Here is a 46,907-nt window from a genome sequence, read left to right as displayed (position 1 = left end):
GTTTTTTTCATGCAAGCGTATCAGCGCGATTTTATTCGTTTTGCCATCGATCGCGGCGTTTTGCGCTTCGGTGAGTTCACCCTGAAGTCCGGGCGCACCAGTCCTTACTTCTTCAATGCCGGCCTGTTCAACTCGGGTTCGGCCCTGGCGCAGCTGGGGCGTTTCTACGCGGCAGCCATCGCCGAAAGCGGCATTCCCTTCGACGTTCTGTTTGGCCCGGCCTACAAAGGCATTCCATTGGCGGCGACCACAGCCGTGGCGCTGGCCGAGCATCACGACCGTGACCTGCCATGGTGCTTTAACCGCAAGGAAGCCAAGGCCCACGGCGAAGGCGGTAGCCTGGTAGGCGCGCCGCTGACTGGCGATGTGCTGATCATTGATGACGTGATCACGGCCGGTACGGCAATCCGCGAAGTGATGCAGATCATCGCTTCCCAGGACGGTGCCAAGGCTGCGGGCGTGCTGATTGCGTTGAACCGTCAGGAGCGTGGCAACGGCGAGTTGTCGGCCATTCAGGAAGTCGAGCGCGATTTCGGTATCCCGGTGATCAGCATTGTTTCGCTGAACCAGGTGCTGGAATTCCTCGCTGACGATCCACAGCTCAAGCAACACTTGCCAGCCGTGGAAGCCTATCGCGCGCAGTTCGGCGTCTGACACAACTTCTCTGTAGGAGCTGCCGAAGGCTGCGATCTTTTGATTTTGGCATTTGCGAGCAAGATCAAAAGATCGCAGCCTTCGGCAGCTCCTACACAGGAGAGGTTCAGAACTCTGAGGTTGCAGGCAAAAAAAGACCCCGCTCAGTCAGGCTGAGCGGGGTCTTTTTATTTGCGCTACGGCTTAAGGACGCTTGCGGTTGCTGATCAGCGTGCCCACACCGGTGTCGGTGAAGATTTCCAGCAGGATCGCATTCGGTACACGGCCGTCGATGATCAACGAGCTGCCAACGCCGCCCTGAACTGCTTCCAGCGCGCAACGGATCTTTGGCAGCATGCCGCCGTAGATGGTGCCATCGGCAATCAGATCGTCGACCTGTTGGGTGCTCAGGCCGGTCAATACGGTGCCCGACTTGTCCATCAAACCGGCGATGTTGGTCAGCAGCATCAGCTTCTCGGCTTTCAGCGCTTCGGCGACTTTACCGGCGACCAGGTCAGCGTTGATGTTGTACGACTCGCCATTTTCACCGACGCCGATCGGCGCAATTACCGGGATGAAGTTGCCTTTGACCAGCAGGTTCAGCAGTTCGGTATTGATCCCGACCACTTCGCCGACCTGACCGATGTCGATGATTTCCGGTTGAGTCATCTCCGGCGTCTGGCGGGTCACGGTGAGCTTCTTCGCACGGATCAGCCCGGCGTCTTTACCGGTCAGGCCAATGGCGCTGCCGCCGTGACGGTTGATCAGGTTGACGATGCTTTTGTTGACCTGACCGCCCAAGACCATTTCGACCACGTCCATGGTCGCCGCGTCGGTGACGCGCATGCCGTCGACGAAGTGGCTCTCGATCGACAGGCGCTTGAGCAGATCACCGATCTGCGGGCCGCCACCGTGCACGACTACCGGGTTGATGCCCACGGCTTTCATCAAGACGATGTCGCGGGCAAAGCCGGTTTTCAGCTCCTCGCTTTCCATCGCGTTGCCGCCGTATTTGATCACCAGAGTCTTGCCGACATAGCGTCGGATGTAAGGCAACGCTTCGGACAGGACCTGGGCGGTATGGGCGGCGGCTTCGCGTTCGAGGGTCATTCAGGGCTCCGGGTGGATCAGAACGGTAGTTGGAGATCAGGTGCAACGCGTTTCAATTGGGCGTGGAACACGTCCTTGATGCGCTGTAATTCAGCCTCGTCATCGGCCTCGAAACGCAGCACCAGCACCGGTGTGGTGTTGGATGCGCGCACCAGGCCCCAGCCTTTGGCGTAATCAACTCGCACGCCGTCGATGGTGGTCAGGTCAGCGCCTGCGCCCCACTGTGCGTCGTGCAGAGCATCAATGATGCTGAATTTGCTCTCTTCGGTCACATGGATATTGATTTCCGGCGTAGAAATATCGTTCGGGAAGGTCGCAAACAGCTCTTCCGCAGTGGATTTTTCCTTGCTGAGGATCTCCAGCAGCCGTGCGGCGCTGTAGATGCCGTCGTCGAAACCGAACCAGCGCTCCTTGAAGAAAATGTGCCCGCTCATTTCACCGGCCAATAGCGCACCGGATTGTTTCATTTTCTTTTTGATCAACGAATGGCCGGTCTTCCACATTAGCGGGCGACCGCCGTATTCCTTGATCAACGGCACCAGACGACGGGTGCATTTGACGTCGAAGATGATTTCCGCGTCCGGGTTGCGCGCGACCACGTCACGGGCGAACAGCATCAGCAGGCGATCCGGGTAGACGATGCCGCCGGTGTTGGTCACCACGCCGACGCGGTCGCCGTCGCCGTCGAAGGCCAGGCCGATATCGGCGTTGGTTTCCTTGACCTTGGCGATCAGGTCGACAAGGTTCTCAGGCTTGCCCGGATCCGGGTGATGGTTGGGGAAGTTGCCATCGACCTCGCAGAACAGCGGGATCACTTCGCAGTTCAGCGCTTCGATCAGTTGCGGGGCGATCACGCCGGCCGCGCCATTGCCGCAGTCGACCACGACCTTCATGCGCCGGGCCAGTTTGATGTCCTGGACAATTTCGGTGTTGTAGCGGTCGAGGATTTCGACCTGAGTGACGCTGCCCGTGCCGCTGCTCAAATTGTTGGTCTTGAGGCGTTCATGCAGGGCCTGGATCTGTTCGTTGGCGAGGGTGTCGCCGGCGATGACGATCTTGAAACCGTTGTAGTTCGACGGGTTGTGGCTACCGGTGAGCATCACCCCGGATTTACCGGCCAGCACGTTGGCGGCGTAGTACAGCGCCGGCGTCGGCACCAGGCCAACGTCGCTGACGTGGCAGCCGCTTTCGGCGATACCGCGGATCAGCTCGGCAACCAGCTCCGGGCCGGACAAGCGGCCGTCGCGACCGACGGACACATTCGGCTCGCCTTGCGCCAGGCTCTGCGAACCGATGGCGCGGCCAATCCAGTAAGCGGTTTCGGCATTGAGGAATTCCGGCACGGTGCCGCGAATGTCATAGGCGCGGAAAATGCTGTCGGGCAGCTTCGGGGCGATCTTGGCTGGGGTGCTCATCTACGGAAATGCTCCATCTCGAAAGTGGCGGGACAGACCGACGAATCGTTCGACGGCAGGCTCAAACTGAAGGGTATGACGGCGATTTCCACAGAGAGTTCGTGGTGTGAAAGGGCCATGACGCCTCGGCTGGCGTGGCTTTCGGCCGGCAAAACCTTGATTTACGGTGTTAAACCTATCAGCTGATCTGCCTGAAATTTTCCCCTGTAGGAGCTGCAGAAGGCTGCGATCTTTTGATTTTGTTTTTGAAGAATCAAGATCAAAAGATCGCAGCCTGCGGCAGCTCCTGCATGGGTTATTTGGTGCCGGTATGGCCAAACCCGCCGGTGCCGCGTTCGGTTTCGACGAACTCTTCGACCATTTCGAAATGCGCCTGCACCACCGGTACCAGCACCAGTTGCGCCAGACGTTCGCCGACGGTCATGGTGAAATCGCTCTGGCCGCGGTTCCAGCACGACACCATCAGCGGGCCCTGGTAGTCGGAGTCGATCAGGCCGACGAGGTTGCCCAGCACGATGCCGTGCTTATGGCCCATGCCCGAGCGCGGCAGGATCAGCGCGGCGAGGTTCGGGTCGCCGATGTAAACCGACAGACCGGTCGGAATCAGTACGGTTTCACCCGGTTTGATCACGATGTCCTGTTCCAGCATGGCGCGCAGGTCGAGGCCGGCGGAGCCTGGCGTGGCGTATTGCGGCAGCGGGAATTCGGTGCCGATGCGTGGGTCGAGGATCTTGGCTTGCAAAGCGTGCATGTAAATTAAACCTGGTTCAGACGTTCGGCGATAAAAGTGACCAGTTGGCGAGCGATCTTGCTCTTGCTGGTCTGGGCGAAAACCGTGGCGTGCAGCGCACGGTCAATCACGCTGCAGGCGTTTTCTTCGCTGTTGAAACCGATGCTCGGGTTGGCAACGTCGTTGGCGACGATCAAATCGAGATTCTTGTCCTTCAGCTTGCGTGCAGCGTAGTCGAGCAGGTGTTCGGTCTCGGCGGCAAAGCCGACACTGAACGGACGGTCGGGACGGGTCGCGATGGTGGCCAGAATGTCTGGATTGCGCACCATTTGCAGGACGAAGCCGTCGCCGCTCGTAGGATCCTTCTTCAATTTCTGCGGGGCAACGACTTCCGGGCGGTAATCCGCGACCGCCGCCGAAGCGATGAACACGTCGCACGGGATCGCTGATTCGCAAGCCGCGAGCATGTCGCGGGCGCTGACCACGTCGATACGCGTGACACGATCCGGGGTCGGCAGGTGTACCGGCCCGCTGATCAGCGTCACACGGGCGCCGGCTTCCACGGCCGCTTCAGCGAGGGCAAAGCCCATTTTTCCGGAGCTGTGGTTGGTGATGTAGCGCACCGGGTCAATATTTTCCTGGGTCGGGCCGGCGGTAATGACCACGTGCTTGCCGGTCAGTGCCTGACGCTGGAAGCAGTCCGCTGCGCATTGCGCCAGATCGGTGGCTTCCATCATGCGGCCCATGCCGACATCGCCGCAGGCCTGACTGCCCGAGGCCGGGCCGAAGGTTTTCAGGCCACGGCTTTCCAGAAGTTGCAGGTTGGCCTGGGTCGCCGGGTCGCGCCACATCGCCTGATTCATTGCCGGAGCGACAGCCACGACGGCGTCGGTGGCCAGCACCAGGGTGGTCAGCAAATCATTGGCAATGCCTTGCGCCAGACGTGCGAGCAGGTCGGCGGTGGCGGGGGCAATCAGCACCAGATCGGCCCACTTGGCCAGCTCGATGTGGCCCATCGCGGCTTCGGCGGCCGGGTCGAGCAAATCGAGGTGCACCGGGTGGCCGGACAAGGCCTGCATGGTCAGCGGGGTGATGAATTCGGCGCCGCCATGGGTCATGACCACGCGCACTTCAGCGCCCTGATCGATCAGGCGACGAACCAGATCGGCGCTCTTGTAGGCCGCGATGCCCCCGCCGACGCCCAGAACGATGCGTTTCCGATACAGCCGCTGCATAGGTCTGCCTTTCATTTCGTGGGTGACATACGTGGCGACCCCCCCTCCCCAGAGTGAGTTCGCCCGCAAAAAAGATGGGCTAAGATATCACAGCGACCGCTACGGAACAGCGGCGCCCACAGACAGGGAAGTGCTATGAGTATTCGTGATTGGCCTGCGGCGGAACGCCCGCGGGAGAAGCTACTGGAACAGGGCTCGGGAAGCCTTTCCGATGCCGAATTGCTGGCGATTTTTCTACGCACCGGGGTCTCCGGAAAAAGCGCGGTGGATCTGGCGCGACATCTGTTGAACCAGTTCGGCAGCCTGCGGGTTTTGCTCGAAGCTGATCTGACGGCGTTCAGCGAACAATTGGGCCTCGGTCCGGCAAAATATGCCCAACTGCAGGCGGTGCTGGAAATGGCGCGGCGGCATCTGGCCGAACGCATGCGCAAGAAGCCGGCGCTGGAGAATCCGCAGGTCGTGCGCGATTACCTCAAGGCGATGCTTCGACATGAGCCCCATGAGGTGTTCGGCTGTCTGTTCCTCGATTCAAAGCATCAGGTACTGAATTTCGAGGCGCTGTTTCGCGGTTCGATCGACAACACCAGTGTGCATCCCCGTGAGGTGGTGAAGCGATCGTTGGCCAACAACGCAGCGGCGGTGATCCTGTGCCACAACCACCCGTCGGGTAGCACCGATCCCAGCCAGGCAGATCGGCTGCTGACCAAACGCTTGCAAAAGGCGCTGGAGCTGATTGATGTTCGGGTGCTCGATCACTTCATCATCGGCGATGGTGAGCCGTTGTCGATGGCGGAGTGTGGCTGGATGTAATTTTCTCCGACCTAATCCCTGTAGGAGCTGCCGCAGGCTGCGATCTTTTGATCTTAAAAAACAAAATCAAAAGATCGCAGCCTGCGGCAGCTCCTACAGGGGCAGGTTATTTGAGGTTGACCTTGGAGTAGTCCTGGCGGCCGAACGGGCTTACCGAATAACCCTGCACGTCTTTACGCGTCAGTGCATAGGCAGTCGGGTGCGCCAGCGGCAGCCACAACGCTTGCTGCTGAATCTGTGTCTGCGCCTGTTCGTACAGCTTGGTGCGCACGCCTTGTTCGCTGGTGGTCTTGCCGGCGCTGATCAGCTTGTCCAGATCGGCATTGCAGTACCGCGCGAAGTTGGTGCCGGACTTGACCGCGGCGCAGGAAAACTGCGGCGTAAGGAAATTGTCCGGGTCGCCATTGTCACCGGCCCAGCCCATGAACAGCAGGTCATGCTCGCCAGCTTTGGCGCGACGAATCAATTCGCCCCATTCGATCACGCGGATTTCTGCCTGAATGCCGATTTCCGCCAGATCCGATTGCAGCATTTGCGCACCGAGGCTTGGATTCGGGTTCAGCAGGCTGCCTGACGGGCGCGTCCAGATCGTGGTCTGGAAGCCGTCCTTTAAACCGGCCTTGGCCATCAGCGCCCTGGCTTTGGCGACATCGTGCGGGTAACCCGGCAGACTCTTCGCGTAACTCCAGGTGTTCGGCGGATAAGGGCCATTGGCCGCCTCTGCGGTGTCTTCAAACACAGCCTTGATGTAGTTGGCCTTGTCGAAGGCGAGGTTGATTGCCTGACGCACTTCCGGCTTGTCCAGTGGCGGATGCTGACTGTTGATGCCGACGAATGCGGTCATGAACGCGTCAGTCTTTTCGACTTTCAGTGTCGGCTCTTTCAGCGCGGCCTGTACGTCGAGTGGTTTCGGCGACAGGGCGATCTGGCATTCGTTGCGCCGCAGTTTCTGCAGGCGCACGTTGGCGTCCGGGGTGATGGCGAAGATCAACGGATCGACCGCAGGTTTGCCACCAAAGTAGTCCGGGTTGGCCTTATAGCGGATCGCCGCGTCTTTCTGGAAACGGTTGAAGACAAACGGGCCGGTACCAATCGGCTGGCTGTTGAGCTTGTCGGTCGCGCCGGCCTTCATCAGCTTGTCGGCGTATTCGGCGGAGTAGATCGAAGCGAAGCCCATGCTCAGAGTCGCCAGGAACGTCGAATCCGGATGATCAAGAGTGAAGCGCACGGTGAGCGGATCAAGTGCGTCGATCTTCTTGATCAGTGCCGGCAACTGCATCGACTGCGCATGCGGGAAGCCACTTTGGGCGACTTTGTGCCACGAGTTGGCCGGGTCGAGCATGCGGTCGAAGCTGAACTTGACGTCTTCGGCGGTCAGCTCACGGCTCGGCTTGAAGTAGTCGGTCGTGTGAAACTTCACCTGCGGATGCAGCTTGAACACGTAAGTCAGACCGTCGGTGCTGACTTCCCAGCTGTCGGCCAGGCTCGGCACGACTTTGCCGCTGGCGGTATCAAAATCCACCAGGCGGTTCATCAGCACGTCGGCCGAAGCGTTGGTGGTGGTCAGCGAGTTGTATTGCACCACATCGAACCCTTCAGGGCTGGCCTCGGTGCAGACGCTCAGCGCGGCGGCCTGGGCCAGGGGGCTCAGCAAGAGCGGGGCGAGCAACAGGGATAGGGCAGCGAGGCGCATGGTCGGTTTCCTTTTACAGATCGAAGGCCCATCTGCGAGTGCAGTCTGGAAAAGGCCTACCCTAGAGGTCTGGATTACAAATGACTATCCCCTTTTTGCATTTTCGGGGCACAGTAATGGCGGTTTTTCAGACGGTGTGACGCAGCCAAAAGTCTTAATCGCCCGCAAAGGTGGTTTTCTGCGACGAGTGGTAAAAATCGATGCCAGCCTTTATCCAAGGCGTTCGCAGGCTGAAAAAGCGCCTTTTTGTGGATTGATTGCACACCGAATGTTGTTGCACCCCGGTCTTTCTGGTATAAAGCAGCGCTCTTTTCTAGGGGCCCGGTTCCTTCACTGTAGGTGTAGCCGGTAAGACCTCTAAAGAAACGCGGCGCCTGGCGCCAAATGACTGAGAGATTAAGCGGCCAACCCATGCCGGGTTGGGCATGTGGTTTTAGAGGGCTGAGGCATGTCGAGAGTATGTCAAGTTACCGGTAAGGGTCCGGTGACAGTGACTGGGAATAACATTTCCCACGCAAACAACAAAACCCGTCGTCGTTTCCTGCCGAACCTGCAGCATCACCGCTTCTGGGTTGAAGAAGAGAAACGTTTTGTGCGTCTGCGCGTATCTGCCAAAGGCATGCGTATCATCGACAAGCGTGGCATCACTGTCGTGCTCGCCGAACTTCGCCGCGATGGCAAGATTTAAGGGAGCTAATCATGCGTGAATTGATTCGTTTGATCTCGAGCGCCGGTACTGGTCACTTCTACACTACCGACAAGAACAAGCGTACTACCCCGGACAAAATCGAGATCAAGAAATATGATCCGGTTGTTCGCAAGCACGTGATCTACAAGGAAGGCAAAATCAAGTAATTGATTTTTCCCGACTTACAAAAAAGGCCCGTATCTCACGATACGGGCCTTTTTTGTTGCCTCGGGCTTCTGCGTTGTCTGCGAAAATCCTCAAGCCTTCTGTTCGAAAATCACATAGATCTTGCGGCAAGCCTCAAGCACTTCCCAGGTGCCACGAAACCCTGCCGGAATCACAAAGCGGTCGCCCACACGCAACGTCTTGGCATTGCCATCGCCATCTCGCAGCACCGAAACCCCCTGCAAAATCTCGCAGTACTCATGCTCGGTGTAGTTCACTGTCCATTGGCCCACCGCACCTTCCCACACGCCGACGCCCATTTGCCCACAAGGACTGTCGTATTGATGAAACACCGCTTGTTCAGGATCACCCTTCAGCACTTTGGCCGGGTCCGGGCGATAGCGTTCGGCTTCGCTGCTGGTCAGGCTGATGTCGACGACGTTCTGGATGTTCATTGTTGTTTTCTCCCGTAATGACGGCGCGATGGTTGGAATGGGCGAAAGTCTATGTTTATTAAAATGAACACCGCAAGGCCGTATAGCGCGCTTATGTCAAATATATTGAAACAACCCCGGCCGCTGGTTTAGGGTGGCGGATGCCATGGGCCGAAATGCAGGCTGGCCGGGCAGAATTTTTGAGGACGCTGGCGAAGATCGTACGGCGCTCGTATTCAACAAGAGGAGGACACTTAAATGACCACCCTGACTCGTGCCGACTGGGAACAACGCGCCCGCGATCTGAAGATCGAAGGCCGCGCCTACCTCAATGGCGAATACACCGACGCCGTCTCCGGCGAGACCTTCGAGTGCATCAGCCCGGTCGATGGCCGTCTGCTCGGCAAGATTGCCAGCTGTGATGCCGCCGACGCTCAGCGCGCCGTGGAAAATGCCCGCGCTACCTTCAATTCCGGCGTCTGGTCGCGCCTGGCGCCGACCAAACGCAAAGCCACCATGATCCGTTTTGCCGGCCTGCTGAAGCAGCACGCCGAAGAACTGGCCCTGCTCGAAACTCTCGACATGGGCAAGCCGATCAGCGATTCGCTGTACATCGACGTTCCGGGCGCGGCGCAAGCGCTGAGCTGGAGCGGTGAAGCGATCGACAAGATTTACGACGAAGTCGCCGCGACGCCGCACGATCAACTGGGTCTGGTGACCCGCGAGCCAGTGGGCGTGGTCGGCGCCATCGTGCCGTGGAACTTCCCATTAATGATGGCCTGCTGGAAACTCGGGCCGGCATTGTCGACCGGTAACTCGGTGATCCTCAAGCCGTCGGAAAAATCCCCGTTGACCGCCATCCGCATCGCTGCGCTGGCTGTTGAAGCCGGTATTCCGAAAGGCGTGCTCAACGTGCTGCCGGGCTACGGTCACACCGTCGGCAAGGCGCTGGCCCTGCACAACGACGTCGATACGCTGGTGTTTACCGGTTCGACCAAGATCGCCAAGCAACTGATGATCTACTCCGGCGAATCGAACATGAAACGCGTCTGGCTGGAAGCCGGTGGCAAGAGTCCGAACATCGTCTTTGCCGATGCGCCGGATCTGCAAGCCGCCGCCGAATCCGCCGCCAGCGCCATCGCCTTCAACCAGGGCGAAGTCTGCACCGCCGGCTCACGTCTGCTGGTCGAGCGTTCGATCAAGGACACCTTCCTGCCGATGGTGATTGAGGCGCTGAAAGCCTGGAAACCGGGCAATCCGCTGGACCCGGCGACCAATGTCGGTGCACTGGTGGATACGCAGCAGATGAATACCGTGCTGTCGTACATCGAATCCGGTCACACCGATGGCGCCAAATTGGTCGCCGGCGGCAAGCGCATCCTGCAGGAAACCGGTGGCACCTACGTCGAGCCAACGATTTTCGACGGCGTGAGCAACGCGATGAAGATCGCTCAGGAAGAGATCTTCGGGCCGGTACTGTCGGTTATCGCCTTCGATACTGCCGAGGAAGCTATCCAGATCGCCAACGACACGCCTTACGGTTTGGCCGCTGCGGTCTGGACCCAGGACATCTCCAAGGCACACCTGACCGCCAAGGCTCTGCGTGCCGGCAGCGTGTGGGTCAACCAGTACGATGGCGGCGACATGACCGCGCCGTTTGGCGGCTTCAAGCAGTCGGGCAACGGTCGCGACAAGTCGCTGCACGCGTTCGACAAGTACACCGAGCTGAAGGCGACGTGGATCAAACTGTAAGCCGCTGAAGGGAGCCTGATTCAACCAGGCTCCCGAACCAGACAGAGATTCCCTGTGGGAGCGAGCCTGCTCGCGAAAGCGGAGTATCAGTCAGCAGACCTGCTGAATGTGAAACCGTATTCGCGAGCAAGCTCGCTCCCACATTGGTTTTGTGGTGCACATAAAAATAATCCACAGGAGCGTGGAACATGCGGTGGGCGACGTATTTCGCCGTGTTGGCGTCTGTCTTGAGTGTCGGCCTGGCCCTGGGGGTCAGCATGCCGTTGGTGTCGTTGCGCCTGGAGGGTTGGGGTTACGGCTCTTTCGCCATCGGTGTGATGGCGGCGATGCCGGCGATTGGCGTGTTGTTGGGCGCGAAAATTTCCAGTCATCTGGCGGCACGCTTCGGCACGGCCAACCTGATGCGCCTGTGCCTGTGGGCTGGAGCGCTGTCCATCGGCCTGCTGGCGCTGTTGCCGAGCTACCCGATCTGGCTGGTATTGCGCCTGATGATCGGCGTGATCCTGACCATCGTGTTCATCCTCGGCGAGAGCTGGATCAATCAACTGGTGGTCGAAAACTGGCGTGGCCGATTGGTGGCGCTGTATGGCAGCAGTTATGCGTTGAGCCAGCTCTGCGGCCCGTTACTCTTGGGCGCGCTGGGCACCGAGCATGATTACGGTTTCTGGGTCGGCGTCGGCCTGCTGCTGGTTTCGCCATTGTTGCTGTTGGGCCGCAGCGGTGCACCAAGCAGCCAAGCGAGCAGCGTAACGTTTCGCGACTTGTGGGGATTCGCTCGTGAGCTGCCGGCGATTGCCTGGGCGGTTTCATTGTTCGCCGCGTTCGAGGCGATGATCCTGACGCTGCTGCCGGTGTATTGCCTGCAGCAGGGTTTTACTGCCGAGATTGCACTGGCGATGGTCAGCACGGTGGTGGTGGGCGATGCGCTGCTGCAATTGCCGATTGGCGCGTTGGCCGATTACCTGTCGCGGCGCACGTTATTCGCCGGTTGCGCCGTGGTGTTGATGCTGTCGAGTCTGGCGATTCCAATGTTGCTCGACACGCTGCTGATCTGGCCGCTTTGGGTGTTGTTCGGGGCGAGTGCCGGCGGACTGTTTACGCTGTCACTGATCCTGATTGGCGAGCGTTATCGAGACGATGCGCTGGTGCGGGCGAACGCTCACATTGCGCAGTTGTGGGGTGTAGGTTGTCTGATCGGGCCGCTTGCGGCGGGGGCAGGCAGTCAGTGGATCAACGGGCATGCGTTGCCGTTGTTGATGGCGATCGGCGCGTTTGGGTTGGTTGTGCTTCTTTTGCGTCAGGGTGCGTTTGGCCCAGTGACCGAGCCTGCGTAGGTCAAAAGATCGCAGCCTTCGGCAGCTCCTACAGTTGAAATGCATTCCTCCAGTAGGAGCTGCCGAAGGCTGCGATCTTTTGCTGTTTACAGCATCCGCTCAAGGCCAACGGTGGTGCTGAACCACGCATTGAAGCGTCGCCACCAACTCCCTGGTTCTTTGCTCAGCGTATGCATCTGGCCGTTATCCTCGGTCACCCAGACAATCTGTCCGTTCTCCAGTTTCGCCTGGTAACTCAACGCGGGCGCCATACCTTGCAAGGCCAATTCACGCACATGCTCGGCCAACTCCGGGCTGTCAACCAACACCCCGACTTCGGTGTTCCACAGTACCGAGCGCGGGTCGAAGTTGAACGAGCCGATAAACGATTTCTGCCGGTCGAAAATCATCGCCTTGCTGTGCAGGCTTGAATCCGAGCCACGAAACGACTTGCTGTAAAACACATGCGGGCCACTGCCGTAGTTATCCCCAGGCTGGCGCCGTAGCTCATACAACTTCACGCCGTGCTCCAGCAGTGCTTTGCGATACGGCGCATAACCGCCGTGCACCGCCGGCACGTCGGTGGCTTCCAGCGCGTTGGTCAGCAGGCTCACTGCAACCCCTGCATCGGCGCGACCCGTCAAGTACACCAGCCCTGGTTGGCCGGGCACGAAGTACGCCGAAATCATGATCAGCTCTTTGCTCACGCCTCTGAGCTCGGGTGCCAGTTGCGTGGTCAGCAGCAATTGCGGATCCGGCTCACCCTTGGCCAAGACCTTGCTCGGCGCATCCCACAACGCCTGATTCCATGCCCAGATCAGTTCTTTGCGCCAGATGTCCATGCGCGGCGCGGTCTTGAACGTCATGAGCTGCTGATAGAGCGCGTGATTCTGTTTACGGGTGTCTTCCAGCGATTCTTCCAGGCGGGTGCGGGTGTTCTGCAGATCCTTGGCGGTCGGTTGGCTGGAGAGGAATTCATCGATCGGCTTGCTCAGCGCGCTGTTCCAGTACTGGTCGAAACTGTGCCCGAGTTGCTCGGCGACCGGCCCGACACTGAGCATGTCGATGTCGGTGAAATTCAGGTTCGGCTCGGCGTCGAAATACTCGTCACCGAGATTGCGCCCGCCAACGATGGCCACGCTGTTATCCGCCAGCCACAGCTTGTTGTGCATGCGCCGATGCTGCAGCGACAGATTGAACAAGCGCCCCGCCGCGCGGGTGACGCCGGTGCTACGGCCCAGATGCAGCGGGTTGAACAGGCGAATCTGGATCTGCGGATGCGCCGCGAGTGTCGCGATGATCTGGTCGAGGCCATCGCTGGTGGTGTCGTCGAGCAGGATGCGCACGCGCACGCCGCGATCAGCGGCCTTGAGCAGTTCCTCCACAAGCATCCGCGTACTGATGCCGTCGTGGACGATGTAGTACTGCAGATCGAGGCTGGTCTGGGCGTTGCGGATCAGTTCGGCGCGCGCGGTGAACGCCTCACTGCTGTTGGACAGCAGGCGAAAACCCGAGCGGCCTTGATAGGGCGCCGCTTGTGCCTGAATCGAACGACCGAAGCTGGAATCGGAAGCCGGCAACGCCTGACTGGGTTCACGCGGAACATCGAGACTGGCGCAGCCGCTCAGGAACGAGGCGAGTAACAGCAAAGCGAGTAGGGGCTGTTTGAAGCTCACGTAGGATCATTCCAGTTGGCGGCAAGGGTCGGCATATGGACGCGGTTCTCTGGAAAAAAGTCAGTCGGCTTCTGCCAGCAATCTGACAGCCGTCTCGCCGACTTTGCGCACCGCCTCTTCGATCTGCGCTGTCGGTTTGGCAGCGTAGTTCATCCGCAGGCAATTGCGGTATTTGCCCGAGGCGGAAAAGATGCTGCCGACGGCAATCTGTACGCCTTGGTCGTGCAACTCACGATTGAGTTTCAAGGTGTCGAAACCTTCCGGCAATTCGACCCACAACATGAAGCTGCCTTGCGGCCGACTGGCGCGCGTACCTGCCGGGAAATAGCGGGTCACCCAGTCGATCATCAGGTCGCGACTGCGCTGGTATTGCGTGCGCATCCGCCGCAAATGCGGTTCGAAATGCCCGGCCTTGAGAAATTCGGCGATGGCGATCTGCGGCTGTGGCGCGGTCGAACCGGTGCTGATGTATTTCATGTGCAGCACGCGCTCCAAGTAGCGGCCCGGGGCGACCCAGCCAATCCGCAGCCCCGGCGCCAGGGTTTTGGAAAACGAGCTGCACAGCAATACGCGGCCGTCTTCGTCAAAAGATTTGATCGTGCGTGGTCGCGGGTAGGTGTAGGCCAGTTCGCCATACACATCGTCCTCGATGATCGCCACGTCGAAGCGCTGCGCGAGGTTGAGCAGGGCGCGTTTGCGCGACTCCGGCATGATGTAGCCGAGCGGGTTGTTACAGTTCGGGGTGAGCTGGATGACCTTGATCGGCCATTGTTCCAGCGCCAGCTCCAGGGCTTCGAGGCTGATGCCGGTGAGGGGATCGGTGGGGATTTCCAGGGCTTTCATGCCCAGGCCTTTGAGGGTCTGCATGGCGCCGTGAAAGCTTGGCGAGTCCACCGCGACAATGTCGCCCGGCTCGCAGATCGCGTGGATGCTGGTGGACAGCGCTTCATGGCAACCGGTGGTGACGACCAGGTCGCTGGCGCTCAACTGGCAGCCGGAGTCGAGCATCAGTCGGGCGATCTGCTCACGCAGTTCGAGGGTGCCGTGGATGTTGTCGTAATACAGACCGGGCATGTCCTGACGGCGGCTGATCCGCGCCAGCCCACGCAGCAGTGGCTTCATCGTTGGCGAGCTGATGTCGGGCATGCCGCGACCCAGTTGCACGACATCCTTGCGCGGCACGGCGCGAATCAACTCCAGCACCTGATCCCATTGCGAAATCTCCACTGGCCGTTGCGCCGGACGGCCGATGGCGGGCAGCTCCGGCAGTTCACGGCCGACCGGCACAAAGTAGCCGGATTTGGGTTTCGGCGTGGCCAGACCGCTGTCTTCCAGCATGCGATAAGCCTGTTGCACCGTGCTCAGGCTGACCCCGTGTTCGACGCTCAAGGCACGTACAGACGGCAACCGATCGCCGGGTCGATAGAAGCCGTTTTCGATGCGCGTGCCGAGCAATTCGGCGAGGTTTACATAAAGGGTCATGGCACTGCCTCGGTGCGGGTGATTCGATAAACCAGTACAGATGTGGCAAAAATCGACAATTCAGTCTTCAAAGCGGCAAATCTGTATGGAGTTAATACAGTCGCTTTGAATCTGTAATGGTTTAGCTCGCCCGCGCATCATGGAATCTCTGGCTACCCAAGTAAACAGGAGCATTGAAAATGAACGGCTTGAGCGATGTGCGGCTGACGTTACACAGTCAGGAACTGGCGGCAGGGCAAAAGGACAGTGCGCGCAATGAGATTCTGCGTAATCCGCCGTCCGGCCTGAGTCGCTGGAGCTTGCTGTGGCATCGTCTGCACACGCGCAGGGCGTTGCTGGCGCTGACGGCGGATCAGCTCAAGGATATCGGGCTGACGCGTGAACAGGCGCTGGAGGAGGGATTGAAGCCGTTCTGGCGGATCTGACAACCGATCGTTCCCACGCTCTGCGTGGGAACGATCAATCAAACCAACTCTTTAAGGCGATGCCACAACATTCCCAACGCCAACAGCGGCGAACGCAAATGCTTGCCGCCCGGGAAAGTGATGTGCGGCACCTTGGCAAACAGATCAAAGCCACCGCTGTGCTGCCCGCTGATCGCCTCGGCCAGCAACTTGCCTGCCAGGTGCGTGGCGTTTACCCCGTGTCCGGAATACGCCTGGGCGTAATACACATTCGGCTGATCCGCGAGCCGGCCGATCTGCGGCAAGCGGTTGGCGCCGATGCCGATCATGCCGCCCCACTGAAAGTCGATTTTCGCCCCGGCCAACTGCGGGAAAACCTCGAGCATCTTCGGCTGCATGTACGCGGCGATGTCTTTGGGATCACGCCCCGAGTAATGGCAGGCGCCACCAAAAAGCAAACGACGATCCGCCGAGAGCCGGTAGTAATCCAGGGCGACACGCTGGTCACAGACCGCCATGTTCTGCGGCAACAGGTTGTGCGCCTGCTCTTCGCTCAACGGCTCGGTGGCGATGATGTAGCTGCCGGCGGGCAGGACTTTGCCGCTGAGTTGTGGATTCAGGCCATTGAGATAGGCATTGCAGCCGAGGACCAGCGTCTTCGCCCGCACTGAGCCTTGGGCCGTGTGGACTTTGACTTCGGGGCCGTAATCGATATGCGTCACCACCGAGTGTTCAAACAGTTTGACGCCCAATTGCTGCGCCGCGGTGGCTTCGCCGAGGGCCAGATTGAGCGGATGCAGATGCCCGGATCCCATGTCGATCAAACCACCGACATAGCGCTTGGAACCGACCACCGTGTGCATTTCGTGGGCTTGCAGCAAACGGGTTTCGTAACGATAACCGAGGCCACGCAATTCTTCGGCGTCCTCGGCAAAGCCCTCAAGGTCGGCGGGTTTGTTGGCGAGGTCGCAGTAGCCCCAGGTGAGGTCGCAGGCAATCTGAAAACGCTCGACGCGCTGGCGGACGATTTCCACTGCTTCCAGGCCCATCAGTTTCATCTCGCGCACACCGTCGGCGCCGATGACGTTGGTGAACTGATCGAGGCCATGCCCGACCCCGCGAATAAGCTGTCCACCATTGCGACCGCTGGCGCCCCAGCCGATCTTGTGTGCTTCCAGCAACACCACGCTGAGGCCACGTTCGGCCAGTTCCAGCGCCGTGTTCAACCCGGAAAAGCCGCCGCCAACCACGCAGACGTCGGCAATCACTTCACCGTGCAGCAGCGGATGATCCGGCTGCGGCAAGCTGCTGGCGGCGTAATAAGAGGCAACGTGGGGTTGGCTCGCGGGGGTGTGGGCGCGGGCAGTCATGGGCGTCATCCAACGGCTAAGGTGTCGAGAAAATTTGACGGAGCATAAGCCGCGCGCCCGAACGTGGGCAACACTGGTCGGCCTGCAGTGTCTGGATCAAGGCTTTTGCGGCACAATTGCCGCCTATTTCACCTTGGTTACCGTTTCGATGAGCTGCAACAGCCAGACAGTCCGCAACTTGCGCCAGCAGATCCCCTCGTTCGAGTGCGTGCCCGGCTGCCACGATTGCTGCGGGCCGGTGACCACCTCGCCGGAAGAAATGTCCCGCCTGCCGCGCAAGACCCGCGCCGAGCAGGATGCGGCGATGGAGGAGCTGAACTGTGTGCATCTGGGGCCCAATGGCTGCACGGTGTATGAGGAGCGGCCGTTGATTTGCCGGTTGTTTGGTACGACCAAGACTTTGCCTTGCCCGAATGAGCGGCGGCCGGTGGAGCTGATTCATCCGCGGGTCGAGAAGCAAATCTTCGAGTACATGGCGGCGAATCGGCAGGTGTTGGTGTGAAGCGTTCACTTGGAACCGAGTCGACGCCATCGCTGGCAAGCCAGCTCCCACAGGTTCGGCGTCGAGCGGAAATTTTGTGAACACCCGCAATCACTGTGGGAGTTGGCTTGCCAGCGATGGGGCTTTCAGGCACCACACATCTCAGTCTGGAATGGGAAGGCTCAGGCTCTCCTTCACCTCTTCCATCACGATATAACTCTTCGACTCCCGCACATGCGGCAGCTTCAGCAGAATGTCGCCCAGCAGCTTGCGGTACGAGGCCATCTCGGAAATCCGCGCCTTCACCAGATAGTCGAAATCCCCTGACACCAAATGGCATTCCAGCACGTGCGGCAATTTCAGTACCGCGCGGCGGAACTCTTCGAAAGTGTCGCCGGATTTGTAGTCGAGGCTGATCTCGACGAACACCAGCAAGCTACCCTTCAAGTGCTGCGGATTCAGCCGGGCGTTGTAGCCCATGATGATCCCTTCGCGCTCCAGACGCCGAACCCGCTCGGTGCACGGCGTGGTGGAGAGGCCGACCTTTTCGCCGAGTTCGGTAAAGGAAATCCGTCCGTCCGCCTGCAGGATCCGCAAAATGTTGCGGTCGATCTTGTCCAGCTCACGTTTGGTCTGAGTGTTGGTACGCATAGGGGATGCGCCTCCGTGAAAAGGGTTTTTGCCGAGAATTGTCGCCAAATATAGGCGCTTATATAGTGAAAAGCACTGGCATTTCTTTTTTACACTGCGCGCATCATTGCTCTAACAACAGACGTGCGCGGCCCTGCCGCGATGAGGGATACAAAATGCGTGTAATGGTCTTGGGTAGCGGCGTCATCGGTACCGCCAGTGCTTACTATCTGGCCCGTGCCGGGTTTGAAGTGGTGGTGGTCGACCGGCAGCCTGCTGCGGCCATGGAGACCAGTTTCGCCAACGCCGGCCAGGTGTCGCCGGGCTACGCCTCGCCGTGGGCTGCGCCGGGCGTGCCGCTCAAGGCGATCAAGTGGCTGCTGCAGCGCCACGCCCCTCTCGCGATCAAGGCCACCGCCGACATCGATCAGTACCTGTGGATGGCGCAGATGCTGCGCAACTGCACCGCCAACCGTTACGCGGTGAACAAGGAGCGCATGGTCCGCCTGTCCGAGTACAGCCGCGACTGCCTCGACGAATTGCGCGCCGAAACCGGCATTACCTATGAAGGCCGCAGCCTCGGTACGACTCAGTTGTTCCGCACTCAGGCGCAGCTTGATGGCGCCGCCAAAGACATCGCCGTGCTGAAAGAATCCGGCGTGCCGTTTGAAGTCCTCGACCGTGCCGGTATTGCCCGCGTCGAACCGGCACTGGCCAACGTCACCGACATACTCGCCGGTGCCCTGCGCCTGCCGAACGACCAGACTGGCGACTGCCAGATGTTCACCACGCGTCTCGCTGAAATGGCGGTGAAACTCGGTGTCGAATTCCGCTTCGGCCAAGACATTCAGAAACTCGACTACGCCGGTGATCGCATCAACGGCGTGTGGATCGACGGCAAGCTGGAAACCGCCGACCGCTACGTGCTGGCGCTCGGCAGCTACTCGCCGCAACTGCTCAAGCCGCTCGGCATCAAGGCCCCGGTGTATCCGCTCAAGGGTTACTCGTTGACCGTGCCGATCACCAATCCGGCAATGGCCCCGACGTCGACCATTCTCGACGAGACCTACAAGGTCGCAATCACCCGTTTCGACAACCGCATCCGCGTTGGCGGCATGGCCGAGATCGCCGGTTTTGACCTGTCGCTGAACCCGCGTCGCCGCGAAACCCTGGAGATGATCGTCAACGACCTTTATCCTCAGGGCGGCAATCTGGCCGAGGCGAGTTTCTGGACCGGCCTGCGTCCGACCACCCCGGACGGCACGCCGATCGTTGGCGCCACGCCGTTCAAGAACCTGTTCCTCAACACCGGCCACGGCACGCTCGGTTGGACCATGGCATGCGGTTCCGGTCGTTTGCTGGCCGACCTGATGGCGAAGAAAAAGCCACAGATCAGCGCCGAAGGCCTCGATATTTCCCGTTATGGCAACAAAATTCAGGAGTCCGCAAAACATGTCAATCCAGCGCCAGCTCACCAATGAGCGCATGAGTCAGATCGTCAGCCACAACGGCACCGTGTATCTGGCGGGGCAGGTCGGCGACGACTTCGACGCCGGGATTGAACAGCAGACTCGCGACGTACTGGCCAATATCGAGCGCTTGCTTGATCTGGCCGGCACCGACAAACAGCACCTGTTGTCGGCGACGATTTACCTGAACGACATCGAAGCGCACTTTGCCGGGATGAACTCGGTGTGGGACCAGTGGCTGCCAAAAGGCGCTGCCCCGGCCCGTGCCACCGTCGAAGCGAAAATGGCCAAGCCGAGCATTCTGGTAGAAATCTCTATCGTCGCCGCGCTGCCGTAACCGCTGTAAAGATCCCTCTCCCGGCGCTGTTGGCGGTTCACGTCGTCAGTCGGCGCCGGTTTTTCTTCCCATGACCGCCTAGAAGTCTGCCGCCATGCGTCCTGCCCGTGCCCTGATCGACCTAGAAGCCCTGCGCCACAACTACCGAATTGCCCGCGAAGTCACCGGCGCCAAGGCGCTAGCGGTGATCAAGGCGGATGCCTACGGCCATGGCGCAGTGCGTTGCGCCCAAGCGCTGGAAGCCGAGGCCGACGGTTTTGCCGTCGCCTGCATCGAGGAGGCGCTGGAGCTGCGCGCTACTGGCGTTCGTGCGCCGGTGTTGTTGCTGGAAGGGATTTTCGAGGCCGATGAGCTTGCGTTGATCGTCGAACATGATTTCTGGACCGTGGTGCACTCGCTGTGGCAGCTCGAAGCGATCGAACAAGCAGCCCTGAGCAAGCCGATCACCGTGTGGCTGAAGCTCGATTCGGGCATGCACCGCGTTGGCCTGCATCCTAAGGATTATCTGGCGGCTTATCAGCGTCTGCTGGCCAGCGGCAAAGTGGCGAAAATCGTCTTGATGAGTCACTTCGCCCGCGCCGATGAGTTGCACGAGCAGAGCAGCGCCGATCAGGTAGCGGTGTTCGAAGCGGCGCGTCAGGGCCTGGCCGCTGAAATCAGCCTGCGCAACTCGCCGGCCGTGCTCGGTTGGCCACAGATTCACAGCGACTGGGTGCGCCCGGGCATCATGCTCTACGGCGCAACCCCGTTCGAAGAAGCCAACGCCGTGGCTGATCGTCTGCAACCGGTGATGACCCTGGAGTCGAAAGTCATCTGCGTCCGTGAACTGCCCGCTGGCGAGCCGATCGGCTACGGTGCCAAATTCATCACTGACAAACCGATGCGCATCGGCGTGGTCGCCATGGGTTACGCCGACGGCTACCCGCGTCAGGCGCCGACGGGCACGCCAGTGTTGGTGGCTGGCAAGCGCAGTCGCATTCTCGGTCGCGTGTCGATGGACATGCTCTGCATCGATCTCACCGACGTGCCGGAAGCCGACCTCGGTTCGACCGTCGAACTGTGGGGCAAAAACATCCTCGCCAGCGAAGTGGCGCAGTGGGCTGACACCATTCCGTACCAGATTTTCTGCAACCTTCGTCGAGTGCCAAGGCTCTATTCCGAGGGTTAAGGCCGCCGCGGGGGCCAAGTGTTGTAAATACTGAACGCTGTCGCCATGATAACGCTCAATATTCTTACAACATCAGGAGGCTCCCGCCTTGGACGTCGGTGAACGACTGCAATCGATCCGCAAGCTCAAAGGGCTTTCCCAGCGTGAACTCGCCAAACGCGCGGGCGTCACCAACAGCACCATTTCGATGATCGAAAAGAACAGCGTCAGCCCTTCGATCAGTTCGCTGAGGAAGGTACTGGGCGGCATCCCCATGTCCATGGTCGAGTTCTTTTCCGAAGAAATCCTGCAGGAAATCCCGACCCAGATCGTCTACAAGGCCAACGAGCTGATCGACATTTCCGACGGCGCCGTGACCATGAAACTGGTCGGCCGCGCGCACCCCAGCCGCGCCATCGCGTTCCTCAATGAAATCTATCCGCCGGGCGCCGATACCGGCGAAGAAATGCTCACCCATGAAGGCGAGGAAACCGGGATTCTGGTGGAAGGTCGTCTGGAACTGGTGGTGGGCCTGGAAACTTTTATTCTCGAAGCCGGCGACAGCTACTACTTTGAAAGTACCAAGCCGCACCGTTTTCGTAATCCGTTCGACTTGCCTGCGCGACTAATCAGCGCAGCCACGCCCGCGAATTTTTAACAAAGAGGTGCCAAGCCATGATGGCAAAGGCATCCGGAGAGTTTTTCTACCGTGCGGTATAACCCCTTCGACTATGGGGTTGTTTCAGTGTGGCGGGCTACCCGCTATACTTCCGCCCGCCTGCGAACCGTGGCCGCAGGCGTGAATAGCCACCATTGAGGGTGAACGCGTGAACCTAATTATGAAAATGCTGGCCGCACCAGCAACCGTACTGGCCCTCTGGGCTGTCAGCGCTCAAGCTGCGACGAATGACGACATTGCCAAGCGCCTCGAGCCTGTCGGCCAGGTGTGTGTGCAAGGGCAGGAATGCAAGGGGATGGAAGTGGCCGCTTCCGCAGGCGGCGGTGGCGGGGCGAAAACCCCGGATGAGGTGATTGCCAAGCATTGCAATGCTTGCCACGGTACGGGCCTGTTGGGCGCGCCGAAAATCGGTGACACCGCAGCCTGGAAAGAACGCGCCGATCACCAGGGCGGCCTCGACGGGATCCTCGCCAAAGCCATCACCGGCATCAACTCCATGCCGCCAAAAGGCACCTGCGCCGATTGCTCGGATGCCGAGCTCAAAGGCGCGATCGAGAAGATGTCCGGCCTGAAATAAGGCGTGCATCTGATGAAAAAAACCGTCTTCGGACGGTTTTTTTGTGGGCGCGATTCAAGAACCCCTCACCCCAGCCCTCTCCCGGAGGGAGAGGGGGCCGACCGAGGTGTCTGGCGCTCTACATCGACCTGAAAGACGTTAGCGATTATGGATTCAGCACATCATTTTCACGTCGGCATACCTCCCCAATATCCCCCAATCAGTCCCCTCTACCTCTGGGAGAGGGCTAGGGTGAGGGCAACAATTTCGAGTAGGAGAAGGATTTCACGAACAGCGCACGTTCACTCTGAAGCTGTTCATTGCAGCAAACTCAAGGCAAGCTCGGTCTACCCCTATTCACGGAACGGGCAGGAGGCTTCAGATGGTGCAGTTGTGTTCGATCGAACAGGCGGTGGACGATGTGCTGGCACGCTTGCCGGCGCATATCCACATGGGCATGCCGCTGGGCCTGGGCAAACCCAATCATTTCGTCAACGCGCTGTACCGGCGGATCAAAGGCTTGCCCGAGCGACAACTGACGATCTACACCGCGCTGTGCCTCGGCCGCCCGGCGCTGGGCGACGGTTTGCAAAAGCGCTTCATCGAACCCTTCGTCGAGCGCGTCTTCGGTGATTACCCGGAATTCGATTTCCTCGCCGATCTGCACCGCGACAGCCTGCCCGCCAACATCCGTATCGAACAGTTTTTCATGCAGCCCGGCAGTCTGCTCAACAGCGCGCCGGCTCAACAGGATTACGTCAGCAGCAACTACAGCCACGCCGCGCGCGACATCAACGCCGCCGGGCTGAATCTGGTAGCGCAATTGCTCGCCAGTAGCAGCGAACACCCGGATCGTCTGAGCCTGAGCTGCAACCCGGACATCACCCTCGACCTGTTGCCGATGATCGCCAAGCGCCGCGACGCCGGCGAGACCATTTTGCTGGTCGGCCAAGTGCACACCGATCTGCCATACATGCCCGGCGATGCCGAAGTCGATATCGACACCTTCGACCTGCTGATCGACGAGAAAGACAGCAGCACACTGTTTTCCACACCGAACATGCCGGTGGGGTTTCAGGATCATTTCATTGGTTTGCACGCCAGCACCCTGGTGCGCGACGGCGGTACGTTGCAGATCGGCATCGGCTCGATGGGCGATGCGCTGACCGCCGCACTGCTCGCACGTCAGGCGGATAACGCCGGTTACAAGGCGTTGCTCGATGACATCAACCTCAGCCAATGGGCGCAACTGATCGAACGCGAAGGCGGCACCGGCCCGTTCGCCAAAGGCCTGTACGGTTGCAGCGAAATGTTCGTCAACGGCCTGCTGGTGCTGGCGGATGCCGGGATCATCCGGCGCAAGGTCTACCCGGATGTGCTGACGCAGGAACAGGCCAATGCCGGCACCCTCGATGAGGCCGCGCAGACTGACGGCATCTCGGTGCATGGCGGTTTCTTCCTTGGCCCGCGCAGTTTTTACGAGCGTTTGCGCGACTTACCGCAGAGCAAACGCCTCGAATTCAACATGACCCGCATCAGCTACATCAACGAGTTGTACGGGCAGGAAGAGCTCAAGCGTTTGCAGCGCCTTGATGCGCGGTTCATCAACACCGTGTTCACCATGACCTTGCTCGGTGCCGGCGTGGCGGATCAGCTGGAAGACGGACGAGTGCTCAGCGGTGTCGGCGGGCAGTACAACTTCGTCGCGCAGGGGCATGCGCTGCACGATGCCCGATCGATTCTGATCCTGCGTAGCTGGCGTGAATCCGGTGGCGACGTCAGTTCCAACATCGTCTGGGAATACGGCCATTGCACGATCCCACGGCACCTGCGCGACATTGTCGTGACCGAGTACGGCATTGCCGATCTGCGCGGCAAATCCGACGCGGTCGTCGTTGAATCGTTGCTGAATATCAGCGACTCGCGCTTCCAGCAGGGGTTGATCGAGCAAGCGCAAAAAGTCGGCAAGCTGCCAAAGGATTTCCGTCTCGATCCACGCTTCGCCGACAACACACCACAGCGTTTGCAGGGCATCGCAGCACGCCATCCGAATCTGTTTCCGGAGTATCCGCTAGGCTGTGATTTCACCGCGATTGAAAGGGATCTATTGCGTGCGCTGAACTGGCTAAAAAGCAAATTCAAACTCACCGAAATCCTCGAACTGGGCAAGGCTGCGCTCGATGCGCCGGAGGCTTCGCTGTATCCCGAGCATCTTGAACGCATGCATCTCACAAATCCGGAAGGCCTGAAAGAAGACCTCTTCCAACGCCTGCTCCTCACCGGCCTCAAAGCCACCGCGCAATAACTGCGCACCGCAAAACCCACTGTGGGAGCGAGCTTGCTCGCGAAAGCGGTGTATCAGTCAACCAAGATGTCGACTGACCCAAAGCATTCGCGAGCAGGCTCGCTCCCACAGGGGTATTGCGGTGTGGCTTTATTCGATGAAGGTGACCACGCCACCTGTCAGCGATTTCACCCGGGCCAGCGATTCAACACGGTAGCCCTGCGAATCCAGCTCGGCGCGGCCGCCCTGGAACGACTTCTCGATGACGATGCCCAGGCCGGCGACGGTCGCGCCGGCCTGTTTGATGATCGAGATCAGCGCTTGCGAGGCCTTACCGTTGGCCAGGAAGTCGTCGATGATCAGCACGCGGTCGCTGCTGGTCAGGTGTCGCGGGGAGATGGCCACGGTGCTTTCGGTCTTTTTGGTGAACGAGTAAACGGTCGCCGACAGCAGGTTTTCCGTCAGGGTCAGGGACTGTTGCTTGCGGGCGAAGATCACCGGCACGCCGAGGTTCAGACCGGTCATGATCGCCGGGGCGATGCCCGAGGCTTCGATGGTGACGATCTTGGTGATGCCCGAATCCTTGAACAGCGCGGCGAATTCGTCGCCGATCAGCTTCATCAGGGCCGGGTCGATCTGGTGGTTCAGGAAGGCGTCGACCTTCAGGACCTGGTCGGAAAGCACAATGCCTTGTTCGCGGATTTTCTGCTGCAATGCTTCCATGAAGCTGTCCTCATTTGGCGCTTTGTGCGCCGAAGGTCTATTAAAAAAAGTGGTCAATTCTAGCGCTTTAACATCGCGCGTATATCAGCCAATGCGCTGTTGCCGCGCACGACTTTGACTTCGGTCGGTGTGTCGTCGTTGCCTTCCCAGGCCAGATCGTCCGGCGGCAGCTCATCGAGGAAGCGGCTCGGCGCGCAGTCGATGATTTCGCCGTACTGCTTGCGCTTGGCGGCGAAGGTGAAGGCCAGGGTCTGGCGCGCGCGGGTGATGCCCACGTAGGCCAGGCGGCGTTCTTCTTCGATGGTGTCGGCTTCGATGCTGGAGCGGTGCGGGAGGATTTCCTCTTCCATGCCCATGATGAACACGTAAGGGAATTCCAGCCCCTTGGAGGCGTGCAGGGTCATCATCTGCACACCTTCGGCGCCGTCCTCTTCTTCCTGCTGACGCTCGAGCATGTCGCGCAGGACCAGTTTGCCGATGGCGTCCTCGACGGTCATTTCGCCTTCTTCGTCCTTTTCGAGGGTGTTTTTCAACGCCTCGATCAGGAACCAGACGTTGCTCATCCGGTAATCGGCCGCCTTGTCACTGGAGCTGTTGGTGCGCAGCCAGTTTTCGTAGTCGATGTCCATGACCATGCTGCGCAGCGCCGAAATCGGATCTTCGCCGGCGCACTGCTCGCGGACCTTGTCCATGAAGCGCTTGAAGCGCGACAGACGATCAGTGAAGCGGCTGTCGAGATGTTCGCCAAGACCGATTTCGTCGGTGGCGGCGTACATCGAGATTTTGCGTTCGGTGGCGTAGTTACCGAGTTTTTCCAGGGTGGTCGAGCCGATTTCACGGCGCGGCACGTTGATCACCCGCAGGAAGGCATTGTCGTCATCCGGGTTGACGATCAGGCGGAAGTAGGCCATCAGGTCTTTCACTTCCTGGCGGCCGAAGAAGCTGTTGCCGCCGCTCAGACGGTACGGCACCTGGTGGTGCTGCAACTTCAGTTCGATCAGCTTGGCCTGATAGTTACCCCGATAAAGGATCGCGAAATCGCTGTACGGGCGGTCGGTGCGCAAGTGCAGGCTGAGGATTTCCATGGCCACGCGCTCGGCTTCGGCATCCTCGTTACGGCAGCGGATCACGCGGATCTCGTCGCCGTGGCCCATCTCACTCCACAGCTGCTTTTCGAATTCGTGCGGGTTGTTCGAGATCAGCACGTTGGCGCAGCGCAGGATGCGGCTGGTCGAACGGTAGTTCTGCTCGAGCATCACCACTTTCAGCGATGGATAGTCGTCCTTGAGCAGCATCAGGTTTTCCGGCCGCGCGCCGCGCCAGGCGTAGATCGACTGGTCGTCGTCGCCTACCACGGTGAACTGGTTGCGCGTGCCGATGAGCATTTTTACCAGCAGGTATTGGCTGGCGTTGGTGTCCTGATATTCGTCGACGAGCAGGTAACGCACCTTGTTCTGCCACTTTTCGAGAATGTCGGCATGTTCCTCGAAGAGTTTGACCGGCAGCAGGATCAGGTCGTCGAAGTCCACCGCGTTGAACGCCTTCAGCGTGCGCTGATAGTGGGTGTAGACGATGGCGGCAGTCTGCTCCTTGGGATTGCGCGCGTTCTCCAGCGCCTGGGGCGGGAGGATCAGGTCGTTTTTCCAGGCGCCGATCATGTTCTTGATCTCGTCGACGCCGTCTTCGCCCGCGTATTCCTTCTGCATGATGTCGGTCATCAGCGCCTTGACATCGGTCTCGTCAAAGATCGAGAAACCGGGTTTGTAGCCCAGTCGCGCGTGTTCCTTGCGGATGATGTTGAGACCGAGGTTGTGGAACGTGCAGACCGTCAGGCCGCGCCCTTCGCCGGCGCGCAGCAGGGTGCCGACCCGCTCTTTCATCTCGCGCGCGGCCTTGTTGGTAAAGGTCATGGCGACGATGTACTGAGCGCGGATGCCGCAGTTCTGGACCAGGTGCGCGATTTTGCGCGTGATCACGCTGGTCTTGCCGGAGCCAGCACCGGCGAGCACCAATAGAGGGCCGCCGACGTAGTTCACGGCTTCTTGCTGCCGGGGATTGAGTCGGGACATACGAAAATTCGGGAGTCGTTGACGAAATGGGCCGGCATTTTAACAGGCTCAGCGATTTGTGCTGCTCTGTCCGACTTGTGACGTACCACGCGATTCAAATTTGCCGGTTTTGTTACTTTCGCGGAGGATGCACGGTGATTTTGCGGCTAATGTTCTCATTCGTGACACAAAATAACGTTTTGATAACCGTTGTCATTTGGTCATTGAACATCGCAACGGCATAATGCCCCGCCCACATCATTGCAGAGTCTAGGGAGCTAGCTTGTCTACGCCTGTCGAACCCTTGCGTTTGCTGCTACTGGCCGAAGAGCCAGCGTGGACAGCGTTATTGCGTGAGTGTCTGGCTCCGATGGGGAGCGCGGCGGTGCTGATCAGCGCGCCGAGCTGGGAGTCGGTCAGCAGTCTGTTCGAAGACAACCGCAATGCGGTGCTGTTGACCCTTCCGGCATTGCAACCGGCACCGGGCCGTTGCAGCTTGCCGACGGTGTTGTTGCTGGAACATGAACCGGACACTGCGCCGGTTGGCGTCAGTGACTGGCTGGTGTTCGACGCCCTCGACGCTGGCATGCTGCGCCGCTGCCTGCGCCATGTGCGCGAACGCGGCGTTCTTGAAAATACCCTGCAACGCTTGGCCGAACAGGATCCGCTGACCGGCATCGCCAACCGTCAGGGTTTCCAGACCTTGCTCGCCGCGCGCCTCGCCGAAAACGACGGTCGCGGCCTGGCCCTTGGGCATCTTGATCTCGACAACTTCCGCCACGCCAACGATGCGCTGGGCCATCAGGCGGGCGATCGCTTGATCCTGCAAGTGGTCGCGCGGCTGAAAAGTCAGCTGGAGGCCGGTGATCAACTGGCGCGATTGGGCAGCGACGAATTCGCTCTGCTGATCGACACCCGTCGGGCGCCACAACGCGCCGAGTGGATGGCCGAACGCATCACTGAAGCGCTTGCCGAACCGTATTGGGTCGATGGCGAAAGCCTGCTGATCGGCTCTAGTCTTGGCATCGCCCATGCCCGCGCACAGGGCGGCGCCGATCCGCTGATGTGGCACGCCCACATCGCCATGCAGCAGGCCAAGAGTACGCAGGGCTGCACCTTTCATATCTTCAACGAACGCATCAACCGCAACGCGCGGAGCATGGCTGATCTGGAAAGCGAACTGCGCCGGGCGTTGCGTCGCGATGAGCTGGAGCTGCATTACCAGCCACGCTTGAATCTTGAGGATGGCCAGATTGTCGGCCTTGAGGCCTTGGTGCGCTGGCGTCATGGCGAGCGCGGTTTGCTGCCGCCGAGCGAATTCGTGCCGCTGGCCGAGCAGAGCGGGTTGATCGTGCCGCTGGGCTATTGGGTCATTTCCCGGGCGCTGCGTGATATGCAAGCGTTGCGTGAACGCGGACTGCCGGCGCTGCACATGGCGATCAACCTGTCGTTCCGCCAGTTTCAGGACAGCCAATTGTTGCCGACGCTCAGCCGCTTGATCGCCGAGCGTGGCGTCGAAGCGCAATGGCTGGAGTTTGAGCTGACCGAAACTGCGGTGATGCGCCGCAGCGATCTGGTCAAGCAGACCATGGATGCGCTCGGGCGCCTCGGTGTGCGCTTCTCGCTGGACGACTTCGGTACTGGATTCTCGTCGTTCGTGCACCTCAACAGCCTGCCGATCACCTTGTTGAAGATCGACAAGAGCTTTGTCGGTGGCATGGAACAGCGCGAAGAGAACCGAAAACTGGTGCACGCGATGATCAATCTTGCGCACAACCTGCATCTGGAAGTGGTCGCCGAAGGGGTCGAGACACCGGAGCAACTGGAACTGCTGCGCGGGTTTGGCTGCGATCAGGTGCAGGGTTACCTGATCAGCCGGCCGTTGCCGTTGGCGGAACTGGTTGAATACCTGACGTTTGGCTCAAGCCAACAGGTTTCTGTGGAGGCCGTTTAAAAGATCGCAGCCTGCGGCAGCTCCTACACCGATCCCTGTAGGAGCTGCCGAAGGCTGCGATCTTTTGTCCTTAATCCGCGCCAACGACCTCAAAGCGTGATGTAGCAGGGGCCAACCGAATCATCCGCTTCATTTTCCACTCAAACGCCAGCGTCAAACTCACCGCCGCACACGCCAGCCCCAGCGCCAAGCCCCACCAGACGCCCGTCGGCCCCCAATTGAGGTGGAACGCCATCCACCACGCCGCTGGCGCACCGATCAACCAATAGCAGCCGAGCCCGACCAGAAACGTGGTTTTCGCATCCTTGAGCCCCCGAATGCAGCCCATGGCAATCGTCTGCGTGCCGTCGAACAACTCGAACCAGGCCGCCACGGCCAGCAGGCTCACTGCCAAGCGAATCACCTCGGCAAACGCCGGATCGTTGTGATCAAGGAACAGCCCGACCAACTGATTTGGCAGCAACCAGAAAACCAGTGCAAAACCCAGCATCACCACGGCGCCAAAGACGATGCCGACTCGCCCGGACATCCGCGCATCGCTCAATTGCCCGGCACCGTAATGCTGGCCGACGCGCATGGTGATCGCGTAGGACATGCCCGCCGGCACCATGAATGCGACCGAGACGATTTGCAGGGCGATCTGGTGCGCGCCCAATTGCGTGCTGCCCATGGTGCCCATGCACAGCGCCGCGAAGGCGAACAGGCCGACTTCCACCGCGTAGGTGCCGCCAATCGGCAGGCCGAGGCGCCAGAGTTCTTTCAGGTACTGCCGGTTTGGCCGCGACAAGCCTTCACGCAAGGGATAGGCGTCATAGGCCGGATGCCGGCGAATGTGCCAGGCCAGCGCCAACGCCATGCAGTTGGCCACAATTGCCGTGACCAGGCCAATGCCCGTCAGGCCCATTTTCGGCAGACCGAACATGCCGGTGATCAGCGCATAGTTGAGCAGGAAGTTGGCCACCGTGCCGGCCAGACTGATGACCATCACCGGCGTCGCCCGACCGATCGCACTGGTGAACCCGCGCAAAGCCATGAAGCTCAGGTAGCCGGGCAGGGCGAAGGGCAGGGCAACCAGGAATTGCCCGGCGGCATTGACGTTGGTTTCGGTCTGGCCGAATAGCAGCAACACTGGTTTGAGGTTCCACAGCAGCAACCCGGCGCCCAGCGCCATCAACCACGCCAGCCACAATCCGGCCTGGGTTAGCCGCGCCGCGCCGATGATGTCGCCGGCGCCCTTGCGAATCGCCACCAGCGTGCCGACCGCCGCAATCACACCGATGCAGAAAATCGACACGAACGAATAGCTCGCCGCGCCGAGACCGCCACCGGCCAGCGCTTCCGGACTCAGGCGCGCCATCATCAACGTGTCAGTCAGCACCATCAACATGTGCGCCAACTGTGAAGCGATCAACGGCCCTGCCAGCCGCAGAATGGCCCAGAGTTCGGTACGCACAGGATGCTGCATGGTCATCACCACTCGATTCAGAGGGAACAGGAGACCGTCGATTCTCGGCGCTTGGCAGGCTTTGCACAAAGGGATAAAAAGGATGGGTCGCATGATTAAAACTCATCTTGAGCAGATTTTGTCAGACTGGCTGCATCCCGCTATAGGAGCTTTCTGTATGTCTCGTCGTCTTCCTCCCTTGTATGCCCTGCGCGCATTTGAAGCGGCGGCGCGGCACAGCTCGTTTACCCGTGCGGCTGAGGAGCTGTCGATTACTCAAAGTGCGGTGAGTCGGCATATTCGGACGCTGGAAGATCATTTCGCTTGCCGATTGTTCCACCGCAGTGGACGCAACCTGCAACTGACCGAAGCGGCTCGCCTGCTGTTGCCCGGCATCCGCGAAGGCTTCACTGCTCTGGAACGAGCCTGCAATACCTTGCGTGCCGAAGACGACATTCTGCGCATGAAGGCGCCGTCGACCTTGACCATGCGCTGGCTACTGGCGCGGCTTAGTCGTTTCCGTCACTTGCAGCCGGGCAACGAAGTGCAACTGACCAGCGCCTGGATGGATGTGGACTCGGTGGACTTCAACGATGAGCCGTTCGATTGCGCAGTGCTGTTGAGTGACGGGCATTTTCCGCCGGACTGGGAGGCCAGCTTGCTCTTTCCTGAAGAGCTGATTCCGGTGGGCGCGCCGAACCTGCTGAATGATCAGCCATGGGATTTGGCTCGACTGGCTTGCACCGAATTACTCCACCCGACGCCCGACCGTCGCGATTGGCGCAGTTGGCTGGAGCATATGGGGCTGTCCGATCAGGTTTCACTCAAGGGCGGACAGGTATTCGATACGCTGGAGCTGGGCATGATCGCGGCGGCCCGCGGTTACGGCGTATCGATGGGCGATTTGTTGATGGTTGCCGAAGACGTGGCGCAAGGAAGATTGAGCCTGCCATGGCCAACCGCGGTCGCCAGCGGACTGAATTATTACCTGGTGTGGCCAAAGACCCGTCCCGGAGGTGAACGTTTGCGCCGCCTCAGCGACTTCCTGCAAGGCGAAGTCAGCGCCATGGAGCTGCCGGAGGTCGCGCGCTTGAGCTGAAACGTTCGAGCCGCCACAATGGCGGCCTTGCGCCATACCCTCGTTGCGCGCTCAAGTATTCGGTTTTACCGCCGACTATGAGCAAGTGGAACCGTCGTGCCGGTCTCCACGATCCACCCCCACTATTAGAAAATTATCCGAGTCGAGATCAAGGAGGATCCCGTGGCTCGGCCAGGAGCTGTCCATGTCTCAACCTCGCGCTCGGATCGCCTCGCAGCTGGGCCTCGCGCTCGCTGTGATACTGGCGATTGTCATCAGTGGCAGTACGGTGTTCGCCCTGCGTTCGCTGGATTCCGCCAACCTCGCCACCCGTGAAGAGCATCTGGCCAGTGAGGCGCGGCTGCTGGCCGACCAACTGAGCACCTTCCACGGCACGCTGCGTGAAAGCACCCAGCGCCTGAGCGGGTTGTTCGAAAAGCGCTTCAGCGCGGGTTTGAGCATTCACCCGAGCGAGCCAGTGACGGTGGCAGGCACCCAGACCCCGGGCCTGCATCTGGGTAGCGAAGTGTTGAACAACAACTTCAAGGAAGTCGACGAGTTCAAGCAGATGACGGCTGGCGTCGCCACGCTGTTCGTGCGCAGCGGCGAAGACTTTGTGCGGGTCAGCACCTCGCTGACCAAGCAGGACGGCACTCGCGCCATCGGCACCTTGCTCGACCACGCGCACCCGGCCTACGCGAAGTTGATGGCAGGGCAGAGCTATGTGGGTCGCGCCTTGTTGTTCGAGCGTTCCTACATGACCCAATACACCCCGGTGCGCGATGGCAGCGGCAAGGTGATTGCGGTGCTGTTCGTTGGTTTCGATTACACCGACGCGCAGAACGCCCAGTTTGATAACCTCAAGCGTTTCCGTATTGGCCAGACAGGCTCCCTGGCACTGCTGGATGAGCAGAACAAATGGCTGGTACCGCCGGCGGGCGTGCAGGCGCTGGATCAAGCGATTCCGGTGATCAGCGGTCTGGCGAAAACGCCGGGCAAAGGTCAGTTCTGGGGCGACAAGTCCGAAGATTTCTACAGCGTTGCCGTGCCGTTCGACGGTGGCCCGTGGTCGGTGGTGGCGAGCATGCCGAAAACCGAGATCCGCGCGGTGACCTGGAGCGTTGGTACGCAACTGGCCATTGGCAGCCTGTTGGCGATGTTGCTGGCGGTCGGTTCGGTGGTCTGGCTGCTGCGCAGCAAACTGGCGCCACTGAGCGATCTGGTGCGTCAGGCCGAAGCCTTGGGCGCCGGTGATCTGAGCGTGCGCCTGAACGTGTCGAGCAATGACGAAATCGGTCAGTTGTCCCGCGCGTTCAACCAGATGAGTCAGGCGCTGTCGACCATGGTCGAGCACATCCGCCGTTCTTCGGAAGAGGTCAACAGCCGTGCGCAGGCGCTGTCCGGTTTGTCCGGCGGCGCGTACGAAGGCATGGAGCAGCAGTCCGGCGAAATCACCAGCATGGCCGGTGCGGTGGAAGAGTTCAGCGCGACCTCGCTGAACATTGCCGACAACATGGGCGCGACCCAGCGTCTGGCCCAGGAAAATGCTCAGCAAACGCAGATTGGCCGCAGCTCGATGGAAGAAGCGTCGTCCTCGCTGGAGCAAATCGCTGGCGCCTTGAACAGCACCGCCACGGTGATCAACACCCTCGGTCAGCGCTCGCAGGAAATCGGCGGCATCGTCGGTGTGATCACCTCGATTGCCGAACAGACCAACCTGCTGGCACTCAACGCTGCGATTGAAGCGGCGCGTGCCGGTGAGCAAGGTCGCGGCTTCGCCGTGGTGGCGGATGAAGTGCGCAGCCTGGCTTCGCGTACCCGTCAGGCGACGGATGAAATTTCCAGCATGATCCACAGCATCCAGCAGGAAACCGGCAACGCCATCAGCACCATGGAGCAGGGCAATGTGCTGATGCAGGAAGGCTTGTCGCGTAACGCTAATGTGGCGTCGGCGCTGGCGCGTATTGACGAGCAGAGCCGTTCGGCTGGGCAGCAGTTTGCCGCGATTACCACGGCGACTCAGGAGCAGAGCAGCACCGCTACTTTGCTCAGCAGTAATCTGCAGAGCATTGCATTGGCCAACAGTGAGCAGCGCGAAGTGGTATCCAACCTGGCAGTCACTGCCAAGGAACTGGAGAAGCTGGCTGCCGATCTGCGTCAGGAGGTTGACCGGTTCCGTTAAGGCGCCGGCGCCTTATTGATACACCGAGAGGTCTTCGCTGGAGTCGACCTCTCCCCATTCGCCGGTGTAGGCGACAGCTTCAATCGGCACACGCCCGGCATCGATAACGCGTTGCAGGGTGTTGGTCATGTGCATGCTGTCGCGTTGCTGCGGCGACAGTTCGGCGCGCAGCCGCACGACTTCCGCCCAGCCTTCGGGAGTGAAGCGCAAAAGCCCCATGTACTGCCCCTGAACATCGTCTACCGATTGCGGCTTGTTGCCGATTTCGGCCAGCGTGTGCGCGGCGGTCAGGCGAAAGGTTTCGGCATCCAGCAACGGGTCGCCGAAGCGCTCGGTCCACAACTGCAACCAATCGGGATCGTAGGTTACGGCCAGCGTTGCGTCGCTGTTGATCAACGACTGTACGGCCACAGGGCTGTAGAAAATATCCGAATAACTGACGATGCACGGCTCGCCCTGAAGCCAGGACTCGGCGCAGGCCAGTGATGAAACCATGTTGGTCTCGGCCCAGCGCGGGTTGTGGAACTCGCTCAGACCGCGTTCTGCCAGCAGCTCGCGCTTGTAACCGGTCACTACCGCGATGTCGCTGATACCCGCTGCACGCAACGACTCCAGCTGCCATTCCAGCAGTGGTTTACCGCGCAATTCGACCAGACATTTTGGGCGTTCATCAGTGAGGCTTTTCATGCGGCTGCCACGTCCGGCAGCCAGGATAATGGCTTTCACAACAGGTCTATCCCGTGAGTTCTTCAGTGGATTGGGCTTCGCCAAACAGTTGCTGCAGACGTTGAAGGTCGTGCGCTGCGAAATCGCTTTCGCGCTCGGGGTGCCACATCCAGCCCTGCCACGGTAGTTGCAGGTGGCGGATCGCTTCGATTTCGCCGTCCTCGCTGCGCGCCAGCACTTCAAACCCGGGCGGGCAATCGGCGAGGGCGAGGGTGTGATAGCTGTTGACCTCGGCGGCGATCTGCCCGGACAACTGATGCCGGGTGCGTACATGGCCGGTGACCGGTTTCAACGAAACACCGAACCCATGCGCAAGCATCTGCATACCCCGGCAAATCCCCAGTAACGGCAGATGGCGCGCCTGTGCGTGATCCAGCAGACGGCTTTCGGTCTGATCACGGGCCGGGCACTGACCGATGTCATTACCGCCCGACAGCACGATGGCTTGCGGGTTTACCGCCGTCAGCCAGCGATCGAGGTCATCGGGTGATTGCCAGTCGTTGGGCACTGGTACAGGGATAAAGCCTGCCGCCAGCACAAACGCGATCAGGCGCTGATCCAGCGCATCACGGCTTTCGCCGCGCTCAGGATGGGTGTCGACACGCTGACTGATCGCGACCACTGTCATGACATCAACTCCACTCGGCGCCCCGGACAATCGAGGTGCAGAAAGTCTGCCGTCGACCAGCGCCGGTAGAGCACTTCGCCCGCGCCAATGACCGCCGGCAGGCCAAGTTCTCCGGCACGGATAGCCATGTGCGAATTGGCGCCGCCCCACGCGGTGATCAGCCCGGCAATCGGGTAGGCGAACAGCCAGTCAAACCCCGGATCGGCATTGGGAATGCAGACGATCGCCCCGGCGAGTTTTTCCCGGTCATCACACAGCACCACCGGCGCGGTCACGCGTTTTTGCGTAATAAAGTTGGGCGCCGTTTCCGGCCACTCGAAACACCAGACATCTTCCGGACAGGTAATCACCGGCGGTAGCGACACTTTGAGCGTTTCGGCGTAGCGCGCCTTGCCCTGTTCAATGCTGCGCATCAGCACTTCCTTCGGATCGGCCGCGGCTACATGCAGCTCCTGGAAGGCGCTGATGTCGCAATAGGCCAGATCCTCGCGATCAATGCCGTACTGCGCGCCGACCTGCGCGATCAGAGCCAAGGCATCGGAAAGGTTACGCGTGAAGTGAAACTTGGCCAGCTCGCGCAGCTCGATGCCGTTCTGCAGGAAGTCCAGCAGTCCCACCGGATCAGGCTGCAGGCCATGGGCTTCGAGCTGTTTGACGATTTCGCGCATCTGCGGCAGCGTCAGCGAAAACGGTCGCAGCGGTTCCGGCGCGGCGGGGCTTTGCGTCCAGTCGAAATACAGCTCCGGCGCCTCGTCGTAACGCGGCGAGAGGATGTCGTAAGTGCCCGGTCGCAAATGCCCGTAACGGGCGAGGAACGTGGTTTTGTCGAGGGTGGCGCGGTCACGGGCCAACTGCCCGCTGACCGTGGACACCCCGGCCATGAACGCATCGTAATCCGCCTGCGAAAACACGCCGACGCTGACCAGCGATCGAAGCATCTGCACGGCAACAAACCCGGCGCGGGCCAGGCCGGCGAAGGGCAGGGTGCCGTAACGCTTGGCATCCTCCAGCAGCCAGTAAATGCGTTCGAGCGGATCGGCATCGGAGGCCAGCAGCTCTTCGCGACGAGCGTTGAGCACATCGAGCTTGTTGGCATCGCTGCGCCACAAACCGTCCTTGGGGTGCACGATGCGGTTGGTCAGCTTGCGCAGACTGGTACTGATGGCGTCCAGTTCATGCTCAAGAAAACCGGCACTGCGCAAACGCTCCAGTTGCTGCGACAAGTCGAGGGTGTAGCAGGAGAACACGATCTCGAACTCTACCTTGTCGTGCAGCGTCGGTTCCGCCAGCAAGCGATCGATGTAGTAATCGACCAAACGCCCCGCCAGCCCTTCATCAAGATCGGCCGGGATAAACGAGTTGAACGACAGACGCACGTCGATGTACGGCAGACCGAAAAAGTGCGGCATCAGCGGGAAGCTGCGCAAGTTACGGTAGCCATAGTTATGGCGCTGGTAGGCCCAGATCGAGTCGGTGACCAGATCCCGATACAGCGAAAGCGCCAGCGGTTTGGGCCGGATGCCGATGATCTCGGCCGGGTTCCAGTCGGGCATCACGCCGTACACCGTGCGCTGACCGATCAGAAAGGGGTGCGGACGCATGCCCCGTTCGACTTTGTTCTGAATGCTTTGCAGACGGGCGAACTGAGTGGCCGCAGACTCAGGCGCCGTCGGCAGAATCAATGGCCGGGCTTGCAGCAGCCAGAGCGTCTCGCCTTCAGCATCACGGGTGACCGCGAACTCGCAGTCGACCGGCCGATCACCAAACAGGCTGAGCAATTCCTCAAGCAAGGCCACCACTGGTGCGAGCGACGCGGGCGCTGCCACTGCACTGTGCGCCGCCTGCTGCCAGAGCCGCCCACCCATGCCGCCAGTGACGGCGGCGGTGTCATCGCCCTCCGACCAATTCACCACGCGATACGGTGCGCAGGTGTTGGGGTCGTGAGAGAAGGCTACGCCGGAGCGCGCCACATTGCCGAGCATTGGCTGAATCAGAATCTCGTCGGTCAGGTACACGTCGCCGTAACTGGCGATGACTTGTTCGATCGCCGAGACCAGCTCAGCCTCCTCGACATTCGGCACCGACAGGAAGGCGCCGGCGAACGACGCCTGCGCACTGTCCTCGCGCCCGCAGCTGGAGCGCACGATCCACGGAGCGGCTGGCAGCCGGCGTCGGATATCCTCAACGCAGGCGCGCTGATCCAGTTGCCAGTCCGCCACAGTGAATGACAGCAACGGCGCAATGTGCGCCGAGGCGAGTCGCCCTTGCAGGCTGGTCAGGGTGCCGGCCTTGGTTGAGAAATGCAGGGCCATCAGCGGTTATCTCAGTTGAGCAACCCAGATGTTGGTCGAGTATGGAATCTGGATCGACGGCGTCTGCAGGCTTTTCAGGTAGTCGTCGATGGCCGCGATCACTTCATGGAAGCTGGCGCCAGCCTGACGTTCCAACGTGGCGTGCGAGCGCCAGGCTTCGAGGCATTCTTCGATCGACTGCTCGTGGATCACGCGGGCATCCAGATGCACGACCGGGCCGAACAATTCGCTGGCATCGATTACGGCGGTCTGGTCTTCGCGACGGGTGCCGTAGCCGTAACCGGCCACGCGCTCTTTGATGATCGCTTCGATGCGTGCCTGGATCGGATCTTCCAGATTGCGGTGGTTCCACATGCAGGCAAACCAGCCGCGCGGCTTGAGAATGCGCGCGGTTTCCTTAAGGGCCTGCTGACGGTCGCAGACGTTGAAGGAGCTGCCGAACGTGACCATGTCGAACGCTTGCGCCGACTGGCCGGTGGCTTCACCGGTGCCTTCGTGCCATTTGACGTTTTGCAGTTCAGCGGTGCGCTTGATGCCATTGCCGCGCATCGCATCGTTGGGTTCTACCGCTGTGACATCCAGGCCGCGGGCGGCCAGCATCAGCGTCAAGTGCGCAACACCCGCGCCGACGTCGCAGAACTTGTCGCCTTGCTCGGCACCGGCAATCGACAGCATGGCGTCGATGGCCGCGTCGGCGTAGTCAGGGCGCTTCAAATAAGCATCGGCCAGGGTGGTGTAGTCCCATTCGGTTTTCATTGTCAGTTCCTTCGAAGAATTTTAGGGAGCAAATCATCGGCCAGACGCTGGCTGGAGCGTTCGCGATCGAACTCAACCAGGCAGTCCGCCGCCAGCGGTTCATCAATGACCAGGTCGAGCCCGGCAACGTTGTGCAGTTCGCCTGCATCGAAACGGCGATAGATGTCCTTGGGGTCGCGGCGACGCAACTCCTCGACGGGCACCTTCAGATAAATCTCGAAATACTTGGGCAGGTGGGCGCGGTTCCACTCGTGAACCTCGCGAAACAGCGAGATCGTGGCGATCACCACGGTTTGTCCCTGTGCTGCGATCATTTTGCACAGACGTGCGTATTGCAGAGCGAGGGCCAGACGACCTTCGCGGCCATGGTTCTGTGAGTTGGCGGCGGCTGCGCCAAATACTTCGCGCAATTCATCGCCATCGAGCATGACCACCGAGCGTCCTTCAGCACACAGTCTGGTAACCAATTCACCGGCCAGCGTTGATTTGCCCGCTCCTGAAAGGCCCGTAATCCAGATTACCTGTCCACCAGCTTCACATTTCATAGTGTTCTGACTTGTGTTCGATTCGAGTGTATCGGCAGGCTGTTTCCTTGCATGAGGCCAGGCCTGCGTTATTTTAATGTTTGTCCCGCTCGATCATGTCTCCGAAAGAGTCAATCGAGAGCGGGCAATACTGCGACTCGTGCCGATATTCAATCAGGTCGTGGAACACTTCCTGAGGCAGGGGCAAGTCGCTGTATTGTGCCTGGTAGAACTTGTTGTATATGTAATAGCTGTCTTCTGGTTTCAGCAGGCTGAACCCCAGTGCCATATCCCTCAGCTCATTGCTGCTTCTGGCAATTGGCAACAGGTTATCCATTTGCTTTAGCCAGGCGTCGACCGTGAGATTGCTCTCTTCGGTATAGGGCACATAATAAATCGGTAGTTTGCAGGTATTGAGCATGAACGAAACACCGCCGGTGGATGCATCGGTGATGACCGTGTCGCATTGTGTATAGAAAGCCGTGCTGCTGGTCCCGGGCTTGTCTATGGTTATCCAGTCATGGGCAGACAGTTGTTCGCACAGATCCTTCACGGTCGGATGGGAAAGTTCGGCCATGTACGGACGCAAGATGAACGTCGCGTGGGGAATTTGCGACTTCACTGCATTGATGACGGTCTGCAGATTCTCATACAGAGTCGCCCCGTTCGGGCAGATACCCAGTTGGGTCGGCAGAAGCCCTACGACGTAGTCATCCGAGGTTTTTGTCGATGGCGGTGATGATTCGAAATTACCGGGGATCTTCACCGGCAGCGTGGCCACCGGGCTGGTGCTGCGCATGTCCGAGCGCAACGCCAGTCCATCGATCAATAGTGTTTTCAGGGCCTTTCTGTCGCGACGGTATGCCTGCATTCCGGCAGTAATCAAATCAAAGCCTGACCGGGAAGACGCGATGACCACATCCCAGTAAGAGGTCAATTCGGCGTAGTAATACTTGTCTTTGGTCGGCATCCCGACATTGCCGTGGCTGATGAAGATGCCAAAGTTCGAGTTGTCCAGCAGGCGTCCGGAATAGGCATCATTTGAAATGACAACCTGCGATTTCAGGCTTGCGATGAATTCATTGTCAACCTGCTCTACCGGGAAATCGAGGACGGCTTCGACTTCCTCTCTATTCAAGCCGGTACGATCAGTATTGAGCACGACACAGTTATACTTTTCTCGAAGCGATTTAAGCGCTGGAATCAGATACTCGAGATATGTTTTGCCACCGTCCGCCACGTTGCTGAGCAAGTAAACATTTTTCATAATGAAGTTTTGCTTTCAAAGTTTGTTTAAATAAGGCCAGCGCCAAACGGAGTAATAACGCCGGGCAAGGGCTTTTTAGTTATCTTGATTTGAACTAATGAATTGAACAGCTTTGTCCGGTAACAGTAGAAATCTCGTCCATGATGCCCCGCCTCCACTCCATGATGAAAAATGCTCTATGTCTTGACGATAGACAGAATGTAGTAAAAAAGAGCGCCGTCGTTATATCACATCTCGGCCAAGCGCCATCAGCGCTCGGGTGTTTATTTTCGGGGCAGTTCACTTGCGAGCAGCGCTGTCATTTTCATTGCGTTGCCGGCCGATACTGCAAAGCCTCCGCCAGGTGTTCGCGTGTAATGTCTTTTTCCTGGCTCAGATCGGCCAACGTCCTGGCGACCTTGAGCAACCGGTGCGCCGAGCGCAGTGACAGGGTCAGCCGTTCACAGGCTGATTCCAGCCAGGCCTCATCGGCTGTGGATAACTTGCAGTGGCGACGCAGGCCTGGCAGATCGAGAAACGCATTGGCACATCCCTGGCGTTTCTGTTGTCGTTCGCGGGCCTCGGCTACCAACGCGGCCGCAGTGGCGCTGTCTTCTCCTGACCTTACCGCAGGGTTCAGCGCTGTCGCCTCCCGCGCGACCGTCAGGTGTAAGTCGATCCGGTCCAACAGGGGGCCCGACAATTTGTTGCGATAACGCTGAACCATGTCCGGTGTGCACGAACACTTGCCACTGGGTTCGCCAAGATATCCACAGGGGCAAGGGTTCATCGCCGCCACCAACTGAAAGCGCGCGGGGAACCGCACGCGGTCCTTGGCCCGGGCGATCACGATGAACCCGGACTCCAAAGGCTCGCGTAAAACCTCCAGCACCTTGCGATCAAACTCCGGCAGCTCATCGAGGAACAGCACGCCGTGGTGGGCGAGGGTGATTTCGCCGGGTTGCGGTTTTGAGCTGCCACCGACCAGTGCCGGCCCGGATGCCGAGTGGTGCGGTTGACGGAACGGGCGCTGCGGCCAATGGGTCAGCGGCGCACCGCTGGCCACTGACTGTATTGCCGCCACCTCCAAGGCTTCACTCTCGGCCAACGGTGGCAACAGTCCCGGTAACCGGCTGGCCAACAAGGTTTTGCCGGTTCCCGGTGGCCCGCTGAACAACAAGTTATGCGCACCCGCAGCAGCAATCAGCAGCGCCCGTTTTGCCGCCAGTTGCCCCTGCACTTCATTCAAGTCGGGATAAGGTTTGCTGGCATGCATCAACCCGTCGGAGACATAGGGCTCAACCGGTGTATGCCCATTGAAATGCGCCACCGCCTCCAGCAAATGATCCACCGCAAACACCTTCAACCCCGAAGCCAGACACGCCTCCTCGGCATTCGCCCGCGGCACCACCAGTGCCCGTCCAGCCTTGCGCGCCGCCAGTGCAGCCGGCAACACGCCGCGCACCGCTCGTACTGCGCCGGACAACGCCAGCTCCCCCAGACATTCCACATCATCCAGCGTCAGACACGGCACCTGCACACTCGCCGACAGAATCCCCAAGGCAATCGCCAGATCAAACCGCCCGCCATCCTTGGGCAGATCCGCTGGCGCCAGATTCAAGGTGATCCGCCGCGCCGGAAACTGCAGCCCGGAATTGATGATTGCGCTGCGCACCCGATCCTTGCTCTCCTTCACCGCCGCCTCGGGCAGGCCGACCATGGTCAGCGATGGCAAGCCGTTGGCCAGATGGACTTCGACAGTGACGGCGGGGGCTTCAACGCCAATCTGGGCGCGGCTGTGGACGATGGAGAGGGACATGGTCGTTCCTTGAGCTGAATCGGGGGCCGCTTCCTGCGGGTTTTTTAAGGGTAGTTGAGCCGGGTTTCAGTGCTGAAATAGAGGTTTACAAGACGTATCAAGACCCGATGGGCTGTCACTGCTTGCCTGAATTGGAGCGTTGACTCTCGCCCGGCATTGACGGATCGTCCCGTTCGAGGACTGCAACTGCGCATTCGTCGGGACTGGGCACCAGCAAAAGCTCCCCCGCATTTTTGGCAGCAGAGAAAGCTGGTTTCTCTGAAGTAGTGACGACGGGCCAGCTCGTCGGATTCTGAACCCATGGCTGCAAAGCCAGGAACTAAAGAATCGCTGCGACTACTCCTCCAAACACAAAAAAGGCGTCCTATGGACGCCTTTTTATTTTTGACTCAGGATCTTCTACCGGCCAGCGGGCCGCTTGGCTCAAGCTCTGGCCCACACGTAACTGCAACTTCAATAAATCGCCGTTGGTTGGCTGACATATCCCCAGCCAACCGGAGTGCTTCGAGATGTAATTCAACAATCTGAAGAAGCTTTGCCTTTCGCTTTTTTGGGCTCATACGCACCTCGTGCGATTGGGTTGTTGATTTCGATGTTATTGACCGTTCACAGAAATGACAAGCCGGTTGGTGTGGTCGAATTCGAACCCCAGTTTCCGGTAGTAAAAAACAACATTCGGATCAGGATCCTGAATCTCGATTTCTTTGCATCCTAGCGTTCGCGCATAGTGATCTGCGACAAGCAGAGCAATCGGCGCGATCCTGCCGCGAAGCGGGTGCGCCCTGTCCGGATGCCCTTCCAACAGAATAATCTTTAAGCAGATAGAGCTTGCGCGCGGGGTCGCATAGCACATGCCGCAAAGAATCTGTTTGAACCATATCGCCAAATCCAGACCTTTCGCATCTTTACTTTTCCAGTCTGCAACGTCATCCCAAGGGAAAATTGTTGGCCCCTCCCAGAGAAAGTATTGCTTTATCGCTGCCGGGGTAATTGGCTCAAACTTGACCGCTGCTGCATCAATATTTGGGATTCTCGGGGCCATGTCCTTGAGAAAGAATTTGTAGGCGATCTTTCGCGAGTTTGATCTGAATGTCTGGTTACGAAGATCCGTTGCTTTGCCTTTTCTTCTCATTGTTTTCATCTGTTTGGATCTGGTCGCAGAAGATAGCCAGCAGAGAGGGGGTAGCGAAATCAGACGTGGGGGACGCGTTTTGTAGGACGTTACTTCTGTGAGTGGAGGATTTCGGAGTAGGGGCGGGGAGATAACGAAGACACAAAAAAGGTCATTTCAGTGGTATCTCTGAAATGACCTTTGGTGAGGTTGCAGCGCAAAAATTCAGATCAATTGCAGAGCCTTTCTCCACCATGAGTTCACAACCGTGCGGTTTACCTGTTCTCGCTCCGTCACCATTTGTGGCACATCCTGCAACCGTATCCACGGCTGATTATTCCAGTGCAACAAACTCAACGTCATGTCCGGCCAACTGAGCAGGCTCAGGTGTGGACGTTCGCTTGTGCAGGGATGTTGGGCGTCGCGCAGGGTGGGGATGACTTGGTGGGTGAGCCATTCGCGCAACGCTCGGTATTCGGGGCAGTAGTGGTAGACGAGGAGGGCGTAGATGCCTGATCCGCTGATCAGCAGGGTGTTTTCGATTTGATTGTGGATGAGGGTTTTACGGGTTTGGTATTGGTCGGTGTCGAGTTTTCGCAGCATGCGTTCGTTGAGGTAGATGTGCAGCAGGCGGCTCAGGTCTCGGGCGCAGAACCAGGGTTGGTTCTGGATGAGGAGGGCGTGGAGGGGGAGTTTGTGGCGGGTGAAGATGCTAGGTGTTAGATAGTTTTCGTCCATGGTTCAGTTCTCGAATTCAAGTGAAGAAAACTGCTTCTGTTCGTCGTCAAACGAAAAGGGTGGCAGCTATGCGCGGGTTGGCGAACCGGTGAATTCGAAACCGGCAGACACTGAGGTCTCCCACGCAAAGCCGCCATAACTCGTTGAGAGAAAAAACCTCTCTGTGAGTCTAGTTGCATTGCGTCAAATTCGATCCAGGTCGCCAAACCCGCTGCTGAACATTCAGCATCGGGTGAGCTTAGAAACCTGGGCTTTTCGGCGCAATCGGACGGCGGTGGTGCAGGTTGTAGGACGTTGCCGGGATGGTTGAAGGGCTGGAGATCAAAAGATCGCAGCCTTCGGCAGCTCCTACAGGGGGCGCGGATTATTCAGCGGGCGGCGTCAGCTTCGCTTCCATCTCGGCGACCTTGGCTTCGAGGCTTTCGAGGCGGGCGCGAGTGCGGGCCAGTACGACCATCTGGCTGTCGAATTCTTCGCGGCTGACCAGGTCGAGTTTGCTGAAGGCGCTTTGCAGCAGCATCTTGAACTGGCTTTCGATTTCGGCTTTCGGCAGCGGGGTGTCGCCGCTGAAAAGGCGGGAGGCGGTGCCGCTCAGGGCGTCGAGGAAGTCTTTGGGCGCGAGCATGGTGGATGTCCTGGAAACAATGGCCGGCAGTGTATCACGCAGTGTCTATAGTCAATCTCGTGGTCAGGGATGCACGCTTTTCGCGCAGGCGGACGGACGGCGACGCACCGTTGTTGTGCGTATCCGGATGGGGTTTTGCACGGGATGGCGTGCGGCAGCGGCCAAGGGATTGAAATCAGAGGTTTTTGGCGAGATGGCAAGCTTTCTGCTTAGTCACCTTCGACCCATGCACTGATGCAGTCGCTGTGACGAATGCAGTGCGGCAGACGGAGCGGGGAGTTTCGTCGGCAGCGGTTAGCTGGCGTCAGTCGGGCAGGTACGGCCGACGATGCGTTACAAAGCCAGGCACTGCGCTTAGACTTGAGTCGGGTTTGTTTTCCTGGGGCAAGTCCACCAATTCGGGAGAGAGTTTTCATGAAGCTAGTCACTGCCATCATCAAGCCGTTCAAGTTGGACGACGTGCGCGAGTCGCTGTCCGAAATCGGCGTGCAGGGCATTACCGTTACTGAAGTCAAAGGCTTCGGCCGGCAGAAGGGTCACACCGAGCTGTATCGCGGCGCGGAATATGTGGTCGATTTTCTGCCCAAGGTGAAAATCGACGTGGCCATCGACGACAAGGATCTGGATCGGGTTATCGAGGCGATAACTAAAGCGGCCAACACCGGCAAGATCGGTGACGGCAAGATCTTCGTGGTCAATCTGGAACAGGCGATCCGTATCCGTACCGGCGAAACCGATACCGACGCGATTTAACCGCCGCCACAAACCCCAACGCCCCAGGAGAAAACAATATGACTCTGCGTAAATTCGCAGGGCTAGGAGCCCTGTTGTCTATCGTAATGCCCGGCCTTGCTATGGCGGCAGACGAAGTGGCGGCCCCGGTCCTCAATTCCGGCGACACTGCCTGGATGCTCACCTCGACAGCCCTCGTGCTGTTCATGACCATCCCCGGCCTGGCGCTGTTCTACGGCGGCATGGTTCGCTCGAAAAACATTCTTTCCGTGATGATGCAGTGCTTCGCCATTACCGGTCTGATCAGCATTCTGTGGGTCATTTATGGCTACAGCATTGCGTTCGACACCACCGGCATGGAGCAGGGCGTCGTCAATTTCAACTCGTTCTTCGGCGGCATGGGCAAGGCGTTCCTCGCCGGTGTCACGCCTTCGAGCCTGACCGGCCCTGCGGCGCTGTTCCCTGAGGCGGTGTTCATCACCTTCCAGATGACCTTCGCGATCATCACCCCGGCGCTGATCGTCGGTGCGTTCGCCGAGCGGATGAAATTCTCCGCGATGCTGATCTTCATGGGCATCTGGTTCACTCTGGTTTATGCACCGATCGCGCACATGGTCTGGTCCGGCAACGGCGGCCTGATGTGGGACTGGGGCGTACTCGACTTCGCGGGCGGCACCGTGGTGCACATCAACGCCGGTGTCGCCGGTCTGATTGCCTGCCTGGTATTGGGCAAACGTAAAGGTTTCCCGACCACCCCGATGGCTCCGCACAACCTCGGTTATACCCTGATGGGCGCTGCGATGCTGTGGGTCGGCTGGTTCGGCTTCAACGCCGGTTCCGCTGCGGCGGCCAACGGCACCGCCGGCATGGCGATGCTGGTCACTCAGATCGCTACCGCTGCGGCTGCGCTGGGCTGGATGTTTGCCGAGTGGGTCACCCACGGCAAGCCAAGCGCACTGGGCATTGCTTCGGGTGTGGTTGCAGGTCTGGTCGCGATCACTCCGGCTGCCGGCACCGTGGGCCCGATGGGCGCACTGGTCATCGGTCTGGCCGCAGGTGTGGTGTGCTTCTTCTGCGCCACCACCCTGAAACGCAAGCTCGGTTATGACGACTCCCTGGACGCGTTCGGCGTACACGGTATCGGCGGTATTCTCGGCGCGATCCTCACCGGTGTGTTCGCTGCGCCGGCTCTGGGTGGCTTCGGCACCGTCACCGATATCGGTGCGCAAGTCTGGATTCAGGTAAAAGGCGTCGGCTTCACGGTGATCTACACCGCGATCGTCACCTTCATCATCCTCAAGGTCCTGGACGCCGTGATGGGTCTGCGTGTGACCGAGGAAGAAGAGTCGGTCGGCCTCGATCTGGCACAACACAACGAGCGCGGCTACAACCTGTAAGTACGCGCACTGAAAAAATTGCCCGGTTCGCCGGGCATTTTTTTGTCCGGGATTTGTCATTAAGCGACAGGCTGAAAGGATTTTTCGTACGTCTTTGGTCGTGTTTACGACGGGCGTTTTTCTGCGGCCAATGGCTTACATCATTGCAGGAATATTAGGGCCTTTGTTTTTTCCCAGAGCGCGCTAGAATGCGCCCCGAACGTGCGGAGAACTGTATGTGGCAACAGACTCTGATAACCCTGCGGGCACGGCCCCGGGGCTTTCATCTGGTAACGGACGAGTTACTCGCCGGCCTGCCTGAACTCAAGGCGTGCCGGGTCGGTCTGTTGCATTTGTGGCTGCAGCATACCTCGGCGTCGTTGACCATCAAC

41 protein-coding genes and 2 pseudogenes are annotated in these 46,907 nt (G+C 59.5%); 20 read left to right on the top strand and 23 right to left on the bottom strand.

Features of this window, described 5'->3' with window-relative positions:
• The first annotated feature begins 9 nt into the window (after nucleotides 1–9).
• Nucleotides 10–654 (top strand): orotate phosphoribosyltransferase, encoded by a 645-nt coding sequence (gene pyrE, locus ACIF4X_RS24965; protein WP_008078597.1) that lies wholly within the window; start codon nucleotides 10–12, stop codon nucleotides 652–654.
• A gap of 183 nt (nucleotides 655–837) precedes the next feature.
• Here the strand turns inward: pyrE and argB are convergent, their stop codons facing one another.
• From argB to coaBC, 4 genes and pseudogenes are all read right to left on the bottom strand, one after another.
• Nucleotides 838–1,743, bottom strand: a complete 906-nt coding sequence (gene argB / locus ACIF4X_RS24960; RefSeq protein ID WP_003229488.1) for an acetylglutamate kinase — start codon at nucleotides 1,741–1,743, stop codon at nucleotides 838–840.
• A 17-nt stretch (nucleotides 1,744–1,760) separates the two neighbouring features.
• A pseudogene (locus ACIF4X_RS24955) lies at nucleotides 1,761–3,137 on the bottom strand (phosphomannomutase/phosphoglucomutase); the annotation flags it as partial.
• A gap of 316 nt (nucleotides 3,138–3,453) precedes the next feature.
• Nucleotides 3,454–3,909: a dUTP diphosphatase gene (gene dut, locus ACIF4X_RS24950; protein WP_016772550.1), complete on the bottom strand. Its 456-nt coding sequence runs from the start codon at nucleotides 3,907–3,909 to the stop codon at nucleotides 3,454–3,456.
• Between the two features lie 5 nt (nucleotides 3,910–3,914).
• Nucleotides 3,915–5,123 carry a bifunctional phosphopantothenoylcysteine decarboxylase/phosphopantothenate--cysteine ligase CoaBC gene (gene coaBC, locus ACIF4X_RS24945; protein ID WP_095119812.1) on the bottom strand — a complete coding sequence of 403 codons (1,209 nt, stop codon included), beginning with the start codon at nucleotides 5,121–5,123 and terminating at the stop codon, nucleotides 3,915–3,917.
• Between the two features lie 135 nt (nucleotides 5,124–5,258).
• Between coaBC and radC the strand changes: the two genes are divergently transcribed.
• A complete protein-coding gene (gene radC, locus ACIF4X_RS24940) occupies nucleotides 5,259–5,933 on the top strand; it encodes a DNA repair protein RadC (RefSeq protein WP_397484129.1) in 675 nt (224 codons plus the stop codon).
• A gap of 106 nt (nucleotides 5,934–6,039) precedes the next feature.
• Here radC and ACIF4X_RS24935 read toward each other — a convergent pair whose 3' ends face one another.
• Nucleotides 6,040–7,626: an ABC transporter substrate-binding protein gene (locus ACIF4X_RS24935; RefSeq protein ID WP_397484128.1), complete on the bottom strand. Its 1,587-nt coding sequence runs from the start codon at nucleotides 7,624–7,626 to the stop codon at nucleotides 6,040–6,042.
• Between the two features lie 448 nt (nucleotides 7,627–8,074).
• Between ACIF4X_RS24935 and rpmB the strand changes: the two genes are divergently transcribed.
• Both rpmB and rpmG read left to right on the top strand, forming a co-directional pair.
• Nucleotides 8,075–8,314 carry a 50S ribosomal protein L28 gene (gene rpmB, locus ACIF4X_RS24930; RefSeq protein WP_397484127.1) on the top strand — a complete coding sequence of 80 codons (240 nt, stop codon included), beginning with the start codon at nucleotides 8,075–8,077 and terminating at the stop codon, nucleotides 8,312–8,314.
• 11 nt (nucleotides 8,315–8,325) lie between these two features.
• On the top strand, nucleotides 8,326–8,481 hold the full coding sequence (rpmG, locus tag ACIF4X_RS24925; protein WP_003177274.1) for a 50S ribosomal protein L33: 156 nt from the start codon (nucleotides 8,326–8,328) through the stop codon (nucleotides 8,479–8,481).
• Nucleotides 8,482–8,571: 90 nt separating this feature from the next.
• Here rpmG and ACIF4X_RS24920 read toward each other — a convergent pair whose 3' ends face one another.
• Nucleotides 8,572–8,934: a cupin domain-containing protein gene (locus ACIF4X_RS24920; protein ID WP_397484126.1), complete on the bottom strand. Its 363-nt coding sequence runs from the start codon at nucleotides 8,932–8,934 to the stop codon at nucleotides 8,572–8,574.
• Between the two features lie 237 nt (nucleotides 8,935–9,171).
• Here ACIF4X_RS24920 and ACIF4X_RS24915 point away from each other — a divergent pair, with 237 nt between their 5' ends.
• Together ACIF4X_RS24915 and ACIF4X_RS24910 are read left to right on the top strand one after the other, a co-directional pair.
• Complete coding sequence (locus tag ACIF4X_RS24915) at nucleotides 9,172–10,665, top strand: aldehyde dehydrogenase (protein WP_099757512.1); 1,494 nt, start codon at nucleotides 9,172–9,174, stop codon at nucleotides 10,663–10,665.
• A 188-nt stretch (nucleotides 10,666–10,853) separates the two neighbouring features.
• The gene (locus ACIF4X_RS24910; protein WP_397484125.1) at nucleotides 10,854–11,999 is read left to right on the top strand and encodes an MFS transporter; all 1,146 of its coding nucleotides are present in this window, start codon (nucleotides 10,854–10,856) and stop codon (nucleotides 11,997–11,999) included.
• Nucleotides 12,000–12,085: 86 nt separating this feature from the next.
• Here the strand turns inward: ACIF4X_RS24910 and ACIF4X_RS24905 are convergent, their stop codons facing one another.
• Together ACIF4X_RS24905 and ACIF4X_RS24900 are read right to left on the bottom strand one after the other, a co-directional pair.
• Nucleotides 12,086–13,654, bottom strand: a complete 1,569-nt coding sequence (locus ACIF4X_RS24905; protein WP_397484124.1) for a phospholipase D family protein — start codon at nucleotides 13,652–13,654, stop codon at nucleotides 12,086–12,088.
• A 60-nt stretch (nucleotides 13,655–13,714) separates the two neighbouring features.
• Nucleotides 13,715–15,136, bottom strand: coding sequence for a PLP-dependent aminotransferase family protein (locus ACIF4X_RS24900; RefSeq protein ID WP_397484123.1), 1,422 nt, complete (start codon nucleotides 15,134–15,136; stop codon nucleotides 13,715–13,717).
• A 179-nt stretch (nucleotides 15,137–15,315) separates the two neighbouring features.
• Between ACIF4X_RS24900 and ACIF4X_RS24895 the strand changes: the two genes are divergently transcribed.
• A complete protein-coding gene (locus ACIF4X_RS24895; protein WP_397484122.1) occupies nucleotides 15,316–15,561 on the top strand; it encodes a DUF1127 domain-containing protein in 246 nt (81 codons plus the stop codon).
• 38 nt (nucleotides 15,562–15,599) lie between these two features.
• On the opposite strand, the gene ACIF4X_RS24890 is transcribed toward ACIF4X_RS24895, so the two are convergent.
• The gene (locus ACIF4X_RS24890) at nucleotides 15,600–16,910 is read right to left on the bottom strand and encodes an NAD(P)/FAD-dependent oxidoreductase (protein ID WP_397484121.1); all 1,311 of its coding nucleotides are present in this window, start codon (nucleotides 16,908–16,910) and stop codon (nucleotides 15,600–15,602) included.
• Nucleotides 16,911–17,058: 148 nt separating this feature from the next.
• On the opposite strand from ACIF4X_RS24890, the gene ACIF4X_RS24885 reads away from it, so the two are divergent.
• A complete protein-coding gene (locus ACIF4X_RS24885; RefSeq protein ID WP_397484130.1) occupies nucleotides 17,059–17,412 on the top strand; it encodes a YkgJ family cysteine cluster protein in 354 nt (117 codons plus the stop codon).
• A 141-nt stretch (nucleotides 17,413–17,553) separates the two neighbouring features.
• Here the strand turns inward: ACIF4X_RS24885 and ACIF4X_RS24880 are convergent, their stop codons facing one another.
• Nucleotides 17,554–18,042: an Lrp/AsnC ligand binding domain-containing protein gene (locus ACIF4X_RS24880; protein ID WP_003177284.1), complete on the bottom strand. Its 489-nt coding sequence runs from the start codon at nucleotides 18,040–18,042 to the stop codon at nucleotides 17,554–17,556.
• 155 nt (nucleotides 18,043–18,197) lie between these two features.
• Here ACIF4X_RS24880 and dadA point away from each other — a divergent pair, with 155 nt between their 5' ends.
• The 6 genes from dadA (at nucleotide 18,198) to ACIF4X_RS24850 (ending at nucleotide 24,514) form a co-directional block, all read left to right on the top strand.
• On the top strand, nucleotides 18,198–19,502 hold the full coding sequence (gene dadA / locus ACIF4X_RS24875) for a D-amino acid dehydrogenase (RefSeq protein WP_397484120.1): 1,305 nt from the start codon (nucleotides 18,198–18,200) through the stop codon (nucleotides 19,500–19,502).
• Nucleotides 19,474–19,827 carry a RidA family protein gene (locus ACIF4X_RS24870; protein WP_034152045.1) on the top strand — a complete coding sequence of 118 codons (354 nt, stop codon included), beginning with the start codon at nucleotides 19,474–19,476 and terminating at the stop codon, nucleotides 19,825–19,827. Before dadA ends, ACIF4X_RS24870 begins: the two co-directional genes overlap by 29 nt.
• Nucleotides 19,828–19,921: 94 nt before the next feature.
• Nucleotides 19,922–20,995 carry an alanine racemase gene (alr, locus tag ACIF4X_RS24865; protein WP_397484119.1) on the top strand — a complete coding sequence of 358 codons (1,074 nt, stop codon included), beginning with the start codon at nucleotides 19,922–19,924 and terminating at the stop codon, nucleotides 20,993–20,995.
• 88 nt (nucleotides 20,996–21,083) lie between these two features.
• Entirely contained in the window at nucleotides 21,084–21,632 is a 549-nt protein-coding gene (locus ACIF4X_RS24860; RefSeq protein ID WP_025112726.1) for a cupin domain-containing protein, read from the top strand.
• Nucleotides 21,633–21,813: 181 nt separating this feature from the next.
• Complete coding sequence (locus tag ACIF4X_RS24855) at nucleotides 21,814–22,230, top strand: cytochrome c5 family protein (RefSeq protein ID WP_194936471.1); 417 nt, start codon at nucleotides 21,814–21,816, stop codon at nucleotides 22,228–22,230.
• 361 nt (nucleotides 22,231–22,591) lie between these two features.
• Complete coding sequence (locus tag ACIF4X_RS24850; RefSeq protein WP_397484118.1) at nucleotides 22,592–24,514, top strand: acetyl-CoA hydrolase/transferase C-terminal domain-containing protein; 1,923 nt, start codon at nucleotides 22,592–22,594, stop codon at nucleotides 24,512–24,514.
• Between the two features lie 129 nt (nucleotides 24,515–24,643).
• Here the strand turns inward: ACIF4X_RS24850 and ACIF4X_RS24845 are convergent, their stop codons facing one another.
• The gene (locus tag ACIF4X_RS24845; RefSeq protein WP_397484117.1) at nucleotides 24,644–25,216 is read right to left on the bottom strand and encodes a xanthine phosphoribosyltransferase; all 573 of its coding nucleotides are present in this window, start codon (nucleotides 25,214–25,216) and stop codon (nucleotides 24,644–24,646) included.
• Nucleotides 25,217–25,275: 59 nt separating this feature from the next.
• The gene (gene rep, locus ACIF4X_RS24840; protein ID WP_129386480.1) at nucleotides 25,276–27,285 is read right to left on the bottom strand and encodes a DNA helicase Rep; all 2,010 of its coding nucleotides are present in this window, start codon (nucleotides 27,283–27,285) and stop codon (nucleotides 25,276–25,278) included.
• A 262-nt stretch (nucleotides 27,286–27,547) separates the two neighbouring features.
• On the opposite strand from rep, the gene ACIF4X_RS24835 reads away from it, so the two are divergent.
• On the top strand, nucleotides 27,548–29,218 hold the full coding sequence (locus ACIF4X_RS24835) for a putative bifunctional diguanylate cyclase/phosphodiesterase (protein ID WP_397484116.1): 1,671 nt from the start codon (nucleotides 27,548–27,550) through the stop codon (nucleotides 29,216–29,218).
• A 70-nt stretch (nucleotides 29,219–29,288) separates the two neighbouring features.
• Here the strand turns inward: ACIF4X_RS24835 and ACIF4X_RS24830 are convergent, their stop codons facing one another.
• Complete coding sequence (locus ACIF4X_RS24830; RefSeq protein WP_397484115.1) at nucleotides 29,289–30,683, bottom strand: NorM family multidrug efflux MATE transporter; 1,395 nt, start codon at nucleotides 30,681–30,683, stop codon at nucleotides 29,289–29,291.
• 157 nt (nucleotides 30,684–30,840) lie between these two features.
• Between ACIF4X_RS24830 and ACIF4X_RS24825 the strand changes: the two genes are divergently transcribed.
• Together ACIF4X_RS24825 and ACIF4X_RS24820 are read left to right on the top strand one after the other, a co-directional pair.
• Nucleotides 30,841–31,761: a LysR substrate-binding domain-containing protein gene (locus ACIF4X_RS24825; RefSeq protein WP_397484114.1), complete on the top strand. Its 921-nt coding sequence runs from the start codon at nucleotides 30,841–30,843 to the stop codon at nucleotides 31,759–31,761.
• A gap of 184 nt (nucleotides 31,762–31,945) precedes the next feature.
• Nucleotides 31,946–33,922, top strand: a complete 1,977-nt coding sequence (locus tag ACIF4X_RS24820) for a methyl-accepting chemotaxis protein (RefSeq protein ID WP_397484113.1) — start codon at nucleotides 31,946–31,948, stop codon at nucleotides 33,920–33,922.
• A gap of 12 nt (nucleotides 33,923–33,934) precedes the next feature.
• Here the strand turns inward: ACIF4X_RS24820 and ACIF4X_RS24815 are convergent, their stop codons facing one another.
• From ACIF4X_RS24815 to ACIF4X_RS24770, 10 genes are all read right to left on the bottom strand, one after another.
• A complete protein-coding gene (locus tag ACIF4X_RS24815; protein WP_397484112.1) occupies nucleotides 33,935–34,648 on the bottom strand; it encodes a phosphocholine cytidylyltransferase family protein in 714 nt (237 codons plus the stop codon).
• A 7-nt stretch (nucleotides 34,649–34,655) separates the two neighbouring features.
• On the bottom strand, nucleotides 34,656–35,276 hold the full coding sequence (locus tag ACIF4X_RS24810; protein ID WP_397484111.1) for a gamma-glutamyl-gamma-aminobutyrate hydrolase family protein: 621 nt from the start codon (nucleotides 35,274–35,276) through the stop codon (nucleotides 34,656–34,658).
• Nucleotides 35,273–37,588, bottom strand: coding sequence for a PEP/pyruvate-binding domain-containing protein (locus tag ACIF4X_RS24805; protein ID WP_397484110.1), 2,316 nt, complete (start codon nucleotides 37,586–37,588; stop codon nucleotides 35,273–35,275). Before ACIF4X_RS24805 ends, ACIF4X_RS24810 begins: the two co-directional genes overlap by 4 nt.
• 6 nt (nucleotides 37,589–37,594) lie before the next feature.
• Nucleotides 37,595–38,344 carry a class I SAM-dependent methyltransferase gene (locus ACIF4X_RS24800; protein ID WP_064116408.1) on the bottom strand — a complete coding sequence of 250 codons (750 nt, stop codon included), beginning with the start codon at nucleotides 38,342–38,344 and terminating at the stop codon, nucleotides 37,595–37,597.
• A gap of 2 nt (nucleotides 38,345–38,346) precedes the next feature.
• Complete coding sequence (locus ACIF4X_RS24795) at nucleotides 38,347–38,889, bottom strand: adenylyl-sulfate kinase (RefSeq protein WP_397484109.1); 543 nt, start codon at nucleotides 38,887–38,889, stop codon at nucleotides 38,347–38,349.
• A gap of 73 nt (nucleotides 38,890–38,962) precedes the next feature.
• The gene (locus ACIF4X_RS24790) at nucleotides 38,963–40,135 is read right to left on the bottom strand and encodes a hypothetical protein (protein ID WP_397484108.1); all 1,173 of its coding nucleotides are present in this window, start codon (nucleotides 40,133–40,135) and stop codon (nucleotides 38,963–38,965) included.
• Between the two features lie 304 nt (nucleotides 40,136–40,439).
• On the bottom strand, nucleotides 40,440–41,933 hold the full coding sequence (locus tag ACIF4X_RS24785) for a YifB family Mg chelatase-like AAA ATPase (protein ID WP_397484107.1): 1,494 nt from the start codon (nucleotides 41,931–41,933) through the stop codon (nucleotides 40,440–40,442).
• A 595-nt stretch (nucleotides 41,934–42,528) separates the two neighbouring features.
• Nucleotides 42,529–43,074, bottom strand: coding sequence for an N-acetyltransferase (locus tag ACIF4X_RS24780; protein ID WP_397484106.1), 546 nt, complete (start codon nucleotides 43,072–43,074; stop codon nucleotides 42,529–42,531).
• 195 nt (nucleotides 43,075–43,269) lie between these two features.
• Nucleotides 43,270–43,782 carry a Bro-N domain-containing protein gene (locus ACIF4X_RS24775; RefSeq protein ID WP_397484105.1) on the bottom strand — a complete coding sequence of 171 codons (513 nt, stop codon included), beginning with the start codon at nucleotides 43,780–43,782 and terminating at the stop codon, nucleotides 43,270–43,272.
• Between the two features lie 364 nt (nucleotides 43,783–44,146).
• The gene (locus ACIF4X_RS24770) at nucleotides 44,147–44,407 is read right to left on the bottom strand and encodes an accessory factor UbiK family protein (RefSeq protein WP_007920416.1); all 261 of its coding nucleotides are present in this window, start codon (nucleotides 44,405–44,407) and stop codon (nucleotides 44,147–44,149) included.
• A gap of 414 nt (nucleotides 44,408–44,821) precedes the next feature.
• Between ACIF4X_RS24770 and glnK the strand changes: the two genes are divergently transcribed.
• The 3 genes and pseudogenes from glnK to ACIF4X_RS24755 form a co-directional block, all read left to right on the top strand.
• Complete coding sequence (gene glnK / locus ACIF4X_RS24765) at nucleotides 44,822–45,160, top strand: P-II family nitrogen regulator (RefSeq protein WP_002555808.1); 339 nt, start codon at nucleotides 44,822–44,824, stop codon at nucleotides 45,158–45,160.
• Nucleotides 45,161–45,198: 38 nt separating this feature from the next.
• Complete coding sequence (locus ACIF4X_RS24760; RefSeq protein ID WP_034152035.1) at nucleotides 45,199–46,536, top strand: ammonium transporter; 1,338 nt, start codon at nucleotides 45,199–45,201, stop codon at nucleotides 46,534–46,536.
• A gap of 215 nt (nucleotides 46,537–46,751) precedes the next feature.
• Nucleotides 46,752–46,907, top strand: a pseudogene (locus ACIF4X_RS24755) (YjbQ family protein); the annotation flags it as partial.

It is taken from the genome of Pseudomonas sp. NPDC085632 (genome assembly GCF_044541255.1).
GTDB lineage: Bacteria > Pseudomonadota > Gammaproteobacteria > Pseudomonadales > Pseudomonadaceae > Aquipseudomonas.
The sequence above is the reverse complement of the archived record's forward strand: the minus strand, read 5'-3'. Positions and strand labels throughout refer to the sequence as shown.

Bases quoted from the DNA above. Each gene is read 5' to 3' on its own strand.
- pyrE (WP_008078597.1), top strand. From the start codon at position 10: ATGCAAGCGTATCAGCGCGATTTTATTCGTTTTGCCATCGATCGCGGC.
- argB (WP_003229488.1), bottom strand. From the start codon at position 1,743: ATGACCCTCGAACGCGAAGCCGCCGCCCATACCGCCCAGGTCCTGTCC.
- dut (WP_016772550.1), bottom strand. From the start codon at position 3,909: ATGCACGCTTTGCAAGCCAAGATCCTCGACCCACGCATCGGCACCGAA.
- coaBC (WP_095119812.1), bottom strand. From the start codon at position 5,123: ATGCAGCGGCTGTATCGGAAACGCATCGTTCTGGGCGTCGGCGGGGGC.
- radC (WP_397484129.1), top strand. From the start codon at position 5,259: ATGAGTATTCGTGATTGGCCTGCGGCGGAACGCCCGCGGGAGAAGCTA.
- ACIF4X_RS24935 (WP_397484128.1), bottom strand. From the start codon at position 7,626: ATGCGCCTCGCTGCCCTATCCCTGTTGCTCGCCCCGCTCTTGCTGAGC.
- rpmB (WP_397484127.1), top strand. From the start codon at position 8,075: ATGTCGAGAGTATGTCAAGTTACCGGTAAGGGTCCGGTGACAGTGACT.
- rpmG (WP_003177274.1), top strand. From the start codon at position 8,326: ATGCGTGAATTGATTCGTTTGATCTCGAGCGCCGGTACTGGTCACTTC.
- ACIF4X_RS24920 (WP_397484126.1), bottom strand. From the start codon at position 8,934: ATGAACATCCAGAACGTCGTCGACATCAGCCTGACCAGCAGCGAAGCC.
- ACIF4X_RS24915 (WP_099757512.1), top strand. From the start codon at position 9,172: ATGACCACCCTGACTCGTGCCGACTGGGAACAACGCGCCCGCGATCTG.
- ACIF4X_RS24910 (WP_397484125.1), top strand. From the start codon at position 10,854: ATGCGGTGGGCGACGTATTTCGCCGTGTTGGCGTCTGTCTTGAGTGTC.
- ACIF4X_RS24900 (WP_397484123.1), bottom strand. From the start codon at position 15,136: ATGACCCTTTATGTAAACCTCGCCGAATTGCTCGGCACGCGCATCGAA.
- ACIF4X_RS24895 (WP_397484122.1), top strand. From the start codon at position 15,316: ATGAACGGCTTGAGCGATGTGCGGCTGACGTTACACAGTCAGGAACTG.
- ACIF4X_RS24890 (WP_397484121.1), bottom strand. From the start codon at position 16,910: ATGACTGCCCGCGCCCACACCCCCGCGAGCCAACCCCACGTTGCCTCT.
- ACIF4X_RS24885 (WP_397484130.1), top strand. From the start codon at position 17,059: ATGAGCTGCAACAGCCAGACAGTCCGCAACTTGCGCCAGCAGATCCCC.
- ACIF4X_RS24880 (WP_003177284.1), bottom strand. From the start codon at position 18,042: ATGCGTACCAACACTCAGACCAAACGTGAGCTGGACAAGATCGACCGC.
- dadA (WP_397484120.1), top strand. From the start codon at position 18,198: ATGCGTGTAATGGTCTTGGGTAGCGGCGTCATCGGTACCGCCAGTGCT.
- ACIF4X_RS24870 (WP_034152045.1), top strand. From the start codon at position 19,474: ATGTCAATCCAGCGCCAGCTCACCAATGAGCGCATGAGTCAGATCGTC.
- alr (WP_397484119.1), top strand. From the start codon at position 19,922: ATGCGTCCTGCCCGTGCCCTGATCGACCTAGAAGCCCTGCGCCACAAC.
- ACIF4X_RS24855 (WP_194936471.1), top strand. From the start codon at position 21,814: ATGAAAATGCTGGCCGCACCAGCAACCGTACTGGCCCTCTGGGCTGTC.
- ACIF4X_RS24850 (WP_397484118.1), top strand. From the start codon at position 22,592: ATGGTGCAGTTGTGTTCGATCGAACAGGCGGTGGACGATGTGCTGGCA.
- ACIF4X_RS24845 (WP_397484117.1), bottom strand. From the start codon at position 25,216: ATGGAAGCATTGCAGCAGAAAATCCGCGAACAAGGCATTGTGCTTTCC.
- rep (WP_129386480.1), bottom strand. From the start codon at position 27,285: ATGTCCCGACTCAATCCCCGGCAGCAAGAAGCCGTGAACTACGTCGGC.
- ACIF4X_RS24830 (WP_397484115.1), bottom strand. From the start codon at position 30,683: ATGCAGCATCCTGTGCGTACCGAACTCTGGGCCATTCTGCGGCTGGCA.
- ACIF4X_RS24825 (WP_397484114.1), top strand. From the start codon at position 30,841: ATGTCTCGTCGTCTTCCTCCCTTGTATGCCCTGCGCGCATTTGAAGCG.
- ACIF4X_RS24820 (WP_397484113.1), top strand. From the start codon at position 31,946: ATGTCTCAACCTCGCGCTCGGATCGCCTCGCAGCTGGGCCTCGCGCTC.
- ACIF4X_RS24810 (WP_397484111.1), bottom strand. From the start codon at position 35,276: ATGACAGTGGTCGCGATCAGTCAGCGTGTCGACACCCATCCTGAGCGC.
- ACIF4X_RS24805 (WP_397484110.1), bottom strand. From the start codon at position 37,588: ATGGCCCTGCATTTCTCAACCAAGGCCGGCACCCTGACCAGCCTGCAA.
- ACIF4X_RS24800 (WP_064116408.1), bottom strand. From the start codon at position 38,344: ATGAAAACCGAATGGGACTACACCACCCTGGCCGATGCTTATTTGAAG.
- ACIF4X_RS24795 (WP_397484109.1), bottom strand. From the start codon at position 38,889: ATGAAATGTGAAGCTGGTGGACAGGTAATCTGGATTACGGGCCTTTCA.
- ACIF4X_RS24790 (WP_397484108.1), bottom strand. From the start codon at position 40,135: ATGAAAAATGTTTACTTGCTCAGCAACGTGGCGGACGGTGGCAAAACA.
- ACIF4X_RS24785 (WP_397484107.1), bottom strand. From the start codon at position 41,933: ATGTCCCTCTCCATCGTCCACAGCCGCGCCCAGATTGGCGTTGAAGCC.
- ACIF4X_RS24780 (WP_397484106.1), bottom strand. From the start codon at position 43,074: ATGAAAACAATGAGAAGAAAAGGCAAAGCAACGGATCTTCGTAACCAG.
- ACIF4X_RS24775 (WP_397484105.1), bottom strand. From the start codon at position 43,782: ATGGACGAAAACTATCTAACACCTAGCATCTTCACCCGCCACAAACTC.
- ACIF4X_RS24770 (WP_007920416.1), bottom strand. From the start codon at position 44,407: ATGCTCGCGCCCAAAGACTTCCTCGACGCCCTGAGCGGCACCGCCTCC.
- glnK (WP_002555808.1), top strand. From the start codon at position 44,822: ATGAAGCTAGTCACTGCCATCATCAAGCCGTTCAAGTTGGACGACGTG.
- ACIF4X_RS24760 (WP_034152035.1), top strand. From the start codon at position 45,199: ATGACTCTGCGTAAATTCGCAGGGCTAGGAGCCCTGTTGTCTATCGTA.